The sequence below is a fragment of the Fructobacillus tropaeoli genome (assembly GCF_016860625.1).
GTDB classification, from domain to species: domain Bacteria; phylum Bacillota; class Bacilli; order Lactobacillales; family Lactobacillaceae; genus Fructobacillus; species Fructobacillus tropaeoli.
The window spans coordinates 113,651-171,321 of record NZ_BOJU01000003.1; the positions used below are offsets into that span (position 1 = coordinate 113,651).

The following is a 57,671-nucleotide window of genomic DNA, read 5'->3' on the forward strand; positions in this document are numbered from 1 at the left end:
TAGTTGCATCGGTAGTGCTGGAACCAGCAGTACTTGAATCAGTAGTGCTTCCAGTTTTCTGGCTTTGTGACTGAGTAGCGCTACTAGTGCTAGTACTTTGCGATTGCGTGCCACTTCCAGCACTGGTACTTTGTGACTGATTATTATTGGCTGTCGAACTGCTTGTATTATTTGCAGCCTGGTTCTGATTTTGAGCAGTCGTTGTCTCCTGTGACGTCGCCGTTTGCTGCTTGCTTTGGCCACTAGCACTAGCTGACGTTTGTTGTGTACTGGCACTTTGTGATGCCGCACTTTGACTAGTCGTGCTTGCCGGATTTAATCCTTGAGCAGCAGTACTCTGAGGATTTAGTCCCTGCGCTACCGAGCTTTGGCTACCTGTACTCTGATTATTTGTTATCTGTGAACTGGCAGTCTGACTTTGTTGACTTGCTGACTCATTTGTATTTGTTGTTTTTTCTGTTGTTTGAGAACTAGAAACATCATCGGCTTGAGCCTGCTGGTGAGCACCTTCTACAGCCACCATGCTAACACCCGCTAAAGCTGTTACCCATAATTTCTTAGCCTTATATAATTTGTATGTTTGCTTTTTGTTCATAGCTCATTCTCCCTTTCGGGAAAATACTAACATTTTTATTTCTCTATTTCAATTACATTTCTTTTCAATTACTTTTAATAAAGATGTATTCTAACTTGCATTTTAGGCCAAAAATTGTCCTTCTGATTATTTGGACTTTCATTAACTAATGTTGTAATCGGTTAAGCTAATATTGATTCAAATCAGGACCATCCCAGTAAAAAAGCCCAGTACTGATAGTACCAGGCTGATTAGTTTACATAAAAAACGCCGTAACCAGAAATTAAACATCGCTTCTCTTTCTCGCGACAAATTTCCCATTACAGGCGTTTTATTTTTTATTTAGAAAGCCCGAAAACGCTTCCGTCGTTGTTGAATCAACTCGTCGTCAGACAATGTCTGCAACTCCTGAATTTCACTCGACAACTTTTCCTTCATGCCGTTGAAAATCTTGCCATGATTATGACCTTCTGGAATCACCAGGTCAATCACGTTTTCCTTCATCAAATCAGCAGCCGTCAAGCCCATAATGCCAGCAGCTTCATTTGCTCGCTTGGCATCCTTCCACAAAATCGAAGCAAAGCCTTCGGGTGACAAAATTGAGTATGTGGCATTTTCAAACATCCACACTTGGTCAGCCGTAGCCAATGCCAAGGCACCACCTGAACCACCTTCACCATAAATGATCGAGATAATTGGAACAGGCAACTTCATTGACTTCAGAATTGACTGAGCAATTGCTTCCCCTTGACCCAAGGCTTCAGCGTCCTTACCAGGAAAGGCACCAGGCGTGTTGACAAAGGTCACAATTGGGCGGTGGAACTTTGCTGCTTGTTCCATCAATCGTTGCGCTTTCCGGTAGCCCCAAGGTTGGGGTGAGCCGTTCCGCTTGGACAACTTATCGTTGATGTCCGTTCCCTTATCAATGGCAATCACAGTAACAGGCTGGCCGTTTAATCGTGCCAAACCACCGATAACTGATTTGTCATCGCCATAAAGACGGTCGCCATGTAATTCAATGAAATCATCAAAGATGCCATTGATTAATTCGCGCGCCATAAAGCGGTCTTCGCGGGACTTCTTCACCACTTCAGCTGGATCGATTTCTTTTTTAAACAATGTTTTGATAAATTCGAACATTATTCAGCCTCCTGTTGGTGTAATGACACAATATTAGCAATCATGTCAGCCATGTCTTGACGAGGAACAATCTTGTCGACAAAGCCGTTCTCCAAGAGCGTCTCCACTCGTTGGAAGTCCTTTGGTAACTTTTCATGAATCGTTGATTCAATCACACGAGCACCAGCAAAGCCAACCAAAGCGTGTGGTTCGGCCAACGTGACGTCACCCTGCATTGCAAAGGAAGCAGTCACACCACCGGTCGTTGGGTCGGTCAGCACCACTAAGTACAACAAACCAGCTTCCTGGTGTGCGGCAACTGCAGCCGATACCTTAGCCATCTGCATCAAAGAATTAATTCCTTCTTGCATCCGCGCCCCACCAGAAGCCGTAAACATCACGACTGGCAAGCGGTTCTCTGTAGCGTACTCGAAGAGGCGGGTAATCTTTTCACCGGTCATTGAGCCCAGTGAGGCCATCATAAAGTAAGCATCCATGATGCCCAGGGCAACCTTTTCGCCTTCAATCGTGGCCGTCCCAGTCAAAACGGACTCGTTCATCTCAGTTTGCTTCTTAGCCCGGGCTAATTTTTCCTCATAACCAGGGAAATCAGAATGATCAATCGTCAAGTCAGCGTTCATCTCGACAAAGTCTTCCGTCAATAAGGCAACCCGTTCGTGTGCCTGCAAACGGAAACCGTAATTACACTTTGGACAAACGCGGTATGGTCCCAGCTCCTTGTTGTAAATCTGTTCGCCACAGTATGGGCAAGCCAGAAAGAGGCCGTCAGGAATCCGATCCTTAATGGCATCGGTCACCTTAATCTTATTTTGTTCAGGTTTTTTTGAATTAAATAAATCCATATTATTTTGGGCTACGCCCTCTCCCCCTCATCACTGTTTGGGTCTAATGTTTCTTAAGCAAGTGAAAGCCGCTCAAAGGCGGCTTTCGTCAAGAAATTTATTCACCAGCTTGTTTAGCCAGTTTTTCTTCCCACTTTGGCATAAACGTATCTTCAAGATACTTCGTTCCAAAGTTATCTGTCAAGACGTTTTCATCCAGCAACAAGGCCTTTTGGAAAGTCTGTGATGTGGAAACACCCACTAAGGAAGTTTCATCCACCATTCGTTCCAACTTAGCTAAGGCTTCCCCACGCGTTTCATCATGGGCAATCAGCTTCGCAATCATTGAATCATAGAACGGCTGGATGGTGTCGCCATTGTAAAGGGCTGAATCGATTCGAACCCCTGGTCCACCAGTTGGCAAGAAGACAAAGTCAACTTTTCCAGCACTAGGGGCAAAATTAGCTTCTGGCTTTTCAGCCGTCAACCGCATTTCAACGGCGTGACCACTGATTTGAACATCAGCTTGATTTAACTTCAGTTCTTCACCGGCAGCCACTTCGACCTGCAAGCGAACCAAATCCAAGCCCGTCACCATTTCAGTGACTGGGTGCTCAACCTGAATTCGAGTGTTCATTTCCATGAAGTAGAACTTACCTTCTTGGTCTTGAAGAAATTCAATCGTTCCAGTATTTTCATAATCAATCGCGTTCACAGCCTTCGTGACAATGTCCATCAGCTCTTCACGCATTGTTGGTGTCACGGAAGCGGCTGGTGATTCTTCCATCACCTTTTGATTCCGACGTTGCAAAGAACAGTTTCGTTCTGGCAAGCAAATCACGTTACCAAATTGATCGCGAATCACTTGCATTTCGATATGGCGGACATCCGTCATCACCTTTTCGATGTACATATGGTCATCGCCATATGACAACTGCGCTTCGCTTTGGGCATTGATAAAGTTTTCTGCTAGTTCACCCTCTGAGTAAACAAAGCGCATTCCCTTACCACCACCACCGGCAGCAGCCTTCAGCAACAATGGGAATCCCGTCTTTTTTGAAACCTCAATGGCTTCGTCGACGTTATGAATATAACCATCAGAGCCAGGGATTACCGGAACGCCTGCCTTCGTCATTTCTGCTCGAGCATGTTCCTTGTTTCCCATCAAATCGATTGTTTCAGGACGAGGGCCAATCCACTTAATGTTGACATCCCCGACCATTTCGGCAAATAGAGCGTTTTCTGATAAGAACCCATAACCTGGGTGAATTGCTTCAGCACCCGTTAATAGGGCTGCTGTCACAACATTTTTCATGTTTAGGTAAGAATCAGCAGGCTTTGGGCCACCAACACAGATGGCCTCGTCTGCTACTTGAACGTGCAAAGAATCCTTGTCAGCCGTTGAATAAATCGCAACCGTTTGGATGCCCATTTCCTTCAACGTCCGGATAATCCGCACGGCGATTTCGCCACGATTGGCTACCAATACTTTTTTAAACATCTTAATCTCCAACAATAAATGTCAATTCAGCGGTTGTAGCCTTCTTACCATTCACCCAGGCAATTCCTTTTCCTGAACCAACAGGGCCACGCAAGCGATCCAAAACGACTTCTAAGCGCAATTGGTCACCAGGACGAACCATTTGACGGTAGCGAGCCTTCTTAATGCCGCCAAAGTAAGCTGTCTTACCCTTGAACTCGGGCATTGAAAGCAAAGCAACAGCACCAGCTTGGGCCAATGCTTCAACGGTCAAAGCACCTGGGAAAGTTGGGTTACCAGGGAAGTGTCCTTGGAAGATTTCTTCGTTAATGGAAATGTTCTTGATGGCCACACAGCGCTCACCAGGTACTAATTCCTCAACCGTGTCCAACATCAACATTGGGTAACGATGTGGAAGAATTTCTTGAATTTCCTTTGTGTTCAATTGGGTCATAGCTCTTCTCCTTTTAGCTGTCTATGTATATCCAAGCAATGCTTGGACAAGACGATCGGCCGAAATAGCCGTCTAATCTCTTAATCAGTTGTGACACGATAAAGTGGCTTATCAAAATCAACCACTTCTTCGTTATCAACCAAAACTTCAGCAATGGTACCAGAAACGTCTGACTTGATTTCAGTCATCAACTTCATGGCTTCAATGATAGCAACCGTTTCGCCCTTTTCGACGTGGTCGCCAACATTCTTAAAGTTTGGTTCACCTGGCTTTGGTTGGAGATAAACCGTTCCGACCATTGGTGCCTTGATTTCTTTTCCAGCGGCTGCTGGTGCAGCTACTTCAGGTGCAGCGGCCTGAGCTGCTGGCGCTTGATTCACAACAGGTTGTGCTGCGGGTGCACTTGGCGCTACTGGCGCTGGTGTGTTACCGCCTTGAACCTGTTCGTTCTTAGACAAGTGCAATGAAAATTCACCATCTTGGATGTAAACATCGCGCAGGGTAGACTTTTCCAAGTCTGCCATCAATTCACGAATTTCTTTGACATTTAAATTCATTATTGAACTTCCCTCTTACCACTTCTTGAAGACAACAGCTGCGTTATGACCACCAAAACCGTAGTTAGCAGACAAAACATATTCAGGAGCCGTATTCTTGTTCGTTTCGTTAACCAAGTTCACCAACTTTGTGTGCTCATCAGGTTCATCAAAGCCAACGTTAACTGGCAATTGACCACGGTCGATAGCACCAACAGAAGCAACGGCTTCGATGGCACCAGCGGCACCCAAAAGGTGACCAGTCATTCCCTTCGTTGATGAAACCAATACAGAGTTTGGACCAAAGACAGAAGCAACAGCTTCGGCTTCACCTGAATCGTTTGCACCGGTAGCAGTACCGTGGGCGTTCAAATAAGTAACGTCTTCTGGCTTGATATCAGCATCCTTCAAGGCTGCCTTCATTGCCCGAGCAGCTCCTTCACCGTCAGGGGCAGGAGAAGTCATGTGGTAAGCATCTGATGATGCACCATAACCAACCACTTCGGCTAAGATGTTGGCACCACGAGCTTCAGCATGTTCCAAGGACTCCAATACAAGGATTCCTGAACCTTCACCCAAAACAAAACCGTGACGGTTCTTGTCAAATGGCTTTGAAGCTTGTGCAGGGTCTTCTTCCTTTGACAAAGCAGTCAAAGCGGCGAAACCAGCAATTCCAATTTCGTTGACAGTCGCTTCTGAACCACCAGTCAACATCACGTCTTCACGACCCGATTGGATACGCCAGAAGGCTTCACCAATGGCGTTCGTAGCTGAGGCACAAGCCGTTACGACTGTGAAGTTCACGCCACGAGCACCAAAGCGCAATGAAACGTTTCCTGAAACCATGTTCGGAATTGATTCAGGGACGAACAATGGTGAAACGCGTTGTGGTCCCTTTTCGTGCATCTTAATCACTTGTTCTTGGATAGTTGTCAAACCACCAATTCCATTTCCCAAGATAACACCAAAACGTTCTGAATTAGTAACCTTTGACTTTGCTTCTGAACCTTCATCAGGCAACAAACCTGCTTGGTCCAAGGCTTGGTAAGAAGCATCGATAGCATACTGTGAGAACAAGTCCAACTTACGTGCATCACGCTTTCCAACGCGCAAAGCTGGATCAAAACCGTCAACTTGTCCGGCAACTGAAATACCAGTTTCAGTTGCATCAAACTTCGTGATTGGCTTAATTCCTAATTTTTCATCAAAAAGGCCATCCAAGAAGGTCTTTGTATCGTTTCCTAATGGGGTAACAGCCCCCATCCCAGTAATTACGACTCGTGTCATTGCCGCTTCCTTTCTAATCTAAGTAACTTAAAATGAACGATGCTTATTAAATATAAAGGCCACCGTCAACGGTAATCGTTTGTCCAGTCATGTAGTCGTTGCCGGCTAAGAATAGCGCAACATCGGCCACATCATCGATTGAACCAAACCGTGACAAAGGAATTTCATTCAAAATGGCTTCACGCGCCTTGTCTGACAAGGCATCCGTCATATCCGAAATAATCATCCCAGGGGCGATGGCGTTTACGCGGATATTGCGCTTCGCCCCTTCCTTAGCCAAAGACTTTGTCAAACCGATGATACCAGCCTTTGAGGCGGCATAATTGGCCTGACCAACATTGCCCATTTGACCAACAACAGAAGCCATGTTCAAAATCACACCATGCTTTTGTCGAATCATCTTCTTGAAGACGGGTTGCGTCACGTTGAACGTTCCGTTCAAGTTGGTGTTCACAACCTGGGCAAAATCAGCTGGGCTCATCCCCATTACTAACTGGTCCTTGGTAATCCCGGCGTTGTTCACCAAGATATCAATGCCTTCAAAGCCTTCTTGCTTGTACAAGTCTTTGAAAGTTGCTTCGACCGTTTCGGCATCAGCAACGTCAAACTGCAACGTCATTGGCTTTTGCTTGAAGGAGTTGATGACTTCTTCTTTAATAGCAGAACGACCATGCAAGATCACGCGGGCACCCGCATTATCAAAGGCGTGAGCAACGGCTAAGCCGATTCCTCGTGATGACCCAGTTACCAAAACGGTTTGATTAGTAAAGTCCATGGATTCTTATCCTTTCTCTGCGTTGATCGCATCAACGACTTTTTGATAGGAAGCAAAGTCCGTCACCGTGTACTTGGTAACATCCTTTGGCGCAATTTTCTTTGCAAATTTAACGAGCGTGGCAGCAGGACCAATTTCAACCAAAGTATCAACTCCGGCATCCACCATCTCCTGCAAGCATTGTGCAAAGTAGGTTGGCGAAACAATCTGCTTCGTCAAGGTATCCTTGACTGTTTCAGCTGTAAAGGCTTGCTTCGTCGTGTTGGAATAAACAGGATAAACCCCTGCACCAAATTCTTCTCCTGCCAAGCGCGTGGCCATCTTTTCAGAGGCTTCATTTAGCAATGGCGTGTGGAAGGCACCAACAACTGGCAACTCGACCTGCTTTTTCACGCCGGCTTCCGTTAATGCCTCAACAGCCTGGTCAACATCGGCTTTGACACCGCCGATAACCAGTTGTGAAAAGGTATTAAAATTAGCTGGGTAAACTTGTAGGCCCTGCTTTTGCAAACCTTCAACAACCTCAACAATCATGTCTTGGTTATCATCCAAAACCGCAACCATCTTGCCGGGGTTCTGATCGCCGACCTCTTGCATGTATTGCCCACGGTCTTTAACCAAGGCAATCGCCTGCTCAAAAGTCAGGATACCATTGGCCACTAAGGCTGGATATTCACCCAAGGAAAGACCCAAACCAGCAACAACATCCGTTAAGCCCGCATCCTTTAATGAAGCAGCTAAGGCCGCATCCATCGCCACGATGGCTGGTTGTGCATACTGTGTTTGCCGAATTTTTTCTTCGTCTTGGTCTAACTCGTTTAAGTCATAGCCCAAGATGGCAGAAGCCTTATCAATATAAGCCTTGTAGCCTGGCAAGTTTTCATAGAGGTCAGTCCCCATGCCCGCTTGCTGTGATCCCTGACCGTTGAATAGCAGTCCTACTTTCATTAGAAACCTCGCTTATTTTGCCTTGTTTTCAATGCCCATGATGTCCGTTGCTTGTGCCCAAATTTCAGCCAAGATTTCAGCAACAGGCTTTTCGTCATTGACCATTCCTGAAATTTGACCAGCCATGAAGGCCCCACCGTTCTTGTCACCATCGACAACGGCAGCACGCAAGGTTCCTGATTCAAGCTTTTCAACTGTTTCGTAATCAGGTTCTGGCTTACCGATTTCTTCTACTTCGCGCTTCACGTATTCCTTGGCCATCTTGTTCTTCAAGACACGGACACGTGAACCAACAATATTACCAGTGATAATCGTATCAATATCACGGGCCTTCAAGACCTTGGCCTTGTAGTTTGGGTGGACTTCAGATTCAGTCGCCGTCAAGAAACGAGTTCCCATTTGGACCCCTGAGGCACCCAAGGCAAAGGCAGCGGCAACACCGCGACCATCACCGATTCCACCAGCGGCAATAACGGGAATATCAACGGCATCAACAACTTGTGGCACCAAAGCCATCGTTGTCATTTGACCAATGTGGCCACCTGATTCCATTCCTTCAGCAACCACGGCATCAACACCCTTACGTTGCATCATCTTCGCCATTGAAACGGATGGCACAACAGGGATAACCGTTACGCCTGCAGCATGCAATTCTTCCAAGAATGGTGATGGATCACCGGCACCGGTTGCCACAACCTTCACGCCTTCTTCCAAAATGACATCGAAGACTTCGCGAATGTGACGAGACATCAACATCACGTTGACCCCAAAAGGCTTATCCGTTAATTCCTTGGCACGACGAACTTCACGACGAACTTCGTCACCATGCCAGTAACCAGTTCCAATGAAACCAAGTCCACCTGCTTCAGATACAGCGGCAGCTAAGGCACCTGTACCGGCCCAAGTCATCCCACCTTCAACGATTGGGTACTTCATCCCTAATTTATCAAAAATGGGGTTGTCAATTTTAAATGTCATAATCTCTGCCTCTTTATTTTATCTATCTGTATGTATGCGGTTAAAAACCGCTTGATGCTTACTTCTTGTCAAGTTGGTCCTTGATCTTGTTAACCAAGTCTTGAACAGTCTTAACTTCTTCAGTTTCTTCCAACTTGATGTCGAAGTCGTCTTCGACACGGTTCAAAACTTCGAACAAGTCCAATGAATCAGCATCGATGTCATCAGTCATGTTAGTAGTCAATGAAACTTCTGAATCTTCCAAATCGAATTGGTCGATCAAAATTTCCTTAACCTTGTCAAAAATTTCTTCGTTAGTCATGAGCATGCTCTCCTATATAGATGTTCGTATTGCAATACGTTGGATTTTTACGGTGCAGTCTACTACACCGCAATTCTGATTTTTTATTTTTTAATTAAAGTTGCCAAATTTGGACACCAATCGCAAGACCGCCGCCAAAGCCGACAAAGGCAATCTTCATGCCGGGCTTAATCTGACCACTGCGACGCAATTCGTCGAGCAGGATGGCCGTTGAACCGGCGGATGTGTTGCCATATTCTTCCATGTTCGTTGGGAACTTGTCCATTGATTGGCCAAAGTTCTTTGCCATGGATTCCACAATACGCTTGTTTGCCTGGTGGGCCAGGTAAAAGTCAACGTCGTCGGCCTCAAGTCCAGCCTTTTCCAAAGCCTTCTGCATCACCTTGGGCACTTCACGCGTGGCAAAGCTATAAACGCTCCGACCGTCCTGGTGGAAGTATGGATCGAGTGGTGAAATTTCACCAGCAAAGGCATTCTTGTTGGCAAAGCGGCCAGTCAAGATTGCTTGACCGCGGTCACCAAACGACTGCAATTCTTCTGCAATCAAACCAACCGGTTCATCCGTCTTCTCAAGCAAAACGCCACCAGCGCCATCTCCGAACAAGACAGAAACAGTCCGGTCTTTCCAGTCAACCAGCTTTGACAGCACTTCCGCTCCAATAAACATCCCCTTCTGATAACGACCAGATGAAAGGAAAGAAGAGGCAACGGACATACCGTAAACAAAGCCGGAACAAGCCGCATTCAAATCAAAGGCAAAAGCGTTTGGTGCTTCGATATTTCCCTGCACAATCGCAGCTGTATGGGGAGAAAGGGCATCGGGTGACATGGTCCCCACGATAATAAAGTCCAAATCAGCGGCATCCCAACCTGATTGTTCCAATAACTTTTTGGCAACACTGGTTGCCAGATCTGATGTATTCTCAGTTGTCACAACGTGGCGTTGGTGAATACCAGTTCGTGGATAAATCCACTCATCACTGGTATCCATCAATTCCGTCAAGTCATCATTTGTTACCACTCGTTCTGGCACTTGCATGGCCGTGGTAACAATCTTAATGTTTTCCATAATTTTTCACAATCCCGTTCGACTAACTATCAATTAAGGCCTTCAAATAAGCTTGTAAGTTATGTACCGCTCGTTCCATCGCTAGTGCCTCTTCATTGGACATATCGTCCAACAAAGCTTTGGTCACCTTAAAATGAAGCGCTTGGTGCGCCCGGTATAAGATTCGCCCTTGATGGGTTAAACCTAATTTCACCACCCGCTTATCTTCCTTTGACCGACGGCGTTCGACATACCCCTTATCCACTAAGCGATCGATGGCCGTGGTCATCGCACTTGGGCTTAGGTGAACAGCCTTTGCCACCTGCGAGGCTGTTTTTTCCTCGTACATGGAAATCGCATAAATCGTATGCACTTCTTTGACCGTCAAAGCCGAAAAAGGGCTCTGTTTGAGTTCGTATTCTTCCACCCAAACAACATTGGCAAACATCTCCATCAAATCACGATTGATTTGCTTGACGTTGACCTGCTGGTTAGCCAGCTCAGTTTTGCTCATCAGGTGCCACCACGAACATTAGTTCCGCGCTGGTTGCGACCTTATCATTGACCTTAGCCGTGACCATAACGGTCCCCATGTTCTCTCGAACTTTGCCAAATGTAACGTGTAGCTTCAAAACATCACCAGGAACAACCATCTTCTTGAACTTGGCATCATTGATACCTGTCATGTAGGCTGTCTTGCCCTTAAATTGTGGTGATGACAAAATCAAGATTGACGCTGCTTGCGCCAATGACTCAATAATCAAGACACCGGGCATCACTGGGTTACCAGGAAAATGTCCTTGGAAGAATTGTTCGTTAATCGTCACGTTTTTAACAGCAACAATTGATTCATCAGGAACCATTTCTTCAACGTAGTCCATATAGATGATTGGGTAACGGTTTGGAATGAGGTCCATAATTTCAGTCGTAGTCAGTACTGGCATTAGGGTTTCCTTTCTTAATGGCCGAGAATGGCCCTAGTTAACTTTAATTCACAATAAAAACAGTCTAACAGTTAATACTTCGATAGTCAAACTATTAGCGTTTCTCAACTCATTTTAACACTTTCTACCTATATTAATTATTAAAAATCAGCTTGCCCCGCGACAGTTATTTAATAGCTTAGATTGATATGGAAAAGCTTAGAAAAATCAGCCCTTTCACAACCTCGTACTGTAGTGCCCGACATAGTGTGTGAGATACTTATCCACATTTCATTTCGAAATCTTTTGATTGCCCTCAAACATCGAGAACAATCAACCGGTTTTGCCACTCTGTCATAAAGTCGTGACTAAACCATTCCTTGACCCGACGAGTCCGATAACCAACCGAGGCATTGTAAAAGGTCGTTCGCTGAATTGGCAACGCTTGAACATGAAGGTGCAAGTGACCAGAAATGGCAGCCTGAACCTGATTAGATACCGCTAAATCACCAACGGCCTGACTGCCTAAAAAGGACCGCAGCACATCCAGCCGTTCCATGCGAAACGGCATTTGATCAATAAAGGCCTGTTCCTGGGCAAAATGGTTAATTAAGATTGGAGTTTTCCCCACCTTCTTTGCTTCTTTGATGTCCTGTTTCATCTGATTTAAGTTAATGGCCAACCTTTCTGGATCGGTCATCGGCTGTTCAATCCGTCGATCATACCAAAATTCACGCTTAAAGCGTGTGATTTCCGCAACGCTATGCTGGTTTTGGTCAAAGCTATAATCATACCAGCCATTATTGCCAATCAAACGGGCCGAACCAATATCCAACGTTTTATGGTGGAAATAAAGGTCATCCACCGGACTTTCCAACTCCTGGTAACTGACCCCCGCCCCCATTTCATGATTGCCGGCCAAAAAGCGGATCACCGTGGCCGGCCCTAACCGTCGCTGCAGGTCGCGGGCAAAGTCTAATGTCTTATCAAAGCGATTAAACAGATCCCCCGCGATGACATAAACCGCAATCTGATTTTTTTGCAGATAGGCGGCTTGTTGCTCCAACGCCCACTCTGTTTCAACCTTATTTAAATCCAAATGATTATCTGACGAAATAGCAACTTGCATCTTGACCCTCATGTTCTTCTTGTTCGTATAACCCAGTCTACCACGAGAGGACAAGCAAGGTCGGTTGCTGGCAGCTGATTTTATAATGATTCAGTCAAAAAGAGCGCCCGTAAAGCACAGGTGCTCTTTTTGATTTAATATTCTCATCTCACTTTTTGTTCTTACCTAGTGCGAACAAATACACCGCTGAAGACAATCCCAAAGCTGCCAAAGCAAAAGCGTCCTTATCACTCTCGTGATGCTTGCCTGTTTGTGGCAAAACTGATGATGCCCGTGAAACAGATGAAGGTGTCACAGCTGTCACTGTTTGGTCCGGTTGGACTAATGCACTCGGATTGTCCACCGGTGCCACTGAGCTGGTCTGTACTGGAACACTGGCACTCGCTGATCCAGGTTGACTCGTACTGGTTGAGATACTTGCGCTCACTGATTCAGGTTGACTCGTACTGGTTGAAGTGCTTGCACTCACTGATTCAGGTTGACTCGTACTGGTTGAGGTACTTGCGCTCGCTGATTCGGGTTGACTCGTACTGGTTGAAGTGCCTGCACTCACTGATTCAGGTTGACTCGTACTGGTTGAGGTACTTGCACTGACTGATTCAGACTGGCTCGTACTGGTTGGGGCACTGGTGCTTGCTGATTCAGACTGGTTCGTGCTGGTTGAAGCACTTGCGCTTGCTGATTCGGATTGACTCGTGCTGGTTGAAGTACTTGCGCTTGCTGATTCAGATTGGCTCGTGCTGGTTGAAGTACTTGCGCTAGCCGATGCAGACTGGCTAGCACTGGTTGATGCACTGGCACTAGCTGACTCAGACTGGCTCGTACTGGTTGATGCGCTGGTACTTGCTGATTCAGATTGACTTGCACTTGTTGATACACTGGCACTAGCTGACTCAGACTGGCTCGTACTGGTTGATGCGCTGGTACTTGCTGATTCAGATTGACTTGCACTTGTTGAAGCGCTGGCGCTTGCTGATTCACTAGCACTTTCCGAGCCACCCCCGTTATTAGAAGGTGTGGTACTAGTTGATGGATCTGGAGTAGGGTTCGTGTTCGTCGTATTAGCCTTATAAACATAAGTATACGTCGCATCATCCTTGCTATACGTACCATTGACACTGTATGAACCATCACTATTCTTCACAGCCCCTTCGGGTAGCTTGCTCTCGTCTAGAGTATAGCCATCAATCGATAAGCTATCTGCCGAAAAGCTATCTTTAGTCATAAAGCCAAGGGTATCATCATTTGGTGCTAATTGATTGCCACTTTCATCCACGTAACGAGTTGTGACCATCGTCTGACCATTCGCAGTATTGTGTAGAATTGCATTGGTGTAAACAGGCGTTTTCTTATCATAGAAACCCTTGTTATCAGAAAAAGTAATATCGTAGCGAACCTGTTGATTGTCGTTATTAGGATTAATCGCTTTAAAATTACTTAAAACAGTAAATGGGAAATAAAAATTTCCCTGGCCATCCCCATACTTACTTTCCATTTGTGCAATCACATCATCAGAAACACTAGCGTACTGAGACTTAATCACGTGCTCAAACTGTTCTTTTGTTAACTTGTAGTACTGTGAGGGACCGTAATTGATAATTACTTTCAATTCATTATCTGATACACGTACTACTGAATATTGGTTAGCGGCGGGTTGATCACCGTCTGCCTTTGATGTCCAAGCAGTCTGCGCACCACCAACTGCATTTGAAGTGCTGCCACTATTATTAGCTGCTTGGTCGGTCCAACCTGCTGTCTCAGTCGCGGGTCCATAGCCACTAGCGGAGGCCAAATGAGGCCAGAAATAGCCCCCATCTTCAATATAAACCGGTGTCACCTTTCCCTGGGAAGAGGCTGTCGCCTTAATATCAATCGTTTGAATATAATCTTTTCCATCATTTAAAATAACCGGTTCAGTAAAGGCCAAGCCATCGGTATTTGTAATCGTTGTTCGTGCTGAAACACCGTTCGAATTGACATCAGCAACATTATCCTTCATCTGCTGCGGCGTATTATTTTCTTTATAATCTGGTTGTGTTGGCTGAGCGGCCCAAGAGTAAGTATGCGTTTGGTCCGCTACCGTTTCACTAATGGATAAATCAGTTCCATTACCAGCAGACTTTGGGAAAATCTGTCCGGAAGCCGTATTAAAGTTCAAAGTAATCTGATGCGCACGACTCGAGTCAAAGCTAGCTCCATTTAAAGGTAATTGGATGGTTTGACTGGCCGCATCATAAGAAACGCTCGTGGATAAGACAGTATTTGTTGCACTTTCGATGACCTGACTATTAAAATTCGACAAATTAAAAGTCTGCATGCCGGGTTGATTATCAATATTAGTCGCAAGTGGAATGCTAATAGTATCGCCTTGCTTGAGAGTAGTATTGGCATTAATTGTAAAAGTCACCGAGGATGTACCACCATTACCACGCAATGAATCAAAAGTTCCGGTTGGAATTTGTTGACCATCTTGGTATGACCACGTAATGCTATCGGTCTTCACAATTCCTTGTTTGGCTAAATCAGTATAATTAAAAGTTTGTACCTGATTGTTAGTCTGAGTGGATGCATTTCCATCAGCAAAAGCTGGTGTGGTCAGCCCCTCACTAGCAAAAGTAAGGCCACCAGCAACGGCAAAAGCTGATATTGAAAGCACTACCCAATTCTTCTTGACTTTTTTCAGAACCTTACGTTCGTTAACTTTCGTCAATTGCATTTTATTATACTTCATGAAAATAGCCCTCCATTTCAACTAATGAATCATCATCATTTTAAAACTTCTCCTTGTTAACTCGAGAACATTGTATCAAACATATTTCTTTATGTACACTTTTGTTTCTATTGTATCTGTTTAGGTTAGATTATGTGCACAAAAAAAAGAACGCCGAAGCGTTCTTCCTTTATATAAATGATTATACGTTTGCAAAGTGCAACAAAGTACGGATCATGTTTGAAGTGAAACCGTATTCGTTGTCGTACCATGAAACAGTCTTAACCAATTGCTTGTCACCGGCTTCGACGATTTGCGTTTGAGTAGCATCGAAAGTAGCACCGTGAGTGTCACCAATGATGTCTGATGAAACGATTTCGTCTTCGTTGTAGCCAAATGAGTCAGAAGCGGCTGCCTTCATAGCTGCATTGATTTCGTCTGCTGAAACCTTCTTTGACAAAACTGAAGTCAATTCAGTAACAGAACCGTCAACAACGGCAACACGTTGTGCGTGACCGTCAACCTTACCCTTCAATTCTGGAACAACAAGGCCGATAGCCTTAGCAGCACCAGTTGAGTGAGGGATAGTGTTTACTGAAGCAGTACGGTTTGAACGGAACTTCTTTGACTTAGGTCCATCCAAAATCATTTGAGTTGAAGTAAAGGCGTGGATAGTAGTCATCGTTGCCACTTCAACACCGAATTGGTCTTGCAATACACGAGCCATTGGAGCCAATGACTGTGTAGTACATGAACCAGCTGAAACGATCTTGTCGTCAGCCTTCAAGATGTCTTGGTTTACACCATAAACAACAGTTGGTACATCACCAGCTGGAGCTGAGATCAAAACCTTCTTAGCACCTGCGTCCAAGTGGGCTTGTGACTTTTCGGCTGAAGTATAGAAACCAGTAGCTTCCAATACATATTCAACACCATCGTTCTTAACCCAAGGAATGTTCTTTGCATCGCGTTCTGCATAAACAGTGTAGTGCTTACCGTTAACCACGATACCAGTTTCATCAGCAGAAACTTCAGCATCCAAAGTTCCATGAGTTGAGTCATACTTCAACAAGTATGCCAACATTGATGGGCTAGTCAAATCGTTGATGGCTGCAACTTCAACATCAGCTGCTGAGTCGCCAAGTTCCAAGATACGACGGAATGCCAAACGACCAATCCGACCGAATCCATTAATACCAATCTTCACAGTCATGTGTGTAGACCTCCAATTAATTTTTTGACTTATGTCAACAAGGACATTATAACACAAAGGCTAGAAACCAGTGCAAGTGTTCACTAGAAATTGTTTGGAAAATTAACCATACCATTTCCTGATTTTGTCGGATAACTGAAAGAAAACTGTCTTTTTTATTCATTGAAATCCTTGCTATAATATTCCTATTATTATGAAACACATGGAGAGATGATTATGAATAAATACTTTACTACCAAAACCATCACGACTTTGGCCGTGATTACTGCTTTAAACCTCGCCCTTTCTTATGTGGTGCGAATTCCAACACCAGGTGGCTACGTCAACCTAGTGGAAGCCGGTATTTTCTTAGTGGCACTATTGGGTAGCGCGCGTTCTGGCATGATTGTTGGTGGTTTATCCGGTTTGCTCTTAGATCTTTTAGCCGGTTATGCCGCCTGGGCCCCCTTCTCTTTGGTCATTCACGGCTTAGAGGGTTACTTGGCCGGGTTGATTGGTGCTAAAAAATCAGTGATGAGCCAAACGATTGCCGTTATCGTGGCTTCCTTTGTCATGGTTGTCGGCTACTTCTTTGCCACAGCCTTCCTTTCACACAGCTGGGCGACCGGCTTTGCTTCAATCATCGGTAACATTGCCCAATGTGCCTTTGGTCTAATTATTGCCCTTGTCGTTCGTCCCGCTTTGTCAAAACGCGTGACCTTAAACTAATTGATGCAAGACAAGAAGCAACAAAAATAAAAAGCCTTGACCAACTGATGAAAAACCCAAGATTAGGATAACGAAACTATGGGGGCCATCTGTTAACGTTGATTGGGCTTTTTTCTTTACCATTTATCTTTACAAACGCTTTTAATTTGTTTAATCAATGAACTAAACATGTAGACAAAACGACAATTTGGTATAGTTTAGATTTCATTTCCAAATGAAACTGTGAGATAATCGTATTAAGCTTTCAACTTAGGAGGAATCTAGAAAATGACAGCATACGATTACGATGTTTTGTACCTCGGGGCCGGCCACGGGGCCTTTGATGGTGCACCACTCCTGGCTCAGGCCGGTAAAAAAGTCGCCTTTGTCGAAAAAGAAAAGGTCGGCGGAACCTGCCCAAATTGGGGTTGCAACGCCAAAGTTATCCTGGAAAACGCAGTTTCCTTACAACGTGAATTACGTGCTTCAAACGGCATTGTTTCAGGTAGTGGCGACATTGACTGGACCAAGAACATGGCCCGTAAAAAGGAAATCATCGCCATCTTCCCAAACGCCATCCAAGGCGGGATGGAAGAATTGGGCATCAAGTTCTACTTCGGTGCTGGTCGCTTAGCAGACGCCCACACTGTGACAATCGGTGATCAGACCGTTACGGCCGAAAACATCGTGATTGCCACTGGTATGCACTCCCATCGCTTGGACATCCCCGGTGCTGAGTACCTCCACGATTCAAAGGACTTCTTGTCACTAGACCAAGCACCCGACAAGATGGTCATTATTGGGGCGGGCTATATCGGCCTCGAAACTGCTTCAATGATGAACGCTGCGGGCGTTGCCGTCACGGTTATTCTTCGTTCCGACCGCGCTTTGCCTGAATTTAACCAACGCTATAGCAATGCTTTGGTGCAAACCCTTGAAAAACAAGGCATTACATTCGTCAAGAATAGTCAGACTGAAAGTGTCGAACAAGTTACTTCCGGCTTTGCCGTTAAGACTTCAACCGGTACCTATGAAGCCGATTACGTCATGGATGCTACCGGTCGCACACCAAATACGGCCGACCTTGGTCTGGAAGATTTGGGAATCGAATTCGACAAGGCCGGGATTGCGGTTAACGAATACCTCCAAACAGCCGTGCCGAATATTTATGCAACCGGCGACGTAGTGAAGAAGGATCAGCCAAAGTTGACCCCAACAGCAACATTCGAATCCCAGTATGTTGCCAAGCGCCTCTTGGGCCAAGATGACAAAGCCATCGACTATCCAGCTATCGGTACCACAGTCTTCACGACCCCTCGTTTGGCTCAAGCCGGCGTAACACTCGATGAAGCTGCCGCTCACCCTGATCAATATGATGTCGTTGAAAAGGATGTCATGGATGACTGGTACCGCATGGTCGATTACGAAAAGGAAGGCCACCTTTCATTGATTTATGACAAGGAAAAGCACTTGGTTGGTGCAATCGAAATTTCAGAACACGCAGAGGACATCATCAATGCTCTCTTGCCTGCCATTGAATTCGCCTACACACCAGCACAACTCAGTCGCTTGGTCACAATTTTCCCAACGATTGGTTATTCTGCTATCGGCGACCTTCTTTAAAATCAGAACTGATTTTAAAGCCCAAAGGAAACATTCCTTGGGGCTTTTTTAAAATAAATTTGTCGAAAGACGGCAGATAGTTTATACTTTCATTAGTCATTAATTGGTTCAGAGAAGCCAGATGATTTGCTTACGCTTAATTTTTAACACAATAAGACTATTCTCTGAACTTTTTTAGGGAATAGTCTTTTTTCTTGCCCATGAAGGAGAGTAACCATGGAAAAACCACTAATGATTGCCTTGGACTTTGACGACTTAGCCGCCGTCACTGCCTTTTTAGATCGTTTTCCCGACCCCAGCCAATTAACCGTCAAGGTCGGGATGGAGCTCTTCTACCAAGCTGGGCCAGCCATTATCACTGATTTAAAAAAGCGCGGTTGCGACATTTTCTTAGACCTCAAGCTCTTTGATATCCCCAACACCGTCCGCCAAGCAATGGCTCAAATCGGCCAACTCGGTGTCGACTATGTGACCGTTCATTCACTGGGTGGGTCTGCCATGTTGAAAGCTGCCAAAGAAGGTTTGGAAATCGGTGCGGCAAAGGCCGGCGTCGATGCCCCTGCCCTCCTGGCAGTCACAGAGCTAACTTCCATTTCCGATGAAGTCCTGAAAAACGAACAACACGCGGCCCTGCCAATGCAGGACCAAGTCTTGGCCTTAGCCCAAATGGCGGACCAGGCCGGCTGCGACGGCGTTATCTGCTCCGCCTTGGAGTTGACAACACTCAACGCCCATTTGCGTCCTGATTTTCTCTTCGTTGTCCCTGGCATTCGCATGCAAGAGGACCAAACGGGTGACCAAGTTCGCGTCGCTAGTCCCGACCAAGCAGCTGCGGACGGTGCCAAGGCCATCGTCGTTGGCCGGCCAATTACCAAGGCGAGCGACCCAGTTGCTGCTTGGCACCGCTATCAAAATGCTTGGCAAGGCTGATTTTTACCAACAAAAAGATATTAAAAGAAAGAATGAAAGGTTTTACCCATGACAGTTTCAACTGAAGCAATTCTCCAAGACTTAATCGATCACAGAATCGTCCAATTGAAGGTTGACGATACCTTCACCTTTGCCTCTGGCATCCAGTCACCAATCTATACCGACCTGCGCCAAACGATTTCTTATCCAACAACACGCCACGCCATCACCAAGGCCTTAGCCGAACTGATTAAGGAGCAATACCCTCAAGTATCAGTGATTGCCGGTGTTGCCACGGCCGGCATCCCCCAAGCAGCCCTAGTTGCTGCCGAATTAGACTTGCCAATGGTTTATGTTCGTTCCAAGCCAAAGGACCATGGTACCGGTCGCCAAGTCGAAGGTGTTATCCAAGCAGATGACCAAGTGGTCTTGATTGATGACCTGATTTCAACCGGCGGATCCGTCCTTGGTGCTGCGAAGGCTGTCAAAAACGAAGGCTTCAACGTAGCTGGTGTGGTTTCCATCTTCTCGTATGGTTTCCCAGATGCTGACAAGAACTTCCAAGAGGCTGGCTTTGCCTTTGCCCCACTTTTGACTTATAACGGCTTAATCAAGTTATTGGCCCACCAAAAGGTGATTAGTGATGAAGACCATGCCCGCCTAGCCAAGTGGCACCAAGACCCATGGGCTTGGCCACTGAAGTAAGACTTTATTGCCAGGTGGCCAGCGATTCCGCCATGCCACACTACTAACATTTTTCATACCCAGCGTTTCGTCAAACAAACAAAAAAAGGTGGTTGCTCACGCAACCGCCTTTTTTACTGATTTTTATTCAATTCCTGAACCAGGTTCAATGACTTCTGGCAAAACCGAAACGGTCACAATGCCGTTCTTTTCGGCAGAAAGAATCATTCCTTCTGATAACTCGCCAGCCATCTTCCGTGGTGCCATATTGGCCACGATTGCCACTGTCTTGCCTAACAAGACTTCGGGCTCTGGGTACCATTGACGAATTCCCGACAAAATTTGACGTGGTTTGTCAGAACCATCATCCAAAGTGAACTTAATCAACTTCTTTGACTTTTCCACAAATTCAGCAGCCGTAATCTTAGCCGCCAAAATTTCGACCTTATCAAAATCGTCGTACTCAATCAAATCCTTATGTTGGATTTCTTCGCTCACTTCTTGCTCCTTTGCGCCCTGCTTAGCGGCTTCTTTGACTGCCCGGCCCTTACCCTTGGTATCCTTTGAGACCAATGAAGCAATGTAGGCAACTTCTTCTTCCACATCCAAACGAGGGAAGATTGGTTCACCCTTGGCAACCACCTTCGTACCTGCTGGTACTTGATCGATGGCAAGTCCAACCAGTGAAACACCCTTTTCAGGGTAGTCTAATCCAAGTTGAGCAAACATTTGTCGTGGCGCATCCGTCATGACTGGTTGCAACATTGCTGCAACTGCACGAAGTGCTCCAGCCAAGTGAGCCAAAACTGATTGCAAAGCTGCCTTCGCGTCTTCGTCTTCGCCTGACTTCTTAGCCAAAACCCAAGGCTCTGTTTCATCAATATACTTGTTGGCACGACGAACAACACCCCAAACAGCTTCAAGCGCATCCGCTGTATGAACAGAACTCAAGTGTTGATTGTATTCTGTAATCTGCTTTTCAACAACCAGGTCCAAGTCCTCATCAAAATCAGTCTTGCCGGTTGTAAAGGCTGGAATCACACCATCTTCATACTTATTAATCATGGCTACCGTTCGATTCAAAAGGTTTCCCAAATCATTAGCCAAATCAAAGTTCACGCGTGACACAAAGTCTTCGGGTGAGAAGACCCCATCGTTGCCAAATGGCATTGAGCGCAACAGGTAGTAACGAACAGCGTCCAAGCCATAACGGGCCGTTAAGTCTTCAGGATAAATCACGTTCCCCTTTGACTTCGACATCTTGCCATCCTTCATCACCAGCCAACCGTGACCAATGATTTCCTTTGGCAATTCCAAACCGAGCGCATGCAACATGATTGGCCAGTAAATAATATGGAAACGAACAATTTCCTTTCCAACCAATTGCACATTAGCCGGCCAAAACTTCTTCAAAAGTGAATCATCAGCTGAATCGTAACCCAAGGCAGTAATATAGTTAGCCAAGGCATCAATCCAAACATAAATGACGTGGCGTTCATCGCCTGGAACAGGAACACCCCAGTTCGAAGAAGTTCGTGTCACAGCCAAATCTTCCAAGCCCGGTAAAATGAAGTTTTGCAACATTTCATTCATTCGTGCATGTGGTTGGACAAAATCAGGATGTGACTTGTAGTAATCAACCAACCAGTCGGCATACTTGGACATCTTGAAGAAGTATGATTCTTCTTGAATCTTTTCGACTTCATGACCAGAAGGTGCCTTACCACCAATCATCTTACCGTTCTCATCACGGTAAACTTCAGCCAATTGTGATTCCGTGAAATACTCTTCATCGGAAACAGAGTACCAACCTTCGTATTGGCCCTTGTAGATGTCGCCTTGGTCCAATAATTGCTGGAAGATCTTCTGGACAGCCTTTTCGTGGCCTTCGTCAGTCGTTCGAATAAACTTATCATATGAAATACCCATCAATGACCACAGGTCCTTGATGTCCTTAATCATCTTGTCCAAATATTCGATTTCACTTGTACCGGCTTCGTTCGCCTTCTTTTGAATCTTTTCCCCGTGTTCATCGGTTCCAGTCAAAAAGAAGACGTCTTCATCCAAAAGACGGTGGTAACGAGCAGTGGCATCCGCCAAAACTGTCGTATAAGTATTTCCCAATTGTAGCTTTCCTGATGGATAGTAAATTGGGGTTGTGATATAAAATGTTTTCTTGTCTGACATATGAGTCCTTTCTGGTCAAATGATGACCGATACCATGTTTTCATTATAGCAAAAGCCGGCTAGCCCGACTAGGTGGCCGAACAAGCATTCAGTCAGACTTTCCAGTAAACCATTTTGGAAAAATCAGCAATAAAAGCCGAACAATCGCTTTTAACCGACTATTTTGAAAGTAAACCAATTTTGTCTTTTTTGGCAAAATCAGTTCAATTCTGTTGACAAAGTTTTCTTGTCCCGTTACACTGATAAAAAGAAATCGGAGAAGATTAATGTTAGCTAAAAACTTAACTAACAACCCAAACATGACTGCGGTAAAGTGTTACTTACCGCTTTTTTAGGGTGGGTCTATCTGATTTACAGACGTAAAAACCGCCCTTGGTGTACACTAGGGGCGGTTTTATTTTGCACTGTTTTACCTAATTGAGGAGAAGAAGTAAGATGAATAAGAAAGTTTTGATTTTACTGGCCGGGATTATCGTGGTCATCGGTGGTATCTTTGGTTTTGCCCAGTTAAATCAACCAAAAAAAGATGAGACCATCAAGCCCGGAACATTAACTGTTGGCTTGGAAGGAACCTATGCACCATTTTCTTACCACGACGATTCTGGTAAGTTGGTTGGCTACGAAGTCGACATGGCCAAGGCCATCGGTAAGAAATTGAACATGAAGGTCACTTTCGTTCAAACAAAGTGGGACTCTTTGATTGCCGGTCTTGGCTCAAACCGTTATGACGCCGTGATTAACAACATCGGTATTCGTCCCGACCGTGAAAAGAACTACCGAATGTCAGAACCTTACCTTTACTCAAAATCAGTTTTGATTAAGCGTAGCGGTGAGACTGATTTGAACTCATTGGCTGACATCAAGGGCAAGACGATGGCCCAGTCATTGACATCAAACTACGGTCAAGTTGCCCAACAAAAGGGTGCCAACATCAAGGCCGTTGCCGGTATCGTTGAAGCCATGAACTTGATTACGACAAACCGTGCCGATGGTTCTTTGAATGACCAAGGTGCCTTTGCCGCTTGGAAGAAGGCTAATCCTGACGCTGATTTGACCACAGTTGATATCTCAAAGGATATCCAATCCGTACCAACCGGTGTTTTGATGAACAAGAAGAACGCCGCTTTGCAAAAGGACATGAACAAGGCCATTTCTGAGTTGAAGAAGGATGGTACCTTGACAAAGCTTTCTAAGAAGTACTTTGGTATGGACTTGAGCCACGACTAATTAATAAAAGTAAAGAGGAACTCTTTCATGACAGATTTTATCGATCTGGCAATCAAATACTTGCCAAGACTGTTAGTGGCGGCTTTTCAATACACCCTGCCGTTGACGGCCATTTCCTTCTTCTTTGGAATTATCTTTGCCATCACGACCGCTTTGATTCGCGTTGCTAAGGCACCGCAGAACGAGTGGGCTGATGCCGCTTTGAAAATTTTAAAGGGTGTTGCCGCCACCTATGTCTGGTTTTTCCGGTCAACGCCAATGTTGGTACAATTGTTCATTGTTTTCTACGGCTTGCCAAACGCCCACATTGCCCTGTTCCAATCAGCCTGGGTTTCGGCCATCACGGTCTTTTCTCTGAACACCGGGGCTTATGCTTCCGAATCCATTCGAGCAGCTATCTCATCGGTCTCCGAGGTTCAAAAGCAGGCAGCTGAGTCGCTTGGCATGACAACCACGCAGGTTTACCTCTACGTTGTCTTGCCACAGGCGGCCCGCATTTCAATTCCGCCGTTGTCGAACTCGCTGATTTCCCTATTAAAGGACACATCACTGGCGTCCGTGATTACAATTGTGGAAATGTTTTACCTTTCCCAACAAATTGCTGCAACGAACTATAAGGTCCTCTCGATGTACATCCTCGTAGCCATGGTCTATGCCGTCTTTACGTCGATTCTCTCGGTTGGCCAACACTACCTAGAAAAGTACACATCGAGGTTTGCCCAATGATTAAAGTTGAAAATTTAAGCAAAAAGTACCCCGATAAGAATGCCCTCGATGACATTTCCGTCACCTTCCCGGCTGAAGAGACGACGGCCATTGTCGGTCCTTCTGGTTCTGGAAAATCAACCCTCTTGCACTCACTCAATTTGCTTGAGCGACCAACGAGCGGCCGGTTGATTGTCGATGAACTTGACCTGAATCTGGATAAGACCCTCACCAAGGCGCAAGTTCTCGATGTCCGCAAGCACTTCGGCATGGTCTTTCAAGAAAAAGCCCTCTTTACTCATTTAACAGTCCTCAAAAATTTAACTGAAGGACCCACTAAGGTTAAAAAAATCAGCCAAGACCAAGCTTTGGAAAAGGCCCATGCCTTACTCAAGCAGTTCAATATGGAGGAGTTAGCCAATCGCTATCCCTACCAGTTGTCCGGTGGGCAACAACAACGAGTAGCCATCTTAAGAGCGCTGGCAATGGAGCCCCAATACCTTCTCTTAGACGAGCCCACCTCTGCCTTGGACCCTGAGCTAGAAGCCCAAGTTCTACGTGTTCTGCGCGAATTAGCTCAAAAAGAAACCTCCATGATTATCGTCACCCACAACATGGCCTTTGCTCAACAAGTGGCCGATAAAATCGTCTTTATCGACAATGGCCACGTTGGCTATGATGGCAAGACAGAGGATTTCTTCAATTCAAATGATCCTCGAATCAAACAATTCTTAGGAGCAATGACTTTCTAATGACAAAAAAACGTTCTTATAAGCAGCGGCCCAACCGGCCCAAGCACTTTGGTTCGGCCGTCACAGCCTTAATTTTGGTTGTGGCGGCTTTGTCGTTCTTACCAGGTAAAAACGGCCATAATCAAAGTTACCAAAAGACAAACACAACTACCGCGAGCCAAAGCCTGAATAGGTCAAAGAGTGCTCCTCGGCCTGCCGCCACAACTAATTCCGACCAAGATCTTTTAAAGATTAAATGGGATGGCACGCTCGACGGTGATATCGTCCACATTAACCAAAATCAGGCCACCTTTACCAGCCAGGAATTGCAACAGACCTTCCCAGCTCAAAGCGGTAACAAGTTACGGCCAACCAATGGTTTAGCCTTATCCGCCCTTGATTCGCTCGGTCGGTCTGGGCAAGCAAACTTTGTCGCTACCAAAGCCAGCATGGATGCAGTCACTAAGCGGCCCGCCCGCATTCCCGAAAGTGTCCGTCCTTCCGGTTGGTATATTAACGACCACTTTACAGGAAGTGCCTGGGTTGGCGGTTATCATAAAAATCCACAGGTGAACCTTGGCGGTAGCAAGCAAGCTCTTTGGAACAAGTCCCATATTGTTGGCTACCAATTCTTCGGGATGGCCACCATGGTGACCGAAAATATGACGACCGGAACCCGCGTCGAAAATGCCTATCCCGGGCAATTGGTACCCGAAGATGATATCCGCAATGCATTGAAAACAAACCCTAATATTAGCATTCGCGGCCAGGTCACACCACTTTATAACGGCACTGACCGACTGCCACAGGGCGTCCATTATATGGCCAAATCAGTTGAAGACAACGGCAAGACTTTGAACCTGAACTACTGGATTTTTAATGTCGAGCCTGGTGTTACCATCAACTACCAGACTGGTGATGCGCAAATAAATTAACTAATATTCAAGTCACAACAAAAGGACCGCTACCCTGATGATAGATGGTAGCGGTCCTTTTATTTGATTATTTTGGTAAGAAAAAACAGCTAACAAAGTTAGCTGTTTGCTCTCATGAATGCCCTCGGTGGGAGTCGAACCCACACGGTGTTGCCACCACTGGATTTTGAGTCCAGCGCGTCTGCCAATTCCGCCACAAGGGCATTTGCTGTATTTCACAACTATATTAGTATATCAACGGCAGACAAATCTGTCAACAAAAATATGCATTTTCTTTGATTAATTTTATTGATGATTTTTCTTGGCTTCGGCTTGCTCTTCAGCCACCGCTTCAGCGTGGCTCATTTGCCGCAAAACGTGGTCCACGTGATGCTCGGCATTATTGAGCAAAGTTAAGATATGGGAATCGTTCAGCTGGTAGTAGACGGACCGCCCTACTTTTTCTACCGTCACGACTTGCGCTTCTCGAAGCATTTGTAGCTGATGGGAAACGGCAGACTGCTCCATCGAGAGCTGGTCCACAATTTCAGAAACCGAACAAGGTTTTTCGCGCAATAGGGCTAAAATGGCCAAGCGCCTTTCCGACCCCAGCAATTTGAAAATTATACTCAATTCATGTTGGACATCTTTTTTCATACCCCTATTATAACAAGGAAAGTAAATGTGTCACTGTTCCAGCATCAAATAAAATGTAAATACCCAGGGCCACATAGACTAGCAATTGCATTAAATCACCATAGCGTTCAAAAAGATCTTGAACCTTCTGCACCTTCGCTAATCGGTAAGCTAAGAAAATGCAAATTGTCAAAATCGCTGTAAACATCAAAAAGATGATTGGTAAGGCTGCCCAATTAGCTAGCGAGAAATAAGGAATGTAGAGCGCTAAGTTATCGGCACCACAGCCAGCAATGGTCATCAAAACGACCGTCAAAACAATCCGCTGATTGGGCGTTTCTTGGACCTTGGTAACAAAAGTCTCACCCTCCTCTTCTCCCTCATTTGAGAAATAATTTTTTAAACCGATAGCAACCGGCACCAGACCCATGAGTCCCAAAAGCCACTCGGCCGGTATTTGCTTAAGTGCCCCACCAATCAGCAAAGCTGCTCCAACTAAAAGAGCATTGCCGAGGTAGGCGCCAAGAATGATTGGCCGCACCTGCGACTTCTGGCGAAAAGTGGCAAACAGTAAAACTAAAATTACGAAATAGTCAGATGTTGTTCCTAAATATGAAAAAAATCCTGTTATCAATGTCGTTGTCATTAGCCGCTCCTTTTATATGAATAACTTTTCATAAATTATGTTTTAGTATAACATGAAAATTTATTCATGCATAGAAGACAAAAAAACTGATAGCCATTAGCTACCAGTTTTTAAATAATTAATCCTTAACGATCAAAACAGAAATCTTGGCGTTACGGGCAATGTAAGCAGCCTGTGAACCGATTGATTCAAAGAAGCCTTCATGTGAGTGGGCCCCAACAACGATTAAATCAGCCCCAACCTGTGGTGCAATTTCATCGTTTAAGATTTCACCAGCCTTGATACCATCATCGAAGACAACCTTCACATTCTTCAAACCTTGTGAAAGTGCGTAATCACGGTACTTAGCCAGATTGTTTTCCAATTCTTGGCGTCGCTCCTTGATGAAATCCAGGTGCAAAGCAGAAATTGCTGACAAGTCACCCATTTCCAAAATTGTCGCGATAATTAATTGCGAATCATCTTCACGGGCTTGGTGAATCGCGTTTGACAAGGCGTGGTAGCCTTGTTCTGATTCATCAACACCAACAAGAATTGTCTTAAATTGCTTTGGTTCTACATCTAATTTTAATTCAGCCATTATTTGCCTCCAGTGAATGTTAGAACATCGTTACGACTTCGTTTATCGTTCCTGATTTAGCCGAAGTATTGTGGGAAGAATTGGTCAAGAACCAACCAAACGTTGATGGCAGTCAAGACAGCAAAACAAATCCAACCAGTCCAAGTAATCCACTTACTGTTAGCATATTCGCCCATAATCTTCTTTGAAGAAGTAAAGTAGATTAATGGTGCCATTGAGAATGGCAAGGCAATTGACAAGAAGACCTGTGTGGCAGTAATCAGGTTATCTAATTGGGCTTCGTTACCACCGTAAATAATGGTAATAGCCAAAACTGGAACCAAGGCGATTCCACGGGTAATCACACGACGGAGCCACATTGGCACGCGCAAGTGCAAGAAACCTTCCATGATGATTTCACCAGTCAAAGTACCAGTGATTGTTGAGTTCTGTCCAGAAGCCAACAAGGCAAGGGCAAACAACGTTGACAAGATTGGTGATGCAATTGCGCCGGCAATCTTTGAGTCACCCAAGGCGTTGTACATTGCCTTAAATGAATCCAATTCTTGAGCATGTCCGAAGAACAAAGCAGCACCAACAACCAAAAGCAAAGTGTTAACCACAAAGGCCAACGTCAATTGGATGTTTGAGTCCCAAGTCATCAAACGCACAGCGTCATGAACTTCTTCTGGGTTTTCGTGATCAACCTTACGAGTTTGTGAGATTGATGAGTGCAAGTACAAGTTGTGTGGCATAACCGTGGCACCAATGATACCAGCAGTCAAGATCAAAGGACTTTGCAAGCCCTTAAGTGATTCAGGTGAAATTACCTTTGGTTGTGGCACGTAGCCATAGAACAATGATGCCCAGTCAGGCTTTGACAAGATTGTCAGGTAGATGAAGACAACCAAGATGGTCATAATCAAAGTCATAACAATCGCTTCGATCTTGCGGAAACCAAACTTCATCAGCATCAACAGCAAGATAACATCGAAGGCCGTCAAGAACACCGTGACCAACAGTGGCCAACCAAAGAGCAAGTTCAAGGCGATGGCACCACCGACAACTTCGGCGATATCCGTTGCAATCAACGCTAACTCCGTCATGATCCAGAGTGAGTAGCGACCAAACTTGTTTGTCCGGTTTCCAGTAGCCTGAGCCAAATCTTCTTGCTTAACAATACCCAACTTACCAGCCATGTATTGCAAAAGCATCGCAATCAGTGAAGAAATCAAAACAATTGACAGCAACAAGTAGTGGTAAGAAGCACCACCGGCTACTGACGTGACCCAGTTACCTGGATCCATGTAACCAACGGCAACCAGGGCCCCAGGTCCTGAGAAAGCCATCAAACGCCGCCAGAAAGGGGCGCCCTTTGGCACTTCAATTGTGCCGTTTACTTCTTCCAAACTCTTATCGCCCGTGTGTTCGATAAGGGAATGGCTCTTCTTTACGGGATTATCCATAATATCTCTCCTTCGGAATTCTCCTTAGGGACGAAGCAATCAAATTCTCACTCGAAAAAAATGACCAAAGCAAAAAGGGCAGTCTGCCACCCTGACCTCATTGAAATTTAGGCAGACTGGTCCGTCTACCATGTGTTGTTTTTTTCAAGTGCTAAATAATTTTCATAAAGGATTTCATTCAACTTGGTTGTTGAAAGCTTATGAAAGCTACTTAACTCAATGACTTCTTCCTAAGTCTATAGTAAATATTACACCTGACAATTCTAAGGTCAAGTGATATTTTTGTAATGTTGCAAACCTATTGCAACATTTTTGGCCAAAAGGCTGTTATATCAGCCTTAAAGAATCATAAATGATTTAAAATTCACTTAATCTTTTTGTGGTTTCTCCTGATTTTTCACAATAAAAACAGGAATTATTCTAAATTAAATCAGAATCATTGTCGTTTTTCCTAACCAAACCACTGACCCATTTGTTCCAAAACCAGCCAAATATTAATCACAGTTAGAGCAATAAAGCAGAGCCAGCCAATGACGGTCACGCTCTTTTTATTCACAAACTGCCCCATGATTTTCTTTGAGGAAGTAAAATACAGGAGCGGTGCCATCGAAAATGGCAAAACAACGGAGAGAAAAACTTGCGTTCCGGTAATCAAAGCATCCAAATCATGCTCGTTACCGCCATACAAAACAGCAATGGCAATCACTGGTATGAGTGCAACGCCACGCGTAATCACGCGCCGCAACCACATCGGAATCTTAAAATGTAAGAAACCCTCCATGATGATTTCACCGGCTAAGGTGCCAGTAATGGTTGAATTTTGTCCGGATGCCAGGAGCGCCACCGCGAACAGCGTTGAGAGAAAGGGCGAGGCAATCGCACCAGCCATTTGCTGATTTTGCAAGGCCAAGTACATGCCTTTGAAGGATGCCAATTCATTGGCATGGCCATAAAAGAGAGCCGCTCCAACAATCAGGAGCAAAGCATTAACGATAAAGGCTAAGGTCAACTGACCATTGGAATCCCACGCCATCCACTTAATCGCCTCTTTAACCTCGGCAGGATTTTTCTTATCAACTTTGCGGGTCTGAACAATTGATGAATGCAAGTAAAGGTTGTGCGGTGTTACCGTAGCGCCGATAATGCCGGCCGTTAAGAACAATGGGCTCGACAAGCCATGGATTGCTTGCGTTGAAAGGACTTCTTTTTGTGGCATTAAGCCACCAAATACGCCGGCCAAATCAGGTTTTGATAAGAAAACCAAATATAAGCAAACAAATAAAATCGTTAAAATCAGGGTCATGACAATCGCTTCAATTTTACGAAAGCCGAACTTCATCAGCCCTAGCAATAAGATGACATCAAAGGCCGTCATGATGACGGTCAGCAAGAGCGGCCAGCCAAAGAGCAGGTTTAAGGCAATTGCCCCACCAACTACTTCGGCGATATCTGTCGCGATTAAGGCAAGTTCCGTGATAAACCAGAGAAAATACCGTGTCGCTTTCTTCGTTCGTTTAGCCGTTGCCTGAGCTAAATCTTCTTGGGTTACAATCCCTAATTTACCAGCCAGATACTGTAACAGCATACCAATGGCAGCAGACAGCATCACGACTGACATCAAGAGATAATGGTAAGATGCCCCACCCTGAACGGATGTCACCCAATTGCCAGGGTCCATATAGCCGACAGCGATTAATGCGCCCGGCCCTGAAAATGCGAGGAGGCGGCGCCAGAACGAACCTGATTTCGGGACGGCGATTGTACCGTTCACCTGTTCCAGGCTTTTATTCTGAGTGCCGCCTTGCATGAGCAATGCGCCATGTGGCTGATTATCTGCGGTTTGTTGTACCATCATGATAATGATTCTCCTTTGGAAAGTTAGATTCCTCAGGAAGGTGTCAAACGAATTAAATTGTCTTGAAAATCATCATTTTCTTTTCGCGCCAGTGTAAATATATATACTTAATAAATGCCGAAAAAGGCCAACAAGTTTTTGGCCGAAAAGGATGCAAGTGCTAAATAATTTTCATAACGTCCGCCAAGCACAAACTTGAAGTCTTATGAAAGCTAGTTAACCCGATTGGTCTTCCTAAGTTCTCGTTAATCATACACTGGTGAGCGCTCAGGTCAAGCCTAAACTGATTTTTCAACCTGATAGCCATTCAAATTTCAAAAGAAAAACGCCATGATAGCAAGCATCTTGGCGTTTTATCTCTTTTATTAAATTTTGTCTTCAATCAAAGCGCCGTCGGGCAAATTAGCCCGATCGACCACCTTAAATCACATTACAATTTTCTTTGTGTTCGGCTGCTTCTAACTGAATCGTGACGTGTTGGATGGCAAAATCAGCCTTCAAATCATCTTCAATTCGAGTTAAAAACTCCTGACCGTGATCATCATCGAAAACGTTATCATCAACGGATAAATGGACCGTCAACGCCGTTTCAGTGGTTGAAAGTGGCCAAATATGCAAGTCGTGCATCGCCAACACCCCTTCTTGGTTGACCAAATACTCGCTGATGGCAACTTCATCAACCGCCTCCGGTACAGCGTTAATCGCCAGGTTGACCGTTTCACGCATGACTGGCCAAGCAGAAGCCAAGATAATGACCCCAATAATCAGCGATACAATTGGATCAATCAGCTGCCAACCCGTTAGGTCAATCAGCCAACCTGCTAAGATGACACCAATGGAAACGCCGGCATCCGATAACAAGTGCAGATAAGCCGTTTTTGCATTTAAATCCTGGCCATGCTGGTGGCCATGTTCATCGGGCGTACCCGAAACCTTAAACAAAAGGGCTGTTGACAAGTTCACCACAATTCCAATTGCCGCCACGATGGTGATAATTGTCCCATTTGTATGAACTTGTCCCTGGGCAATTAAGTCGCGGACCCCTTCAATAAAAATCGTTCCAACCGCAAAGAGCAGCAAAATCATATTAAAAATTGAAGCTAGAATCGATACATTATGCCAGCCATACGTCTTCTTTTTAGTCGCCTTAATTGCAAAAACGAGGACGGCTAACCAGGCAATAACAAGCGCTAACACATCCGAAAGGTTGTGAAAGGCATCGGCAAATAAGGACGTCGAGTGGGCAATTTTTGCAAAAACTAATTCACTTAAAACGAAAATCAGATTAACGGTAATCCCGATAATATAGGGCTTTTGTGACAGCTGCTGAGGCGCTGCGTGCCCATGATGATGTTCGTGTATTTCTTGTTGACTCGGTGTTCTTGGTGCATGAACAGCGGTATTTTGCCGGTTGTCTCCTTGATCATTCGTCATAAAACTTCCTCCTGGAAAATATATTAATCTTTTTTCATATAAAATACAAATAAAAAACCTTCGTCTTGAAGACAAAGGTTTAAAATAACCAGTTGATTTTCACTTGGAAGCTGACTTGACCGTCAGTTCTTCAAAGAACTGACCCGCATCCCCCACAATTTGCTCAACCTGACTTGGCACCGGGATGGCAGTCAAATTAACCGCCATTAACCTTGCCGCTGGGTTGGCGTAAGCCAAAAGTCCAGCAAAGGGATAGACCCGAAAGGACGTTCCAACAACGACGACCAAATCAGCCTGCTGTACCCGGGAAATGGCTTCTTCAACGTGCTTTGGTTGCTCCCCATAGAAGGTAATATTTGGCCTGATTTTGGCGTGGTCAGACGACCGGTACAGACTCTTCTGGTATTCGGCTAACGTCGCCTTGGCGCCATCTTTTCGTGAATAATGTTTGGCTTAGCAGCTGGAAAATACAGATTTTCCTGCATAAATTTGTACTGAATTTCTGGGATTTCAGCAAAGGCCTGGTCGGACAAAAGATACTCCGGCGCAAGGTCGAGTCCCTGATAAACACCATTTTTTGATCGATAATCCGGAATACCCGAAAGGGTCGAAACCCCTGCTCCGGTCATAAAAACAATCGATTTTGCTTGATAAAAATTTTCTTGAATTGCTGGGCTAACAAGCATTGTCTCCCCCTCCTTCAATCACAATGTTACTGACGCAAAATATATGGCAAAGCCAACTTTGTTAACAGTTCTTTAACAGAAGTTTGGTATAGTTCGGTGAAAAACTTTGGTCGATCGGCCTCATCCTTTGGTGGCGTCACCACAAAGGTATTTTGGTGGTCTTGCTTACCGACACCGACAAAAGCCGTTTCCTTCGTTTGGAAATCAGTCATTTCGGAATGGAAGACTTCATAGAGGTTGGCAACCGACCCATCCAACTGGCGCTGTGACAAAACGGGCGTCAAAGTCACATACTGGTTAGCATTGACCGTTGGCAATTCTAATTCGGTTAAGCTTTCATCCAGCCCAGTAAACAAGCGAACCATTTGCTTGCGGATTTGCCGAGAATCCTTCAAATTAGCCGCCAAAATTGGTGCGACTAATTTCTCGGCCTGAGCAGTAGCCCGTGGATAATCCTCTTTTAGCGTTGCGAAAACGTCCGCTGCCAAATCAGCCAAACCAGCCTTATCAGCAGCTGCCAAAAAGACTTGCGCGTCCAAAACCGTTAGCAAGCGGAAGAGGTCCTCACCATCAACATTGGCTGCTTCGACTGACAATTCATCTTTAACGCCGGCCAAGAAGGCAGCTACCGTATCAGCAGTCAAGAAACCTTGCTTGGCCAACTCTTGATAAGTAATGGCATGCAAAACAGTCCGATGCAAGCGAGTCGCAATCGTAATTAGCTGTTGGTCCAAATCCTCATCATTAAAGGTCAAAGCAAAATAAATCTGTGGCGTAATGCCGTTCAGGGTCAAAACTAACTGCAAGAGTTCATTTCCCAGGACAAAATCAGCTTCCGTCTGGTCGGGCACCTCAATCAACAGGCGGTCTGCCAAAGCAGACTGTTCGGCACGGTCCATGCGGAGCAGCCCATCTTGCTTCTGCCCCACGCGGGTCATCACGGTACCAGGATAGACCTGATTTGCCTGCTCTAAGAGCTCATTTAACTTCGGATTCATGGTGACGCAGTTCTCCTAATAACTTTTTTGCATTTTCTTCGTTAATTGCTGGTGCCTTGGTTAATTTCTTAGCCAACGGCATGATTTCATCTGTCTTTGCACCGACTGAAATGGCCAGTAACCGAGCTTGCATCCGCATGTGCCCGGCTTGAATACCTTCGCCAGCAATCGCCTTTAAGGCAGCCAGGTTGGAGCTAAGGCCGACAGACAAAACAATTTTCTTCATTTCATCCAATGTTGGATTGCCCAATAAGGCTAAATTATCTTGTGCTTTAGTAAGACCGGCAATGGCGCCACCAACACGACCAAGGTTCAGTGGTAGAGAAAACTCCCCTTCCAGGAATTCATGGTCATCGCTCACCCGCCAGTTGGTTAAGGCCTGATATTGACCATTCCGACTGGCATAGGCATGGCCTGCAGCTTCAACCGCGCGCCAATCGTTTCCCAAGGCCAAAACAACGGCGGATAGGCCGTTAAAGATGCCCTTATTTTCAGTAACTGCCCGGTCAGGGTCAACTTTGGCAAAATCAGCTAGGTCAACGATCCGCTGTGCAGCGTCAAAGCCACCTAACGCTGTCACTGGCACACGACCAGTGACGCTCACAACACTTTGGTGACCTGCATTGGTCAAAATCGCCCCTAAAATTTGGTCATCAAAGGGTTCAAAGATCAATCGAATACTCTCCAAAATAGTGTTAACGGCATTGGCCCCCATCGACTGGCTCGTATCCACTAAAATATCAAGGCTTGCTCGATGTCCACTAACATGGCGGAGGTTAATGCTCCGTAAACCACCACCACGACGGTAAAGGCTTGGTTTGGCCTCTTCGGCTGCCTGGAAAATTTCATATTCGTTGGCAGTTACAAAGGACTGTAGCTGCTCAAAATCAATGTGTTCAAAGAGAATTTGACCACCCAGAATTGCCTGGCTGGTCCCAGCACTCTTAAAGCCACTACCCATCTTAAACAAACGGGCACCGTTATTAGCCGCTGCGATGACGGATGGTTCCTCAGTAACCATTGGCACTTGATAGGGCTGGTTATCCAAGACTAAATGCCGAACCATTCCCTCTGGGAGGGCAAAATCAGTCAAGTAATTTTCCACCAAATCCTGGTGTGCGACCTCTTGGTCTTTTACGAACCGCGCCATCAATTCTTCTGGCAAGTTCAATAAGTCGAGTCGTTCTTCTGGCGTTAATTCGTAAAATTTTTTAGTCATTAATTTGCTCTTTTTCCTCAAACAGGCTTTCGATTAGGCCTTCACGGACACCAGATTCTGAAAAAATTACCTGGGGGGCGTTTAAAACACTAATCAGGTTTAATACCGGCAACAGGCCCGATATGATAATATCGGCCCGGTTTTTTTCTAAGCCGGCGAGGTGTTCCCGCTCAGTTCGTGACATCTGAGCAATTTGATGAAAAATTTCGCCAACCTGGTTAGCTGGCATCATAAAGCCATGAAGGGCTTTCGGATGGTAAACCAATTCTTTTTCTTCGGCCATTTTTGCTAACGACCGATTTGCCCCCCCTAAAAGAATAACCGGTAGGTTTTGGCAGGCATCAATAAAGTGCAACTGGCGATAAGCAGCCTGAATATCCACATTCGCCTGCTCAATGTTGGCTGCATCAATCGTGTCAGCCAAGTGATAGCGCTCCGAAAGGTTAACAGCACCAAAAGGAACCGAAACCTCGGCTAACGCCTGGCCATTTTTGAAAGGAATTAATTCGACGGATGCACCACCAGTGTCTAGAATGACACCATTCAGCACATCTGGCAATGCTTCTCTGACGCCGAGAAAATCGTAGTGGGCCTCTTCTTGGCCGGTCAAGACTCGGAAGCTGATTTTTGCTTCGTCTTTGACCCGCTCCAGGAATTCTGCTTGATTTTTGGCAGAACGCACGGCTGCCGTTGTGATGGCATAAACCTCACTAACTTCGTAGTCTTCAATTTTTTGTCGATACTTTTGCAAGACTTTAATGGTCCGAGCCATCGGTTCCTCTTGTAAAATCAGATTTCGCCCCATGTTTTGCGAAAGTCTTGTATCTTCTTTTACACGCAAAATCTCCGTATACGTTTCATTTGAATGTAATTTTTCAATGACTAACCGCGTCGAATTGCTACCCAAGTCGATAATGGCAATTTTTCTATCTTGCATATCAGACCCCAATCGTTTGATTATTACTCAGTATAACACGAATAATCGGAAAGAAAAAAGCCAGCCGAGGCGTTTTTATCACCGCGAGCTGACTTCTTGATTCAAAGATTTATTGAACTAATTTTTCACCAATTTGTGCTAGAGCATAAGCTGCTGAACGTAACTGATCGGATGGCACATCACTAGCAAACTGGGAACCAGTTTCCTTATGTTTCAAACCAAGCTGAGACCTTAAGAGATTGGTTACCCGTTGCTTTTCAGAGGTTGGCACCATTTGGTAAGAAACACCCTCGTACATCACGCCCTGACCTTGCAAATGGTCAGAAACTTGGTTCTTCACAGCGCCACGGTACTTCTGGGCGATTTTAACAATGTCGTTAAAGGACAAATCAGTCTGGGCATTCTTTGAAATTGCCTTAACGAAACTTGGATCAATCAACGTCTTGACGTTCACTGCCTTCTTTAGCATTGCTTCCAATACCAAGCGTTGGCGCTGTTGACGACCATAATCACCCTGCGGATCATCATAGCGCATCCGTGAAAAGGCCAAGGCGGCATCACCGTCCATCACTGTCTTACTTGCTGACCAAGTCACACCGTTATCGGTTGACTTCTCGTAAGAAGTAGAACCCTTGTGGAAACGATACAAATCAGGGCCATAATCATGAGCTGTTGCTTGACTATATTGGAAGGAAAGTGGGGATTTAACTGAAACACCGCCAACCTTCTTAACCAAGGTTTCCAAGCCCTTCATATTAACTAGCGCATAAGTATCAATTGGCACGTTTAAGTAGTTTTGAACAGCCTTCATGGAAGCACCAACGCCATCCAAACTATAAGCAGCATTTAACTTCTGTGGGAAGGTATCCTCATCACCTGGAATTGCTGTCATAATATCACGTGGAATTGAAACCATCGTGACCTTATTTTCCGTTGGGTTGACGGTGGCTACCATCATTGAATCACTCAAACCTGTTCGATCACGATCAAGTTCTCCAGTATCAGTTCCCAAAATCAAAATTGAGAATGACTTGCCCTGGGCAATCAAACTTGAGACATCTCGGGTCTTTGAAATTTTAGCCGATTTTTGAATTGAATCAATGGAACCTTTATATTCGCTATAGAGGTAAGCACCCCATCCGATTACACCAACCACGATGGCAAGTAGGATATATAAAATCCAACGTTTCACACGACTCTTCTTTTTCTTTGTTTGACGGACTTCATCAAACCGCCGTTGCCGTGAAAATTCATTATTATTTTGATCTGCCATAAGAACTTCGACACTCCATTTTTTTCGCCGTATTTGCGCGCTTCCTGGCTGCGCTCTCATGTTTCCTTATCTTACCACAAATGTAGTTGAATCAATAAAATATGGAGCTATCTGTCTACTTACTATCCACATTTAACTTTTTCTTAAACAAAAAAACACCTACATACTAATGTAAGTGTTTTAGTTTAAATTAAGATTAATCGGTTAAGATTAGCCAGCGATACCAACGATAGTACCGTCAACGATTCCAAATCCAACCTTTGTGAAGCTGGCGTTCATCAACCAGTTACGGTGAGCTGGTGCAGCAATCATACCAGTTTCGTTGTACCATGCATCAACAACTTGGCTTGGAGCCCAGTCGATTGCCACAACTTCAGGTCCAGCAACTTGTTGCATGTGACCAGTTGGCAAACCACCGTTTGCAACGGCGTTTTCAGCACGTGATTGTGCACGAGCAGCCAATGAAGCATCGTATGATACAGGTGCCAAACCAGCAGCTGCACGCTTAGCGTTCATAGCGTTGATGATTGTTTGAACTGAACCGCTAGCACCGGCTGAGTAAGTGCTGTAGTTAGCTGAAGATGAAGTAGTAGCAGCTTGTGCTTGAGTGTTTGTGTTTGTAGTAGCTTGTGTTTGAGTAGTTGCTGAAGAAGCAGTAGCAGCTGCGGCAGCGGCAGTACCTGCAGCTTCTGTCTGAGCAGTTGCCGTAGTTGTGTTAGCAGCTGCGGCTGCGGCTGTCCCAGCAGCGGTTCCATCAGTCTTGATGATGTCACCAACAAAAATCAAGTTAACGTTTTGAATGTTGTTCTTTGAAGCCAAGTCATCAACAGTCGTGTTGTTGTTGGCAGCGATTTGTGACAAGGTATCCCCTGCCTTAACAGTAATATCGTTGGCTGAAGCAACTGCTCCGGCACCTGCAAATGCAGCTGCACCAGCCACCGTCGCTAAAATAGTTTTGGTAATATTATTCTTCATGAGAGACATCTCCATTTTTTCTGCTTATGTTTGATTAGTAAGTGCTTAACTTACGCTTAATCTATATATTCATTTTAGACACTGGTTATTGCTGGCCCCTTTCTGTAATGTTACACAGACATTACATTTGACTCTTTTGAATTACAAAGAGCCCTTATAGAGCAAAGAGCCATAGGTAAAACCTGCTCCAAAACCAGTCAACAAGACCTTTTTCTCTGCTAAATCCGTACTTTCTCGCAACTGGTCAAAGGCCATCGCAATCCCCGCAGAGGACGAATTACCATACTTTTCGACGTTCGTGATGAACTTTGCCATTGGTTGATTCAAGGCATCAGCCACCTTCTCAATCATCCTCAGGTTGGCTTGGTGCAAAATCACATAGTCCACATCATCAATTGTTAAGTCTTGCCCTGCCAAGAATTGTTGGATATGATTTGGAATCAAAGTGGTCACTTCTTGATAAACCATCCGTCCTTCCTGAAAAAAGGCATCAATCTTTGGATAGTTGTCGGCGCTCAAAGATGTTAATGGCTCGATTCGACCGGAATGGACAACATCTGCATCACCTATCGTATGCAAATCAGTGGCCAAGACTTCGCCTTGTTCGCTAGGGGCTAACAAAACAGCGCCAGCACCATCACCAAAGAAAACGGTACTCGTTCGATCACGGAAATCCATCATCTTCGAGTTCACTTCAGCAGCAATCACCAAGCCATACCGGTATTGCCCAGTCTTCATAAAGTTATCGGCTGTCGTCAAACCAAAAACAAAGCCGGCACAAGCAGTTGATAGATCAAAGCCAAAGGCCTTTTTGGCTCCTAAATTACGTTGCACCAAAGCTGCCGTTGAAGGTGCCAGGCCATCCGGGGTAAAAGTGGTTACAATGATAAAATCAACTTCTTCGGCCGAAACACCTGCTTCGTTTAGCGCTTGCTGGGCCGCCTTCGTTGCCAAATCAGACGTATTTTCCCCTTGTAAAGAGACATGCCGTTCCTGTATTCCGGTGTGACTGACAATCCATTCGTCCGAAGTATCAATCACTTTCGCCAAGTCATCGTTCGTGACAACATCTTCTGGCACATAATGACCACTGGCGATTATTTTACTTCCAAACATATTATTACCTATATAAATAAAACCAATCCATCTTGGAACTTCGTCAATATGTGTAAATCGTCTTACTAATTTACACGGCTCATATTAACCTAACATAAAAACCCCACCAAAGGTGAGGATTTTTATTACTATTCAGTTATTTTACCCTTGCGCTTGTAAATCAGCAATGCGCTTTTGAGTTGAAGCAAGCTTTTCTTCCCAGTCAGCAAGCTTCTCACGTTCGGCAGCAACAACCTTTTCAGGCGCCGAATTGACAAACTTTTCGTTTGAAAGCTTACCATTGGCACGAGCAACTTCCTTTTGGAACTTGTCAGCTTCACCTTGGAGGCGACTGATTTCCGCTTCAATATCAATCAAACCAGCCAACGGGACATAAACTTCCGCACCAGTGATGACCTGTGACATGGCCAATTGCGGCACAGTCACGTCCGTATCAATCGTCAAAGATTCTGGCTTGACAAAGCGATCAATATAGTCCGCATTTTCATTAAAGATTGACTTCAATGCTGGATCCGTGACCTTGATAATCACGTTGATTGGCTTTGACATTGGTGCCTTTGCTTCGGCGCGGATGTTACGAACAGCAACAATCAAATCTTGCAAAGACTTGAAGGAAGCGGCTGCTTCAGCATTCGCCAAAGATTCTTGGTAAACAGGATAAGCTTGGATACCGAGGTGTTCATCCTTGCCCTTTTGCTGTGGCATTTCTTGCCAAATAGCTTCAGAAACAAACGGCATGATTGGTTGGAGCAAGCGCAACGTTTGATCCAAAACATAGGCCAAAGTTTGCTGAACAGCTGTTTTATCCCCATCGCCATTCAATGATTCCTTAGTCATTTCAACGTACCAATCGGCCAAATCAGACCAGATAAAGTTGTACAAATCACGACCAGCTTCACCGAATTCAAACTTCTCGAAGTTTTCAGAAACTTCCTTAACCGTTGCATTCAAGCGGTCCAAAATCCATTGATCGGCCAGCGTTTGTTGGTCCTTAGCTGGCACTTCAGCCTTCGTGTCATCATCGAGGTTCATGATGACATAGCGGGCAACGTTCCAAATCTTGTTAATGAAGTTCCAGGCCGCATCCATCTTTTCATAAGTAAAGCGGACGTCTTGACCAGGTGTTGAACCCGTTGCCAGGAACCAACGTAAGGCATCGGCACCATACTTTTCAATCACGTCCATTGGGTCAACACCGTTACCCAATGACTTTGACATCTTGCGACCTTCACCATCACGAATCAAGCCGTGAATCAAGACGTTCTTAAATGGTCGTTGACCAGTAAACTCTTTTCCTTGGAACATCATTCGGGCAACCCAGAAGAAGATAATATCATAACCAGTTACCAAGGTATTCGTTGGATAGTACTTGGCATAGTCGCCGTCCAAGTCGTTTGGCCAGCCCATCGTTGAAAATGGCCAAAGGGCTGAAGAGAACCAAGTATCCAAAACATCTGGGTCACGTTCCCAATCAGCGCCAGGCGCCTCTGTCCCAACGTACATTTCTTCTCGGTCCGTTCCCTTGTTCTTGTACCAGGCTGGAATTTGGTGGCCCCACCAGAGTTGACGTGAAATTACCCAGTCGCGGATGTTTTCCATCCAGCGGGTAAAGGTATCTTCAAATCGACCAGGAACAAAGTTTACCTTTTCGTCAGCATTTTGCTGCATGGCCAAAATTTGCTTAGCCAATGGCTCCATTTTAACGAACCACTGTGTTGAAAGACGTGATTCGATTTGAACACCTGTCCGTTCAGAGTGGCCAACTGAGTGAACCAGTGGTTCTACTTCAAGCATGAACCCTTGTTCTTGCAAATCAGCGACCATGGCTTTACGGCCTTCGAAACGATCAAGGCCAACATACTTGCCGGCGTTTTCGTTCAAATGAGCATCTTCCGTCATCGTGTTGATGCGTTCCAAATCATGACGATTTCCGACTTGGAAATCGTTTGGATCGTGGGCTGGCGTAATCTTGACCATTCCAGTTCCAAAGTCTTTTTCAACATATTCATCAGCGATAATTGGAATCTCACGGTTAACAAGCGGTACCTTAACCGTCTTGCCAATCAAGTCCTTGTAGCGTTCGTCTGATGGATGAACAGCAACGGCAACGTCTCCGAACATCGTTTCTGGACGCGTTGTAGCAATTTCGATATAGTCCTTACCATTCAACGTTGTACCATCCGTAAATGGATACTTGACGTGGTAGAAGGCACCTTCATCATCTTGATAAATGACTTCAATATCTGACAAAGCCGTTCGAGCCTGTGGGTCCCAGTTAATAATATATTCACCACGGTAAATCAGACCCTTATTATACAAATCGATAAAGACCTTGTTAACCGCCTGGTTTAGCCCTTCATCCAATGTAAAGCGTTCACGGCTATAGTCCAACGACAAGCCCATCTTGCCCCATTGTTGCTTGATGGTTGAAGCATATTCGTTTTTCCAGTCCCACACTTGTTCGACAAATTTTTCGCGACCCAAACCATAGCGGGAAACACCTTGTTCGCGCAGACGTTGTTCAACCTTAGCTTGAGTAGCGATACCAGCATGATCCATTCCTGGCAACCACAATGTATCAAAGCCTTGCATCCGCTTTTGCCGGATTAACATATCCTGCAAAGTTGTATCCCAGGCATGACCAAGGTGCAACTTACCGGTAACGTTTGGTGGTGGAATCACCACTGAGTAAGGTTCTGGTTCTTGACCCTGAATGGCCTGATTTGCTTCTGGTGCAAACAAATCATTATCCAACCAGTCTTGGTAACGGCCAGCCTCAACGGCTGTTGGATCGTACTTGGTTGACATTTCAACTTCACGCATAGCAAATCTCCTTTAATAGTAATGTGGCCTGTGGTCCAAAATAAAAAGCGCCCTAATCTTTCGATTAGGACGCTTACACGTGGTACCACCTAAATTGCTATCGACAATTTTGATAGCCACTCATTCATTAACATTTTTAACGCCAAAGCAACCTTCCACATTAACAGTCCTAGTTTTCACCACCCACTAGGTCTCTCACAGCTGCGCTTGTGTACTCCTCATTAGCTTCCCTAAGTGTACAAAGGACCATGAAAATAGTCAAGCTAATTTTATGCCATGACTAATCCTTCATAACCTTTTATATACAAGAACTTGCGTATTAAGCAACCTTCTTCTGTGCTGCTTGGAGGGCCGCTTGAGCCGCCTGTAGCTGACCATTTGCCTGATTCAACGCACTCTGTGCACTTTGCTTATCATTATCATTCGTTGCACTATTAACCTTATTTTGTGCAGCAGTAACTGCCGCTTGAGCACTCGTTACAGCATTTTGAAACGGTTGGAGATAAGCAATAGCATCAGATTGCGCTTTCGCATCAGCTGCATCTTTTGCAGCTTTTGAAGACGACGCAGCGGCAGCAGACTGTGCAGCAGCTGCAGAAGATTGTGCTGCTGCTAATGCAGCTGAATTAGATGCCGCCGTGTTATTAGTTGAACTTGAAGACGTTGTTGTATCGTCTGTATCGTCAGAATCAGATGATGACGAATCACCAAAGTCGTAAGTATGCTTCTTAGACGATGAGTATGAAATATCCGGTGTTGGTGTATCACTTGATTTCTTAGATGAAGCTGACCCAATCATGTAAAAGGCCACCCCACCGACAATCAAAACAAGAATTAACCAAAACCACCATTGCTTATAAAATCGACGCTTACGGCCATCCGTCTTCCGCCGTTGAGAACGAGATAACATAAATAGAACCTTCCTTTGCCAGTAACCATTTTCCGTAAAATCCGCTCTTTTTATCTAAACATTTTGGGATTAAATCGAAATATAACAGCTGAAATGATTCGGCCGTCCTTGGCTATTCTGTACTTGATATTGCTACTAATCATCAAACAAATAGCTACTGTTTGTCTGAAAATTTCTGGCTAGCTAAACTAGCTTCACTCTTTTATTTTAGCAGGCTTTTGTGAAAAGAGCCAATTTTCAGCAAAAGAAAAAGCACCCTTTCGGGTGCTTTCTAAACAAACTTTTACCAAACAAAGAGACCAACCATTGCTGCTGAGAATAATGAAACCAAAATTCCAGACAACAACAAGTAAACAACGTTCTTAGCGATCACTTCGTTCTTTTCCTTGTTAACCAAGCCCTTGAAGGCTCCGATAATCATACCGATTGTTGACAAGTTGGCAAATGACGTTAAGAAGACCGTCAAAACTGCCTTATAGTGTGGTGCGTAATGAGCAATTTCACCAGTTACCTTACCCATGACAACGAATTCATTGGTCACCAACTTCGTTCCCATGAATTGTGCCAAATCGAAGGCAGTCTGGTTGCCGAAGCCCATCAACCAAGCAAATGGGAACATCACAATTCCCAAGATGTGCTCCAATGACAACCAAGGGTTGACCCAAGCCAAAATCTTGTCGACAAGTGCAGCCAAGGCAACGAAGGCAATCACGTTGGCAGCGATAATCAAGATCAACTTACCGGCGCCCAAGATTGAGTCGCCCAAGAATGAGAAGAATGGTTCGCGTGCTGGCTTTTCAGCCTTTTCGATTTCTTCTTGTGCTAATTCTTGTGAGCCAGATTCAGCGTTTTCTGCTGCAGGAGCAGCAGTACCGATTGTCGCAATGGTATCTTCTTCCTCAGTTACTTCAACTGGGTTCAAGATTGATGTCACAATCAAAGCGTTAATCACGTTGATTGGCACAGCAGTCAAGATATACATTGCAGGCATCATTTGCATATAAGAACCAAGGATTGATGCCGTCACACAAGACATTGACATCATCGCCAACGTCAAGTTACGTGAAGCCTTCATCTGGTTCAATTGGATACCAGAAACCGCGAGTGCTTCCGTGTTTCCCAAGAACATCATTTCAACTGAGAAAAATGATTCGAACTTAGGTTGACCGGAAAGCTTTGACAAACCGCGACCAACCCACTTAATAATAAATGGCAAGACCCCGATATAAGTCAAAATGTCAAACAATGGCACAACCAAGAGGATTGGCAACAACGCTGAAACAACGAAGTTTGATGGCAAAGCCATTCCAGTTGGCTTCAAAGCGAAGTCAATTCCAGCACTGGCAGCAGAAATCAAGCTGTCAAAGCCAGAAGCGGCTCCCTTAACAAGGCTCCGACCCAACGGAAAGCCTGTCAAAAGCCAAGCTAAGACCAAGTTGGTGACAACCATGATTGAAACCGACTTCCAATTAATGGCTGAACGGTTTTTTGAAAACAAGACGGCCAAGGCGATAAACACCAAAAGACCGATGATGTTAATGAACAAATACATGATGTGATACTCCCTTAAATTTAAAAATCACGGTTTCTTCAAACATATCAATTATAGCACGCAAAGGGCTTCTCCATCCCATCCTCAAGCGATTTAATTTTCATTTAAAGCGAACGTTTCCACAAAATCAATTGATACGTTCGCTTTTTTCGGGAGTATACTAGAGCGGTTACAAACCGGTGCGTTGCTTCCGTCACGGCACCTAAAAAACAACAAGGAGAAAACAATGATGGAGAATGTAAAGAACAAGACGAGCTTCTGGCTGATTTTTAAGGAGACAATGTCGCCTAGACGGATCATACAAGATCTGGTCAGCCTCAGTAAAATGACGAAGGCGCTCCTATTATTAATGATTGTCGCCCAAGTCGCCACTTTTTTAATCGGTGGCAGCTTTAATGGGATGGCCTGGTTGACCGTCTCAACGGGGGTTAGTTCACTGATCAACCTCGCCTTAGTCGACCAGGGTAAGCAAAGTAATTACTTCTGGGGATTAATTGGTACGGCAACATGGATGATTGTTGCCCTGTTTTCAAGAACTTATGGTGACTTCACCTCCCAGGGATTCGCATTTATCATGCAGTTTATCGGTATTGCGGCTTGGGCCCGCTATCGCGGCGGTGCCGAGAAGGAGCTTCCTTCCCGTAAATTAACGCTGCATACCGCTCTCATCACAACTTTAATCACCATTCTTTCTTATATAACGGTCGTCGCTTTTTCCAAGCACTTTAACGGCCTTCAAATTTACCTGGATTCGGCCGTCCTTCCATTGAATATCGTCGGCCAAATCTTAATGACATACGGTTTCCGTTCTCAATGGATTGCCTGGTTGGCTTCCGACGTGATACAAGTCATTGTCTGGTACCGCAATATCTTTTTGATTCACGACGCCTATGCCAGTTCCATGTTTGTCCTTCAGGTCATTATCTTATTGAATGCCCTCTATGGAACTTGGTATTGGTACAAGAAGGCCCAGCCCGGTCAACCTTCTTTATAAAATCAGTTTCAACAGCACGCAAAAAGACGGCGGTTGCTTTCATGCAACCACCGTCTTTTTACTTTACCCACTACTGCCCCAGCTGGACTCGAACCAGCGACCCTCGCATTAACAGTGCGGCGTTCTACCAACTGAACTACGGAGCAATTAATTACCATACGTTTATAATACATAACGTCCAACAATTAGTCAAGGGTTTTATGAGATATTTTTAATTTATTGTTCATCAATTGACGATAGCCATTCCGAACAAATAAATTCACCAATCTTTTTTATTCTAATTTATAAAATAAAAAAGCGTTGGTTGTCAAGTGACAACCAACACTGATTTGGCTAGGACTGCCCCAGCTGGACTCGAACCAGCGACCCTCGCATTAACAGTGCGGCGTTCTACCAACTGAACTACGGAGCAATTAATTACCATACGTTTATAATACATAACGTCTAATAATTAGTCAAGCCTTTTATTAAAATTATTTAATTTTTAGAACCATTATCAGTGTAAACGCCGTTCTAATGCGCAACAACCTTTTCAAATTGAGTTTGAATCGAGTCAGCTGATTTCTGCAACTTAGCCAATTCTTCTTCCGTCAAATCCAATTGTGAGTAGGCAACAACCCCCTCGCGACCGACAATGGCAGGATAAGAAAGATAAGAGGCAAATTCCGGACGCTTATGAGAAACTGGCATTTCCGTCTTCGCATCCTGAACCACTGTCTTGGCCAAACGAATGGCAGCCGTCGCAATCCCATAAGAAGTGTAGCCCTTACCATCAAACACCGTATAGCCACCAACCACAGAATCCTTTTCGATAGCAGCCAAATCGATTCCTTGTTCAGCCGCTAATTTGGTAATTGGTTGTCCCTGCAAGGATACCGTTGACCAAGCCGTAAACTGTGAGTTTCCGTGTTCACCCAGGTTATAACCCGCAACTGAACGTGGATCAACATTGAAGGCTGAGCCAACTGCCCGGTGCATTCGCGCTGTATCCAAAAGCGTTCCCGTTCCAAGCACTTTTTCCTTCGGATAACCAGTTTCTGCCTGATAGACAGCGGCAATGGCATCACAAGGATTAGTAATCACCACCAAAACCCCGGAAAAATCAGTAGCCTTCAACTTGGCCGAAACTTCTTTTACCTGCTCAACGTTGTGTGGCAATTCAATAAAGCGGTCATGTTCGACGTTATCGTATTGCAATTCAATCTTACCGATGGCTGAGATAATGACGTCCGCATCCCCCAACGCTTGGTAGTCATTGACAGTCACAGAAAAACTGTTGTTCAAATTCGTCTTGGCATCTTCAAAATCCAGAGCATCAGCTTGGACTTTCTTCTCATTTTTATCAATGAAGACATACTCATCCGCTACGCCTTCGGCAATCAAACCATGCGCCACCGTTGAACCAACATGGCCCATTCCAATAATTCCAATTTTTCGCATCGACAATTCCCCTTTTCTGTTGTTGTGCCAATGATAATCATTCAAAACAAGGCCGTCAAGGGCTTTATGAGAAAATTTTAATTTAAAATCCGATTAAGTTTAAGACTGCAAACGAAACCACACCAACCACCACCGTGAGCAAGAGATTTTTCGTGACCACAGCCGTCGCTACTGTCGGTAAGGAAGCCCATAGATTCGGCCAATTGATGCTAGGGAGGTGCCCCAAATGTTGCACAAATAAGCTTTCAAACCAAAGACCAGCCATGATGGTGATTGGAACAAAGCTTAAAAATTCGAGAACCCCTTCTGGTAAATTAAACTTTTTCAGCATGACAAAGGGAAATATCCGCGATACCCAGGTCACGAACCCACAAGCAATAATTGTTAATAGAATATAATTAGTCAAAGACACGTTTCATCACCATCCCAAATAAGCTGCCACAAATCGTTACCAGTAAGACGACAAAGCTCTTTGGTACAAAAATCAAAAATAGGTAAATCAACACCAATACGAAGATAACCACGGCTACTTGTAAAGCCAATTTAATCGTCTTATCCGAACTAATTTGCGCTATTAATAGACCAATAAACATGGCCGTAATGGCAAAGTCTAAACCAAACTTGCTAGGATCCGTTACCAGCCCGCCCACAACTGCACCCAAAAAAGTACCCAACAACCAACTGGCATACGAGACCAAGTTAACCGTGTTAAACCAAGGAAAACTAAGCCGATTTTGACTAACATTGACCTTACTCATCCCTAAAGCAAAGCTTTCATCCGTGACAAAGGTGCCCAGCCAAATATTCCGCCAAAGCGAATACCGGTTGAAATAGGGGGCTAGCGTCATGCTCATCAAAATCATCCGAGCATTGACCAGAAAAACCGCAAAGGCAATCGCCACTATCGAACTATGAGAGCCGACCATCGTGACCAAGACAAACTGGGCCGAACCACCATAATCAATTGCTGAAATCAGCACGATCAACCAGGTACTCAACCCCGCCGCTTTAGCCACGATGCCAAAGGCCATACTAATCCCAATATAACCAAAAACGGTCGGCAAGGCATCCCGCCAGCCGGCCCGAGCGGTTAAGGTATCGTCCATCCCACTTCCTCTTTTCATCTCTTTTTAATCTTTTTCTCTATAAAGTTATTATAGGGACGACTGCCATGACTGTCCAGGCCGCAAAAGAGCAGGCAAAATAAAAAACCACTCAGCAGAAATACCGGTCTTCGTGGATTTCGCAACGTGGGTTAAAGGGTGCCAAACAGTTCAGACAAGCGCCCGTCTTATATTCTTGATAAGTTAATTCTTGACCGCAACGCCCGCAGAGGACTGCTGGCTCAGCCGAATTTTTTGCCATCGGCACAAAGTGGTGGTCTTCTAATGCATCATGGCATTGGTAGCAGGCAAAATACTCCTCGCATCGGCTACAGCGCAGGCCTGCAATATCAACATCCGAATGGTAATGGGCACAGGTCCCAGTGATACCGATGTCTAGGCCTACCATTGCCACTTGTTTGGCACCAAAAAAGCGTTTATTCATGGTTACGCAACTCATTTTGAAAGGCCGACTGCAGCAATGCAACCTGGTCCTGGTATGGCGACAAGAGTTCTGCTACTTCTGCTGCCGACATTTCTTCTGTGACCTGGCCAACTGCCAGGTTCAAGCGGAGGTTGACGGGCAAGCGGTTAACCTTTACGCCCTGCAAAACCAGCGAAAAGGCCAAATCACCCTGAAAGCCACCATGGCCGCCAAAGAAGACGGTCGCAACCGGTAGCCCCCGCCACTCAGCATAGAGTGTATCAATCGCGTTCTTCAAAACAGCAGGATAACCCCAATTGTATTGAGGCGCGACAAATACCACCCCATCATAGCTTTTGATTTGGTTCGACCAATCAATCGTGGACTGATTTTGATAATGACCCTCAGATGGCAGCTCAGGTTCATCCAAAAACGGCAAGGCAACGGTGGCTAGATCAACTACTTCAGCTTTCATCTCTTGGTTGCTCAACTGTGGGGCTAACCAATAAGCTAAGCGCCGACTAACACTCTTTGTTCGATTACTTCCGACAATTACAGCAATTTTTTTCATTTTTTCTCCAGTAATTTGAGAGCCTTCTTAAAAATAAAAAGTCCCATTTACGAGATCAACAAAGTCCATTACAAAAGAGCTCTCGCGGCTTTTTGTCTTGGTGCCTATTATAAACTTTTCGGCTTATACAAAAAATAAATTTTAAATTCACTGTTGACTCATATTTTTTTAATGCTATACTCATAACCAAGATAACAACTGCAGTGATTGGATGAGTAATCCGCAAGCGATTCTACAGAAAACCGTGATTTGATGAGACACGGTGGATTGGCTACGGATGAAAATGGTCCAGGAGCGGTTCATAGTGCGGCGAGTACTTTGTGATAAGCCGGCTACGGTTAACAACCGTTATCATGTTGCGATATAGCCCCCATTGGTGTATCGACTAAGGCTGGTCACAAGACCAGTGAAGTAGAGTGGTACAGCGTTTACATGCGCCTCTAGGTTCAGATTGAAAAATCTAAACCTGGGGGCGCTTTTTAGTGTCTAGAAAAAGGAGAAGAGACATGACAGAAACAGCAGTAGCAACATTGACCAAGACCCCCGTTCATTTTGATATCGTGGGTTCGTTCTTACGACCAGCCCGCTTAAAGCAAGCCCAACAAGACTTCGCCGACGGCAAAATCAGCCAAGCTGACTTGACTAAAATTCAAGATGAAGAAATCAAGGACCTCGTCGAAAAGGAAGTCAAGGCCGGTCTCCACTACGTGTCAGATGGTGAATTCCGTCGTCACTGGTGGCACTTGGATACCTTCTGGGGCTTTGAAGGTATTAAAAAGACAAATGTCGCCCACGGCTACCTTTTCCACGATGTTGAAACGCGCGCCGAATCAGCCCAAGTCGACGGTAAGATTCGCTTTACAAAAGACCATCCTGATTTGAAGGCCTTCTTATACTTGCAGGAAATCACCAAGGATTTGGATGTTATCCCCCGTCAAAGCATCCCCTCTCCAGCCCAGGCCTACGCTGAATTGGTTCGCGGCGAGGAAAACATTGCTGTTTTGAATGAGTTTTACCCAAATCACGAAGACCTTATCACTGATTTGACCACCGCCTATCACGACCTCTACTTGGCCCTCTATGAAGCTGGTTGTCGCGATATTAAGTTGGATGACTGTACTTGGGGTATGCTCTCCGACACTGATTTCTGGGCAGAACAAAACATCGACCAAAAGGGTGTTGATGAACTTCAGGCAGAATACCTAAAGATCAATAACCTGTCATTGGAAAACTTGCCAGAAGACCTCCGTGTTAGCACACACGTTTGCCGCGGAAACTATGCCTCAACTTGGGCAGCAACTGGTGGCTATGATACTGTTGCCGATACCCTCTTAGCTCAAGAAAACGTCGAATCCTTCTACTTGGAATTCGATGACGACCGTTCTGGCGACTTTGCACCATTGGCAAAGGTTCCTGCCGGCAAGGAAGTTGTTTTGGGCTTGGTAACTTCAAAGAAGCCTGAGCTAGAAGACCCTCAAGTTTTGATTGACCGGGTCAAGGAAGCTAGCCAATACGTTCCTTTGGAAAACTTGGCTTTGAGTACACAATGAGGTTTCGCTTCGACTGAAGAAGGCAACCACCTAACAGAAGATGAACAATGGGCCAAGATTAAATTAGTTGTCGACACGGCCGAAAAAATTTGGGGATAGGTGGACACTAATTCATGAAACAATGGCAAAAATGGACGGTAGCAGCCGCCCTAGTAGTGGTTGCCGGTGGAGGACTGGCAACCTTTAATCATTTTAAGACGAATGCCTCTAAGGAAGACTCCGTTCTGAATTACTCTTTAGATAGCGATATCCAAACGCTTGATATCTCCAAAAGTTCGGACCAGTACTCCACCACCATCTTGGGTAACACCGAATCGAACTTGCTGCGGCTGAATGCCAAGGGCGAACCAGTTCCTGATTTGGCCAAGTCCTACAGCGTTTCAAGCGACGGTCTCACCTACACCGTCCAGTTACGGTCTGGGCTGAAATGGTCAGACGGCTCTGAACTAGCAGCCAAGGACTTCGTCTACTCCTGGCAACGGTTAGCCGACCCAAAGACCGGTTCCCAATACGCCTACCTGACTTCGGGTGTGAAAAATGCCGACGATATCATGGCGGGCAAAAAGCCAGTATCATCATTGGGCGTGACGGCCAAGGGTGATACGTTAACCTTTAAGCTTGAAAAGCCCATGCAGCAATTCAAGTACCTACTGAGTTTCGCCCAGTTAATGCCACAGAAGGAATCCTACGTCAAGGATCAGGGTTCCCATTACGGTACCACCGCGAAAAATCAGATTTACTCTGGCCCCTATAAGTTGGAGGGTTGGAATGGAACCAACGAGTCCTTCAAGATGGTCAAGAATCCTGATTACTGGGATGCGAAAAACGTCAAAACCAAGCAGGTTAACTGGCAGGTTATCAAAAATCCAGAAAGTGCCATCAAACTTTATCAGCAAGGCAAAGTTGATCGCGCAAAAATCTACGGTACACCAGAAATTTACGAAGCCAATAAGAATAATAAGGCGGCAACAACGACACCACTGGCTGTTTCTTCCTACCTCGAATACAACCAGGCCAAGAATCCATTCTTAGCAAACCAAAAGATTCGTCAGGCATTGAACCTGGCAACTAATCGCCAAGCACTGGCTGATCAGGCCAGTGGTGGTACTCGTTACGCCGCAACAGGTCTGGTGCCAAAGAACTTGGTCAAGGCCACGAACGGCCAAGACCTGGCCAGCTACGTTAACCCTGGTTACAAATACGATCCAACACAAGCCAAGAAGCTCTTTAAGGAAGGTCTTCAAGAAGTTAATAAGGGCAAGATGAACGTGACAATTGAAACCGATGCCGATGCAGTCGTTTCCAAGAGTACCGTTGATTACCTTAAGCAGGCTTGGGAATCAACTTTCGGCTCTGACATCTCTGTCACGGAAAAGATTGTCCCAATCAAGCAGCGGATGCAAGATGCCCAGAACGGTAACTTCGATATCACCTTAACCAACTGTACTGGTGATTACCAAGATGGTGTCAGCTACTACAACATGTTCAAAACGCCAACGACTGGTACTAATAGTGGTCAATTCAAGAATGATGCCTTTACGGCCGCTGTTAATCAAGCGGAAAATCAGGATGCCAATAAGCCGGCAGCCCGAGACGCTGATTTCAAGAAGGCTGAAGCCGCTTTGAAGGACCAAGCAAACTTGAACCCATTGTATTCATGGAAGCGTATTATCCTGAATCGACCAAATGTGAAGGGTGTTGTCTTGAACCCAACCGGTCTGCAGCTGGACTTGACCCACGCTTACCGCGACTAACCCTTGGTAAATCATTTAATCAATTCATTCTAGGAGCAACATTATTAAAACAGCAGAGCAAAACCAATCGATGAACACCAACCAGCTGATTGCACTGTCACTGGGTGGCGTGATTGGGACCGGGATTTTTATGAGTCCCGGTTATTTCATTAAAAGTGCCGGTGCCATCGGAACGGTGATTGCCTACCTGATTGGGGCCATCCTCGTTTGCCTGGTCATGCAGTGTCTCAGTGAATTGTCTGTTCATCAGCCAACCACGGGCGCCTTCCACGATTACGCCAACCAGTATATCAATCCCGGTGTCGGCTTCGTTGTCGCCTGGCTATACTGGCTCACCTGGACCATTGCATTAGGATCTAACCTGTTAACGATGGGCGTCTTAATGCAACGTTGGTTCCCGCAAGAACCAACATGGCTTTGGTGTCTCTTCTTTGGCCTCATCATGTTCATTTTGAACATTGGCAACCTTTCTTGGTTCTCCAAGAGTGAATCCATCACTTCCTGGGTCAAAACGTTCGCCCTCCTCTTCTTTATCGTTATTGGCTTTTTAATGGTCACCCGATTAATTCCCGGTCACCATATTCAAACTGCCGCTAACTTTGGCGAATTAACCAAGAACGGCTGGTTCCCACACGGCATCGGGCCCATTTTAGCCACCGTTTTGACCGCTAATTTTGCCTATTCTGGGGCCGAAATGATTGGCGTGGCCGCTGGCGAAACCAAGAACCCGGAAAAATCTATTCCAAAGGCCAGTCGTAGAACCCTTGTTTTGCTGATTACGCTCTTTATTGGTGCCATCTTAATCATGGGTGCCCTCTTAGCACCTTCCGATAACGCCCTGGCAACGAGTCCCTTTGTGGCCATCTTGGGTCAAGCCGGTATTCCTGGCGCTGCTGATATCATGAACGCGATTTTAATTATCACGCTGTTCTCAGCTTCAAACGCCGGTGTCTTTGCCGCCTCACGGATGATTTGGTCACTAGCCGATAAAGGTGAAATTTCCCCTAAGTTCGGTAAGTTAAGTCGTCATGGACTTCCGGTTTACGGCTTAATCCTAACAATGGCCGGCGGTGCCTTGTCCCTCCTCTCCAGTATTTACGCAGCACAAACGCTCTATTTAGCCCTCAACGCTCTTTCGGCCTTTGCTGTTGTCGCAGTCTGGATTGTGATTGCTTGGGCGCAATTAAACTTCCGTAAGCAGTACCAAAAAGAGCACGATATCAAGGACCTGAAATACAAAGCACCCCTTTATCCGTTAACGCCAATTGTCGTCATTATCGCCTGCCTCGCTTCCATTATTGGCATCGGCTTTGACCCCAACCAACGGATTGCCCTGATTATCGGCGTTCCCTTTTCACTCTTTTTGTACGGTTACTACCAAATTTTTCAAACTAAAAGTAAAGGACAACATCACCATGAATTTTCACGATTGGGCCAAACAACAGAAGACGATTTTATTTGATAGTTCAATGGGACTTGGACTGAGTAACCAGGGTTTTGATACGAATAACCCCCTCTGGACAGCCAAAGCATTGATTACGGACCCCGATAAGGTCTACCAAGTTCACCTTGACTTTTTTAATGCCGGATCCAACATCACCACGACTGATTCTTACCAAGCATCAACCGCTGGTTTTGCCAAGCAGGGTCTAGGACAAGACGAGGCCGAAAAGCTAATCAAGCAGTCCGTCGCCTTGGCAGAAAAAGCCAGCTTTGATAGCACTGGCGAGCAAGATAAGTGGGTGGCCGGCAATATCGGCCCCTACGGTGCCTATCTCGCCAACGGTGCCGAATATACCGGTGACTATGGCGAGATTACAGATGACGATTTAAGGGCCTTTCATGAAGACCGTCTTCAATGGTTGGTTGAGGCTGGCAGTGACTTGATTGCCGTCCAGACTGTTCCTAGCTTTGCTGAAATCAAGGTGCTCTGTCAATTGTTAAATCAGTACCCAGATGTTGACGTCCTCTTTACCTGTTCGTTAAAGGACAGCCAACACATCAGTGATGGCACTGATTTACGAGAAGTGCAAGCCGTATTGGAAGCACAAGAAAACGTTATCGCCTATGGCTTCAACTGCTTTAAGCCTGAATTTACGGAAAATGCACTCGACTACGTGACGGCGACTGCTAAGACTGATAAAGCCATCGCAGTCGCTCCCAATGCTGGTGCCGACTATGACCCCGTCACGAAAACCTGGGGCGAGCCAAACGAAAAAATCTTTTCGGAAAAAGCACCAAGCTGGCGTCGTCACGGCGCTTCTTGGATTAGTGGTTGCTGCGAGATGATTCCCGCAGAGTTGAAGAATGTTCGCACCGTCCTCTTTGAAAAATGATTACCTTTGAGAAAGCCCGTTCGGTTGAACGGGCTTTTTTGACCCCCGTCTTGTATAATCTAAATACGATAATTTTGGAGAAATGCAATGCAACTTTATTTTTTATGCACTGGTAACTCATCACGCAGCCAGTTTGCCGAGACCTACGCCCGCTACTATGCACCGGCCGACTGGTCAATCAAAAGCGCTGGAACAATTCCCCATGGGGTCCATCCCAAGACCATCGAGGTGTTAAATCAGGAAGGGTTTGATACCAGTCGTCTAACATCAGATGCCATTGATGATGATTTTTTAAACTCAGCCGACTACGTCGTAACACTTTGCGGTGATGCCCGAGATCATTGTCCAATTACTCCGGACTCCGTCCAGAAAGTGCATTTCCTATTAACAGACCCTGCTGGGGTAACCGGTTCCGATGAAGAAATTACTGCTTTTTTCAAAGAAACCGCTGCAGAAATCAAACAATTAATGCAGACATTCATCACCGATATACAAAAAAACGCCTAAGGACAACTTCTGAAGAAGCCCTAGGCGTTTTTTTACTAGCTAAAATTATTTTATTCGTGATGGTGATCATCGTGGCGGTGAGGGTGTTCATCCCCATCTTGACGACGCTTCTTATCGATTGGGCTCACCGGATCATCGATTCGGCGGTTCCACCGATCCATCTTTGGCATCTGATTTTTAACTTCCAGCTGCCGCAACTTTGAGACTGTCTTGTGCTCGATAAAGAGTGGCACAACCTCTTCAACCGTATCACTCAAGCGCAAGCGATAGAAGTAACGGAGGTGGACAGAGTGGGATTGCAACCAAATGCGGCCACCGATTAAGAACCGGTCCCATGATGAAATCTTGGAGACGGCCTTCAAATCCGTGTAGTAATTATTGGTAATCACATACTTAAAGTCACCAATACTCCGGTTCTTATCCAGTCCGTAGCGAATCTTTTGTGGTTCCAGTACACCCTGCTTAACCAAAACCTTGGCAATTTGGTGAATGTAGTATTCAACTTGTGGGTCAACCTTGAAACCAAGATTCAAAACAACTCGAACCATATTTTGGCTACCCATCAAATCAACCGAATAGCTCTTTTCGTATGGATTAATGGATTCACGAATCGTGACGAACCAGTAAACCTTGGCCCGCTTTGGCCGGGCCCCCAATAGCGAGTAGATGACTGATTTCTTAATTTGATAATCGTCATGAACGTTAACAATATAAACCAGGTTCTTCGCCATCAATGGCTCTTCTGAGTCGTTAGACAACTGCATCAACTGACGGCGGTAGTCCTTCAAGGACAAATAATCGTTGTTATAAGACAGTGCTTCGCGGCGCTTGTTTCCATAGAACCAGAAAACCATCACCGACAAAATCAGCAACATCAAGATCACCGTGAAATATCCACCGTGAATGAACTTACCAAGACTGGCAATCAAGAAGAGTGTTTCCAGCAAACCGAATGGAACGGCAAACAGAATGGCCAAACTTGTGCGCGTCTTAAAGCGAATAAACTCAAACAACAACGTCGTTGTCATCAGCATCGTAACCGTGATGGCCAGACCATAGGCTGATTCCATGTTATGAGAAGTCTGGAAAAGCACAACCACGACCACACCGGCGACAAAGAGCATCCAGTTAACAATCGAGATGTACATTTGACCACGGAAATCGTTCGGATAAGTAATCCGCAACCGTGGCATAATCTTCAGCGAAATGGCCTCCGATACCAAAGTAAAGGCACCTGTAATCAAAGCCTGTGAAGCAATGACGGCTGCAATGGTACTCAAGATAACGCCGACCAGTCGCCACTGGTTTGGCAAGATATCAAAGAAGAGGTTCAGGTTTGAACCACTCGCGTTGTGCATGATTACCCATGCCCCTTGTCCCATATAGTTCAAAACCAATGTGACATACACAAATGGCCAACTCAAATAAATATTGCGCTTACCAACGTGTCCCATGTCCGAATACAGTGCCTCGGCACCGGTTGTGGCCAAGAAGATATTTCCTAAAATAAAAATACCTAGGCGGTTATCCGGACTGAACAGAGTCTGTACGGCGTAAACAGGCGAAAGGGCCTTTAAAATCTCTGGATATTGAATGACTTGTAACAGGCCAAAGAAACCAATAAAGGTAAACCAAATGAGCATCATTGGACCAAACATTCGACCGATTTTGGTTGTTCCCTTCCGTTGCAAAGTAAAGACGACCAACAAAATCGTCAACACCACCGGCACAACGAAATCAATTCCCGTTGGGAACATCAGCGAGCCAAACTTTTGCCCCTCTAGCCCTTCAACGGCAGACGTGACCGTCACAGCCGGGGTCAAAGCCCCATCGGCCAGCAAGGCTGCCCCACCGACCATGGCCGGGATAATCAGCCACTTCATGTTCCGATTGCGAACCTTACTATACAGGGAGAAGATACCA

At 45.3% G+C, this 57,671-nt stretch carries 52 protein-coding genes, 3 tRNA genes and 2 pseudogenes (2 of these 57 running past the window's edge); 14 read left to right on the forward strand and 43 right to left on the reverse strand.

The window, feature by feature from the left end:
- The 17 genes from FT12353_RS04665 to gap all read right to left on the reverse strand — a co-directional run.
- Positions 1-595 carry the beginning of a bacterial Ig-like domain-containing protein gene (locus FT12353_RS04665; protein WP_203618873.1) on the reverse strand. The gene continues 6,515 nt to the left of window position 1, outside the view, so only the first 595 of its 7,110 coding nucleotides appear in the window; it begins with the start codon at positions 593-595; its stop codon lies off the left edge, out of view.
- 321 nt (positions 596-916) lie between these two features.
- Positions 917-1,714, reverse strand: coding sequence for a carboxyltransferase subunit alpha (gene accA, locus FT12353_RS04670; RefSeq protein WP_203618875.1), 798 nt, complete (start codon positions 1,712-1,714; stop codon positions 917-919).
- Positions 1,714-2,556 (reverse strand): acetyl-CoA carboxylase, carboxyltransferase subunit beta, encoded by an 843-nt coding sequence (accD, locus tag FT12353_RS04675; RefSeq protein ID WP_059393794.1) that lies wholly within the window; start codon positions 2,554-2,556, stop codon positions 1,714-1,716. Before accD ends, accA begins: the two co-directional genes overlap by 1 nt.
- A 97-nt stretch (positions 2,557-2,653) precedes the next feature.
- On the reverse strand, positions 2,654-4,036 hold the full coding sequence (locus FT12353_RS04680; protein WP_203618877.1) for an acetyl-CoA carboxylase biotin carboxylase subunit: 1,383 nt from the start codon (positions 4,034-4,036) through the stop codon (positions 2,654-2,656).
- Position 4,037: 1 nt separating this feature from the next.
- Entirely contained in the window at positions 4,038-4,469 is a 432-nt protein-coding gene (gene fabZ, locus FT12353_RS04685) for a 3-hydroxyacyl-ACP dehydratase FabZ (protein WP_047974611.1), read from the reverse strand.
- 80 nt (positions 4,470-4,549) lie between these two features.
- Positions 4,550-5,026, reverse strand: coding sequence for an acetyl-CoA carboxylase biotin carboxyl carrier protein (gene accB, locus FT12353_RS04690; protein ID WP_203618879.1), 477 nt, complete (start codon positions 5,024-5,026; stop codon positions 4,550-4,552).
- A 15-nt stretch (positions 5,027-5,041) separates the two neighbouring features.
- The gene (fabF, locus tag FT12353_RS04695) at positions 5,042-6,292 is read right to left on the reverse strand and encodes a beta-ketoacyl-ACP synthase II (protein ID WP_203618887.1); all 1,251 of its coding nucleotides are present in this window, start codon (positions 6,290-6,292) and stop codon (positions 5,042-5,044) included.
- 46 nt (positions 6,293-6,338) lie between these two features.
- Complete coding sequence (locus FT12353_RS04700) at positions 6,339-7,067, reverse strand: beta-ketoacyl-ACP reductase (protein WP_203618889.1); 729 nt, start codon at positions 7,065-7,067, stop codon at positions 6,339-6,341.
- Positions 7,068-7,073: 6 nt separating this feature from the next.
- Complete coding sequence (locus FT12353_RS04705) at positions 7,074-8,015, reverse strand: ACP S-malonyltransferase (RefSeq protein ID WP_203618891.1); 942 nt, start codon at positions 8,013-8,015, stop codon at positions 7,074-7,076.
- A 12-nt stretch (positions 8,016-8,027) separates the two neighbouring features.
- On the reverse strand, positions 8,028-8,993 hold the full coding sequence (locus FT12353_RS04710; protein ID WP_168778816.1) for a DUF561 domain-containing protein: 966 nt from the start codon (positions 8,991-8,993) through the stop codon (positions 8,028-8,030).
- Positions 8,994-9,051: 58 nt separating this feature from the next.
- Positions 9,052-9,294, reverse strand: coding sequence for an acyl carrier protein (locus FT12353_RS04715; RefSeq protein ID WP_047974605.1), 243 nt, complete (start codon positions 9,292-9,294; stop codon positions 9,052-9,054).
- 94 nt (positions 9,295-9,388) lie between these two features.
- Positions 9,389-10,363, reverse strand: a complete 975-nt coding sequence (locus tag FT12353_RS04720; protein ID WP_203618893.1) for a beta-ketoacyl-ACP synthase III — start codon at positions 10,361-10,363, stop codon at positions 9,389-9,391.
- Positions 10,364-10,385: 22 nt separating this feature from the next.
- Complete coding sequence (locus tag FT12353_RS04725) at positions 10,386-10,856, reverse strand: MarR family winged helix-turn-helix transcriptional regulator (RefSeq protein ID WP_203618895.1); 471 nt, start codon at positions 10,854-10,856, stop codon at positions 10,386-10,388.
- Positions 10,843-11,286 carry a 3-hydroxyacyl-ACP dehydratase FabZ gene (gene fabZ, locus FT12353_RS04730; RefSeq protein ID WP_047974602.1) on the reverse strand — a complete coding sequence of 148 codons (444 nt, stop codon included), beginning with the start codon at positions 11,284-11,286 and terminating at the stop codon, positions 10,843-10,845. Before fabZ (FT12353_RS04730) ends, FT12353_RS04725 begins: the two co-directional genes overlap by 14 nt.
- Positions 11,287-11,581: 295 nt before the next feature.
- A complete protein-coding gene (locus FT12353_RS04735) occupies positions 11,582-12,394 on the reverse strand; it encodes a metallophosphoesterase (protein WP_203618897.1) in 813 nt (270 codons plus the stop codon).
- A gap of 148 nt (positions 12,395-12,542) precedes the next feature.
- On the reverse strand, positions 12,543-15,125 hold the full coding sequence (locus tag FT12353_RS08585) for a MucBP domain-containing protein (protein WP_203618899.1): 2,583 nt from the start codon (positions 15,123-15,125) through the stop codon (positions 12,543-12,545).
- Positions 15,126-15,306: 181 nt separating this feature from the next.
- The gene (gap, locus tag FT12353_RS04745; RefSeq protein WP_059393806.1) at positions 15,307-16,317 is read right to left on the reverse strand and encodes a type I glyceraldehyde-3-phosphate dehydrogenase; all 1,011 of its coding nucleotides are present in this window, start codon (positions 16,315-16,317) and stop codon (positions 15,307-15,309) included.
- 216 nt (positions 16,318-16,533) lie between these two features.
- Between gap and FT12353_RS04750 the strand changes: the two genes are divergently transcribed.
- The 4 genes from FT12353_RS04750 (at position 16,534) to pyrE (ending at position 20,241) form a co-directional block, all read left to right on the forward strand.
- On the forward strand, positions 16,534-17,025 hold the full coding sequence (locus FT12353_RS04750) for an ECF transporter S component (RefSeq protein WP_059393807.1): 492 nt from the start codon (positions 16,534-16,536) through the stop codon (positions 17,023-17,025).
- A gap of 267 nt (positions 17,026-17,292) precedes the next feature.
- Positions 17,293-18,627, forward strand: a complete 1,335-nt coding sequence (locus FT12353_RS04755) for a dihydrolipoyl dehydrogenase family protein (protein WP_203618901.1) — start codon at positions 17,293-17,295, stop codon at positions 18,625-18,627.
- 216 nt (positions 18,628-18,843) lie between these two features.
- Positions 18,844-19,557 (forward strand): orotidine-5'-phosphate decarboxylase, encoded by a 714-nt coding sequence (pyrF, locus tag FT12353_RS04760; protein ID WP_059393809.1) that lies wholly within the window; start codon positions 18,844-18,846, stop codon positions 19,555-19,557.
- Between the two features lie 48 nt (positions 19,558-19,605).
- Positions 19,606-20,241 (forward strand): orotate phosphoribosyltransferase, encoded by a 636-nt coding sequence (pyrE, locus tag FT12353_RS04765; RefSeq protein ID WP_203618903.1) that lies wholly within the window; start codon positions 19,606-19,608, stop codon positions 20,239-20,241.
- 123 nt (positions 20,242-20,364) lie between these two features.
- Here pyrE and metG read toward each other — a convergent pair whose 3' ends face one another.
- Positions 20,365-22,407 (reverse strand): methionine--tRNA ligase, encoded by a 2,043-nt coding sequence (metG, locus tag FT12353_RS04770; protein ID WP_059393811.1) that lies wholly within the window; start codon positions 22,405-22,407, stop codon positions 20,365-20,367.
- A gap of 435 nt (positions 22,408-22,842) precedes the next feature.
- Here metG and FT12353_RS04775 point away from each other — a divergent pair, with 435 nt between their 5' ends.
- From FT12353_RS04775 to FT12353_RS04790, 4 genes are read left to right on the forward strand one after another with little or no spacing between them, the layout of a single operon-like run.
- Positions 22,843-23,634, forward strand: a complete 792-nt coding sequence (locus FT12353_RS04775) for a transporter substrate-binding domain-containing protein (protein ID WP_059393813.1) — start codon at positions 22,843-22,845, stop codon at positions 23,632-23,634.
- A 27-nt stretch (positions 23,635-23,661) separates the two neighbouring features.
- A complete protein-coding gene (locus FT12353_RS04780) occupies positions 23,662-24,360 on the forward strand; it encodes an amino acid ABC transporter permease (protein ID WP_059393814.1) in 699 nt (232 codons plus the stop codon).
- Positions 24,357-25,091 (forward strand): amino acid ABC transporter ATP-binding protein, encoded by a 735-nt coding sequence (locus FT12353_RS04785; RefSeq protein ID WP_059393815.1) that lies wholly within the window; start codon positions 24,357-24,359, stop codon positions 25,089-25,091. The genes FT12353_RS04780 and FT12353_RS04785 overlap by 4 nt, the downstream gene beginning before the upstream one ends.
- Positions 25,091-26,005, forward strand: coding sequence for a DNA/RNA non-specific endonuclease (locus FT12353_RS04790; protein ID WP_059393816.1), 915 nt, complete (start codon positions 25,091-25,093; stop codon positions 26,003-26,005). The genes FT12353_RS04785 and FT12353_RS04790 overlap by 1 nt, the downstream gene beginning before the upstream one ends.
- Before the next feature lie 119 nt (positions 26,006-26,124).
- Here the strand turns inward: FT12353_RS04790 and FT12353_RS04795 are convergent.
- The 17 genes and pseudogenes from FT12353_RS04795 to FT12353_RS04875 all read right to left on the reverse strand — a co-directional run bounded on the left by FT12353_RS04795 (position 26,125) and on the right by FT12353_RS04875 (position 45,069).
- Positions 26,125-26,208: transfer RNA gene (locus FT12353_RS04795), tRNA-Leu, on the reverse strand.
- An 82-nt stretch (positions 26,209-26,290) separates the two neighbouring features.
- Positions 26,291-26,641 carry an ArsR/SmtB family transcription factor gene (locus tag FT12353_RS04800; protein ID WP_059393817.1) on the reverse strand — a complete coding sequence of 117 codons (351 nt, stop codon included), beginning with the start codon at positions 26,639-26,641 and terminating at the stop codon, positions 26,291-26,293.
- Positions 26,642-26,648: 7 nt separating this feature from the next.
- Positions 26,649-27,266, reverse strand: a complete 618-nt coding sequence (locus tag FT12353_RS04805) for a cadmium resistance transporter (RefSeq protein ID WP_059393818.1) — start codon at positions 27,264-27,266, stop codon at positions 26,649-26,651.
- Positions 27,267-27,384: 118 nt separating this feature from the next.
- A complete protein-coding gene (locus tag FT12353_RS04810) occupies positions 27,385-27,846 on the reverse strand; it encodes a universal stress protein (protein WP_059393819.1) in 462 nt (153 codons plus the stop codon).
- 56 nt (positions 27,847-27,902) lie between these two features.
- On the reverse strand, positions 27,903-29,291 hold the full coding sequence (locus FT12353_RS04815; protein ID WP_059393820.1) for an Nramp family divalent metal transporter: 1,389 nt from the start codon (positions 29,289-29,291) through the stop codon (positions 27,903-27,905).
- Positions 29,292-29,742: 451 nt separating this feature from the next.
- Complete coding sequence (locus FT12353_RS04820; RefSeq protein ID WP_059393861.1) at positions 29,743-31,143, reverse strand: Nramp family divalent metal transporter; 1,401 nt, start codon at positions 31,141-31,143, stop codon at positions 29,743-29,745.
- Between the two features lie 423 nt (positions 31,144-31,566).
- Positions 31,567-32,580, reverse strand: coding sequence for a cation diffusion facilitator family transporter (locus tag FT12353_RS04825; RefSeq protein WP_203618905.1), 1,014 nt, complete (start codon positions 32,578-32,580; stop codon positions 31,567-31,569).
- A gap of 99 nt (positions 32,581-32,679) precedes the next feature.
- Positions 32,680-33,266: pseudogene (locus FT12353_RS04830) on the reverse strand (Sir2 family NAD-dependent protein deacetylase).
- 26 nt (positions 33,267-33,292) lie between these two features.
- Positions 33,293-34,264, reverse strand: a complete 972-nt coding sequence (locus FT12353_RS04835) for a nitrate ABC transporter ATPase (protein ID WP_203618907.1) — start codon at positions 34,262-34,264, stop codon at positions 33,293-33,295.
- Positions 34,245-35,483: a hydroxymethylglutaryl-coenzyme A reductase family protein gene (locus FT12353_RS04840; protein WP_203618909.1), complete on the reverse strand. Its 1,239-nt coding sequence runs from the start codon at positions 35,481-35,483 to the stop codon at positions 34,245-34,247. Before FT12353_RS04840 ends, FT12353_RS04835 begins: the two co-directional genes overlap by 20 nt.
- The gene (locus FT12353_RS04845) at positions 35,476-36,420 is read right to left on the reverse strand and encodes a Ppx/GppA phosphatase family protein (RefSeq protein WP_203618911.1); all 945 of its coding nucleotides are present in this window, start codon (positions 36,418-36,420) and stop codon (positions 35,476-35,478) included. The genes FT12353_RS04840 and FT12353_RS04845 overlap by 8 nt, the downstream gene beginning before the upstream one ends.
- A gap of 109 nt (positions 36,421-36,529) precedes the next feature.
- Positions 36,530-37,693: an LCP family glycopolymer transferase gene (locus FT12353_RS04850; protein ID WP_059393825.1), complete on the reverse strand. Its 1,164-nt coding sequence runs from the start codon at positions 37,691-37,693 to the stop codon at positions 36,530-36,532.
- Between the two features lie 210 nt (positions 37,694-37,903).
- A complete protein-coding gene (locus tag FT12353_RS04855; protein ID WP_059393826.1) occupies positions 37,904-38,668 on the reverse strand; it encodes a CAP domain-containing protein in 765 nt (254 codons plus the stop codon).
- A 141-nt stretch (positions 38,669-38,809) separates the two neighbouring features.
- Positions 38,810-39,784, reverse strand: a complete 975-nt coding sequence (locus FT12353_RS04860) for a beta-ketoacyl-ACP synthase III (protein WP_059393827.1) — start codon at positions 39,782-39,784, stop codon at positions 38,810-38,812.
- Positions 39,785-39,925: 141 nt separating this feature from the next.
- On the reverse strand, positions 39,926-42,607 hold the full coding sequence (locus tag FT12353_RS04865; protein ID WP_203618919.1) for a valine--tRNA ligase: 2,682 nt from the start codon (positions 42,605-42,607) through the stop codon (positions 39,926-39,928).
- A gap of 319 nt (positions 42,608-42,926) precedes the next feature.
- Positions 42,927-43,517 carry a hypothetical protein gene (locus tag FT12353_RS04870; protein WP_059393829.1) on the reverse strand — a complete coding sequence of 197 codons (591 nt, stop codon included), beginning with the start codon at positions 43,515-43,517 and terminating at the stop codon, positions 42,927-42,929.
- A gap of 283 nt (positions 43,518-43,800) precedes the next feature.
- Positions 43,801-45,069, reverse strand: a complete 1,269-nt coding sequence (locus FT12353_RS04875) for a NupC/NupG family nucleoside CNT transporter (RefSeq protein ID WP_059393830.1) — start codon at positions 45,067-45,069, stop codon at positions 43,801-43,803.
- A 226-nt stretch (positions 45,070-45,295) separates the two neighbouring features.
- Here FT12353_RS04875 and pnuC point away from each other — a divergent pair, with 226 nt between their 5' ends.
- A complete protein-coding gene (gene pnuC / locus FT12353_RS04880; protein WP_203618921.1) occupies positions 45,296-46,063 on the forward strand; it encodes a nicotinamide riboside transporter PnuC in 768 nt (255 codons plus the stop codon).
- A 73-nt stretch (positions 46,064-46,136) separates the two neighbouring features.
- Here pnuC and FT12353_RS04885 read toward each other — a convergent pair.
- The 7 genes from FT12353_RS04885 to FT12353_RS04915 form a co-directional block, all read right to left on the reverse strand.
- Positions 46,137-46,209, reverse strand: a tRNA-Asn gene (locus FT12353_RS04885).
- Positions 46,210-46,402: 193 nt separating this feature from the next.
- Positions 46,403-46,475 (reverse strand) — tRNA-Asn (locus tag FT12353_RS04890).
- 101 nt (positions 46,476-46,576) lie between these two features.
- Positions 46,577-47,503 carry an L-lactate dehydrogenase gene (locus FT12353_RS04895; protein WP_203618923.1) on the reverse strand — a complete coding sequence of 309 codons (927 nt, stop codon included), beginning with the start codon at positions 47,501-47,503 and terminating at the stop codon, positions 46,577-46,579.
- Positions 47,504-47,585: 82 nt separating this feature from the next.
- Positions 47,586-47,915 (reverse strand): AzlD domain-containing protein, encoded by a 330-nt coding sequence (locus tag FT12353_RS04900; RefSeq protein ID WP_059393833.1) that lies wholly within the window; start codon positions 47,913-47,915, stop codon positions 47,586-47,588.
- Entirely contained in the window at positions 47,902-48,609 is a 708-nt protein-coding gene (locus FT12353_RS04905; RefSeq protein WP_203618925.1) for an AzlC family ABC transporter permease, read from the reverse strand. The genes FT12353_RS04900 and FT12353_RS04905 overlap by 14 nt, the downstream gene beginning before the upstream one ends.
- A gap of 109 nt (positions 48,610-48,718) precedes the next feature.
- Positions 48,719-49,051, reverse strand: a complete 333-nt coding sequence (locus FT12353_RS04910) for a CHY zinc finger protein (RefSeq protein WP_239061181.1) — start codon at positions 49,049-49,051, stop codon at positions 48,719-48,721.
- On the reverse strand, positions 49,044-49,601 hold the full coding sequence (locus FT12353_RS04915; protein ID WP_059393835.1) for an NADPH-dependent FMN reductase: 558 nt from the start codon (positions 49,599-49,601) through the stop codon (positions 49,044-49,046). Before FT12353_RS04915 ends, FT12353_RS04910 begins: the two co-directional genes overlap by 8 nt.
- A gap of 506 nt (positions 49,602-50,107) precedes the next feature.
- Between FT12353_RS04915 and FT12353_RS04920 the strand changes: the two are divergent.
- The 5 genes and pseudogenes from FT12353_RS04920 (at position 50,108) to FT12353_RS04940 (ending at position 55,748) form a co-directional block, all read left to right on the forward strand.
- Positions 50,108-51,250: pseudogene (locus FT12353_RS04920) on the forward strand (5-methyltetrahydropteroyltriglutamate--homocysteine S-methyltransferase).
- 14 nt (positions 51,251-51,264) lie between these two features.
- On the forward strand, positions 51,265-52,905 hold the full coding sequence (locus tag FT12353_RS04925; RefSeq protein ID WP_203618927.1) for a peptide ABC transporter substrate-binding protein: 1,641 nt from the start codon (positions 51,265-51,267) through the stop codon (positions 52,903-52,905).
- A gap of 70 nt (positions 52,906-52,975) precedes the next feature.
- Positions 52,976-54,367 (forward strand): amino acid permease, encoded by a 1,392-nt coding sequence (locus FT12353_RS04930; protein WP_059393838.1) that lies wholly within the window; start codon positions 52,976-52,978, stop codon positions 54,365-54,367.
- A complete protein-coding gene (gene mmuM / locus FT12353_RS04935; RefSeq protein ID WP_059393839.1) occupies positions 54,321-55,241 on the forward strand; it encodes a homocysteine S-methyltransferase in 921 nt (306 codons plus the stop codon). The genes FT12353_RS04930 and mmuM overlap by 47 nt, the downstream gene beginning before the upstream one ends.
- Before the next feature lie 87 nt (positions 55,242-55,328).
- Positions 55,329-55,748 (forward strand): arsenate reductase ArsC, encoded by a 420-nt coding sequence (locus FT12353_RS04940; RefSeq protein ID WP_203618934.1) that lies wholly within the window; start codon positions 55,329-55,331, stop codon positions 55,746-55,748.
- Positions 55,749-55,798: 50 nt separating this feature from the next.
- On the opposite strand, the gene FT12353_RS04945 is transcribed toward FT12353_RS04940, so the two are convergent.
- On the reverse strand, positions 55,799-57,671 hold the 3' portion of the coding sequence (locus FT12353_RS04945) for a KUP/HAK/KT family potassium transporter (protein WP_083994417.1). Its footprint extends 245 nt past the window's final position; only the last 1,873 of its 2,118 coding nucleotides appear in the window; the start codon falls outside the window, past its right edge; its stop codon occupies positions 55,799-55,801.

What these genes read in the sequence shown, in the direction of transcription:
- FT12353_RS04725 (WP_203618895.1), bottom strand. Translation starts at nt 10,856, where the DNA reads ATGAGCAAAACTGAGCTGGCTAACCAGCAGGTCAACGTCAAGCAAATC.
- FT12353_RS04715 (WP_047974605.1), bottom strand. Translation starts at nt 9,294, where the DNA reads ATGACTAACGAAGAAATTTTTGACAAGGTTAAGGAAATTTTGATCGAC.
- FT12353_RS04875 (WP_059393830.1), bottom strand. Translation starts at nt 45,069, where the DNA reads ATGTATTTGTTCATTAACATCATCGGTCTTTTGGTGTTTATCGCCTTG.
- FT12353_RS04855 (WP_059393826.1), bottom strand. Translation starts at nt 38,668, where the DNA reads ATGAAGAATAATATTACCAAAACTATTTTAGCGACGGTGGCTGGTGCA.
- accD (WP_059393794.1), bottom strand. Translation starts at nt 2,556, where the DNA reads ATGGATTTATTTAATTCAAAAAAACCTGAACAAAATAAGATTAAGGTG.
- FT12353_RS04755 (WP_203618901.1), top strand. Translation starts at nt 17,293, where the DNA reads ATGACAGCATACGATTACGATGTTTTGTACCTCGGGGCCGGCCACGGG.
- pyrE (WP_203618903.1), top strand. Translation starts at nt 19,606, where the DNA reads ATGACAGTTTCAACTGAAGCAATTCTCCAAGACTTAATCGATCACAGA.
- FT12353_RS04910 (WP_239061181.1), bottom strand. Translation starts at nt 49,051, where the DNA reads ATGAATAAACGCTTTTTTGGTGCCAAACAAGTGGCAATGGTAGGCCTA.
- gap (WP_059393806.1), bottom strand. Translation starts at nt 16,317, where the DNA reads ATGACTGTGAAGATTGGTATTAATGGATTCGGTCGGATTGGTCGTTTG.
- metG (WP_059393811.1), bottom strand. Translation starts at nt 22,407, where the DNA reads ATGTCAGACAAGAAAACATTTTATATCACAACCCCAATTTACTATCCA.
- fabF (WP_203618887.1), bottom strand. Translation starts at nt 6,292, where the DNA reads ATGACACGAGTCGTAATTACTGGGATGGGGGCTGTTACCCCATTAGGA.
- FT12353_RS04940 (WP_203618934.1), top strand. Translation starts at nt 55,329, where the DNA reads ATGCAACTTTATTTTTTATGCACTGGTAACTCATCACGCAGCCAGTTT.
- fabZ (WP_047974602.1), bottom strand. Translation starts at nt 11,286, where the DNA reads ATGCCAGTACTGACTACGACTGAAATTATGGACCTCATTCCAAACCGT.
- FT12353_RS04815 (WP_059393820.1), bottom strand. Translation starts at nt 29,291, where the DNA reads ATGGATAATCCCGTAAAGAAGAGCCATTCCCTTATCGAACACACGGGC.
- mmuM (WP_059393839.1), top strand. Translation starts at nt 54,321, where the DNA reads ATGAATTTTCACGATTGGGCCAAACAACAGAAGACGATTTTATTTGAT.
- FT12353_RS04865 (WP_203618919.1), bottom strand. Translation starts at nt 42,607, where the DNA reads ATGCGTGAAGTTGAAATGTCAACCAAGTACGATCCAACAGCCGTTGAG.
- FT12353_RS04905 (WP_203618925.1), bottom strand. Translation starts at nt 48,609, where the DNA reads ATGGACGATACCTTAACCGCTCGGGCCGGCTGGCGGGATGCCTTGCCG.
- FT12353_RS04805 (WP_059393818.1), bottom strand. Translation starts at nt 27,266, where the DNA reads ATGACAACGACATTGATAACAGGATTTTTTTCATATTTAGGAACAACA.
- FT12353_RS04925 (WP_203618927.1), top strand. Translation starts at nt 51,265, where the DNA reads ATGAAACAATGGCAAAAATGGACGGTAGCAGCCGCCCTAGTAGTGGTT.
- FT12353_RS04820 (WP_059393861.1), bottom strand. Translation starts at nt 31,143, where the DNA reads ATGGTACAACAAACCGCAGATAATCAGCCACATGGCGCATTGCTCATG.
- FT12353_RS04710 (WP_168778816.1), bottom strand. Translation starts at nt 8,993, where the DNA reads ATGACATTTAAAATTGACAACCCCATTTTTGATAAATTAGGGATGAAG.
- fabZ (WP_047974611.1), bottom strand. Translation starts at nt 4,469, where the DNA reads ATGACCCAATTGAACACAAAGGAAATTCAAGAAATTCTTCCACATCGT.
- FT12353_RS04810 (WP_059393819.1), bottom strand. Translation starts at nt 27,846, where the DNA reads ATGGCTGAATTAAAATTAGATGTAGAACCAAAGCAATTTAAGACAATT.
- FT12353_RS04775 (WP_059393813.1), top strand. Translation starts at nt 22,843, where the DNA reads ATGAATAAGAAAGTTTTGATTTTACTGGCCGGGATTATCGTGGTCATC.
- FT12353_RS04930 (WP_059393838.1), top strand. Translation starts at nt 52,976, where the DNA reads ATGAACACCAACCAGCTGATTGCACTGTCACTGGGTGGCGTGATTGGG.
- FT12353_RS04835 (WP_203618907.1), bottom strand. Translation starts at nt 34,264, where the DNA reads ATGAATCCGAAGTTAAATGAGCTCTTAGAGCAGGCAAATCAGGTCTAT.
- FT12353_RS04860 (WP_059393827.1), bottom strand. Translation starts at nt 39,784, where the DNA reads ATGTTTGGAAGTAAAATAATCGCCAGTGGTCATTATGTGCCAGAAGAT.
- FT12353_RS04895 (WP_203618923.1), bottom strand. Translation starts at nt 47,503, where the DNA reads ATGCGAAAAATTGGAATTATTGGAATGGGCCATGTTGGTTCAACGGTG.
- FT12353_RS04735 (WP_203618897.1), bottom strand. Translation starts at nt 12,394, where the DNA reads ATGCAAGTTGCTATTTCGTCAGATAATCATTTGGATTTAAATAAGGTT.
- FT12353_RS04850 (WP_059393825.1), bottom strand. Translation starts at nt 37,693, where the DNA reads ATGGCAGATCAAAATAATAATGAATTTTCACGGCAACGGCGGTTTGAT.
- FT12353_RS04705 (WP_203618891.1), bottom strand. Translation starts at nt 8,015, where the DNA reads ATGAAAGTAGGACTGCTATTCAACGGTCAGGGATCACAGCAAGCGGGC.
- accA (WP_203618875.1), bottom strand. Translation starts at nt 1,714, where the DNA reads ATGTTCGAATTTATCAAAACATTGTTTAAAAAAGAAATCGATCCAGCT.
- pnuC (WP_203618921.1), top strand. Translation starts at nt 45,296, where the DNA reads ATGATGGAGAATGTAAAGAACAAGACGAGCTTCTGGCTGATTTTTAAG.
- FT12353_RS04750 (WP_059393807.1), top strand. Translation starts at nt 16,534, where the DNA reads ATGAATAAATACTTTACTACCAAAACCATCACGACTTTGGCCGTGATT.
- FT12353_RS04870 (WP_059393829.1), bottom strand. Translation starts at nt 43,517, where the DNA reads ATGTTATCTCGTTCTCAACGGCGGAAGACGGATGGCCGTAAGCGTCGA.
- pyrF (WP_059393809.1), top strand. Translation starts at nt 18,844, where the DNA reads ATGGAAAAACCACTAATGATTGCCTTGGACTTTGACGACTTAGCCGCC.
- FT12353_RS04785 (WP_059393815.1), top strand. Translation starts at nt 24,357, where the DNA reads ATGATTAAAGTTGAAAATTTAAGCAAAAAGTACCCCGATAAGAATGCC.
- FT12353_RS04840 (WP_203618909.1), bottom strand. Translation starts at nt 35,483, where the DNA reads ATGACTAAAAAATTTTACGAATTAACGCCAGAAGAACGACTCGACTTA.
- FT12353_RS04915 (WP_059393835.1), bottom strand. Translation starts at nt 49,601, where the DNA reads ATGAAAAAAATTGCTGTAATTGTCGGAAGTAATCGAACAAAGAGTGTT.
- FT12353_RS04790 (WP_059393816.1), top strand. Translation starts at nt 25,091, where the DNA reads ATGACAAAAAAACGTTCTTATAAGCAGCGGCCCAACCGGCCCAAGCAC.
- FT12353_RS04680 (WP_203618877.1), bottom strand. Translation starts at nt 4,036, where the DNA reads ATGTTTAAAAAAGTATTGGTAGCCAATCGTGGCGAAATCGCCGTGCGG.
- FT12353_RS04825 (WP_203618905.1), bottom strand. Translation starts at nt 32,580, where the DNA reads ATGACGAATGATCAAGGAGACAACCGGCAAAATACCGCTGTTCATGCA.
- accB (WP_203618879.1), bottom strand. Translation starts at nt 5,026, where the DNA reads ATGAATTTAAATGTCAAAGAAATTCGTGAATTGATGGCAGACTTGGAA.
- FT12353_RS04845 (WP_203618911.1), bottom strand. Translation starts at nt 36,420, where the DNA reads ATGCAAGATAGAAAAATTGCCATTATCGACTTGGGTAGCAATTCGACG.
- FT12353_RS04700 (WP_203618889.1), bottom strand. Translation starts at nt 7,067, where the DNA reads ATGGACTTTACTAATCAAACCGTTTTGGTAACTGGGTCATCACGAGGA.
- FT12353_RS08585 (WP_203618899.1), bottom strand. Translation starts at nt 15,125, where the DNA reads ATGAAGTATAATAAAATGCAATTGACGAAAGTTAACGAACGTAAGGTT.
- FT12353_RS04800 (WP_059393817.1), bottom strand. Translation starts at nt 26,641, where the DNA reads ATGAAAAAAGATGTCCAACATGAATTGAGTATAATTTTCAAATTGCTG.
- FT12353_RS04780 (WP_059393814.1), top strand. Translation starts at nt 23,662, where the DNA reads ATGACAGATTTTATCGATCTGGCAATCAAATACTTGCCAAGACTGTTA.
- FT12353_RS04720 (WP_203618893.1), bottom strand. Translation starts at nt 10,363, where the DNA reads ATGGAAAACATTAAGATTGTTACCACGGCCATGCAAGTGCCAGAACGA.